47 protein-coding genes, 2 tRNA genes and 6 rRNA genes (1 of these 55 running past the window's edge) are annotated in these 57671 nt (G+C 43.2%); 38 read left to right on the top strand and 17 right to left on the bottom strand.

All coding sequences use genetic code 11. From position 1 onward, the window contains the following. From secY to rrf (J8Z28_RS16215), 10 genes are all read left to right on the top strand, one after another. On the top strand, positions 1 to 446 hold the 3' end of the coding sequence (secY, locus tag J8Z28_RS16260) for a preprotein translocase subunit SecY (protein ID WP_036974013.1). Its footprint begins 883 nt before the window's first position; only the last 446 of its 1329 coding nucleotides appear in the window; its start codon lies off the left edge, out of view; it ends in the stop codon at positions 444 to 446. 22 nt (positions 447 to 468) lie between these two features. Continuing rightward, positions 469 to 582 carry a 50S ribosomal protein L36 gene (gene rpmJ / locus J8Z28_RS16255; protein ID WP_002959476.1) on the top strand — a complete coding sequence of 38 codons (114 nt, stop codon included), beginning with the start codon at positions 469 to 471 and terminating at the stop codon, positions 580 to 582. Between the two features lie 128 nt (positions 583 to 710). Further along, complete coding sequence (gene rpsM / locus J8Z28_RS16250; protein ID WP_054562818.1) at positions 711 to 1067, top strand: 30S ribosomal protein S13; 357 nt, start codon at positions 711 to 713, stop codon at positions 1065 to 1067. A gap of 13 nt (positions 1068 to 1080) precedes the next feature. Further along, entirely contained in the window at positions 1081 to 1467 is a 387-nt protein-coding gene (gene rpsK / locus J8Z28_RS16245) for a 30S ribosomal protein S11 (protein ID WP_036974009.1), read from the top strand. A gap of 21 nt (positions 1468 to 1488) precedes the next feature. Further along, positions 1489 to 2109 carry a 30S ribosomal protein S4 gene (rpsD, locus tag J8Z28_RS16240; protein ID WP_036974007.1) on the top strand — a complete coding sequence of 207 codons (621 nt, stop codon included), beginning with the start codon at positions 1489 to 1491 and terminating at the stop codon, positions 2107 to 2109. A gap of 24 nt (positions 2110 to 2133) precedes the next feature. Then, entirely contained in the window at positions 2134 to 3120 is a 987-nt protein-coding gene (locus tag J8Z28_RS16235) for a DNA-directed RNA polymerase subunit alpha (RefSeq protein WP_250659678.1), read from the top strand. 39 nt (positions 3121 to 3159) lie between these two features. Next, the gene (rplQ, locus tag J8Z28_RS16230) at positions 3160 to 3561 is read left to right on the top strand and encodes a 50S ribosomal protein L17 (RefSeq protein WP_004589197.1); all 402 of its coding nucleotides are present in this window, start codon (positions 3160 to 3162) and stop codon (positions 3559 to 3561) included. A 765-nt stretch (positions 3562 to 4326) separates the two neighbouring features. After that, positions 4327 to 5867, top strand: a 16S ribosomal RNA gene (locus J8Z28_RS16225). 278 nt (positions 5868 to 6145) lie between these two features. After that, positions 6146 to 9028: ribosomal RNA gene (locus J8Z28_RS16220) — 23S ribosomal RNA — on the top strand. Positions 9029 to 9248: 220 nt separating this feature from the next. Beyond that, positions 9249 to 9363 (top strand): 5S ribosomal RNA (gene rrf / locus J8Z28_RS16215). Together the 16S, 23S and 5S rRNA genes form the textbook arrangement of a ribosomal RNA operon. Before the next feature lie 940 nt (positions 9364 to 10303). Here rrf (J8Z28_RS16215) and J8Z28_RS16210 read toward each other — a convergent pair. The 3 genes from J8Z28_RS16210 to hslR all read right to left on the bottom strand — a co-directional run bounded on the left by J8Z28_RS16210 (position 10304) and on the right by hslR (position 13400). Then, complete coding sequence (locus tag J8Z28_RS16210) at positions 10304 to 11842, bottom strand: phosphoenolpyruvate carboxykinase (protein WP_055199452.1); 1539 nt, start codon at positions 11840 to 11842, stop codon at positions 10304 to 10306. A gap of 277 nt (positions 11843 to 12119) precedes the next feature. Continuing rightward, positions 12120 to 12965 carry an Hsp33 family molecular chaperone HslO gene (gene hslO / locus J8Z28_RS16205; RefSeq protein WP_058584593.1) on the bottom strand — a complete coding sequence of 282 codons (846 nt, stop codon included), beginning with the start codon at positions 12963 to 12965 and terminating at the stop codon, positions 12120 to 12122. Between the two features lie 12 nt (positions 12966 to 12977). Next, entirely contained in the window at positions 12978 to 13400 is a 423-nt protein-coding gene (gene hslR / locus J8Z28_RS16200) for a ribosome-associated heat shock protein Hsp15 (protein WP_370316790.1), read from the bottom strand. A 206-nt stretch (positions 13401 to 13606) separates the two neighbouring features. Between hslR and gspC the strand changes: the two genes are divergently transcribed. From gspC to J8Z28_RS16135, 13 genes are all read left to right on the top strand, one after another. Continuing rightward, the gene (gene gspC, locus J8Z28_RS16195) at positions 13607 to 14548 is read left to right on the top strand and encodes a type II secretion system protein GspC (RefSeq protein WP_062564373.1); all 942 of its coding nucleotides are present in this window, start codon (positions 13607 to 13609) and stop codon (positions 14546 to 14548) included. Between the two features lie 22 nt (positions 14549 to 14570). Further along, on the top strand, positions 14571 to 16634 hold the full coding sequence (gene gspD / locus J8Z28_RS16190; RefSeq protein ID WP_054564049.1) for a type II secretion system secretin GspD: 2064 nt from the start codon (positions 14571 to 14573) through the stop codon (positions 16632 to 16634). Beyond that, positions 16627 to 18192, top strand: a complete 1566-nt coding sequence (gene gspE, locus J8Z28_RS16185) for a type II secretion system ATPase GspE (protein ID WP_054564050.1) — start codon at positions 16627 to 16629, stop codon at positions 18190 to 18192. Before gspD ends, gspE begins: the two co-directional genes overlap by 8 nt. Before the next feature lie 2 nt (positions 18193 to 18194). Next, positions 18195 to 19430 (top strand): type II secretion system inner membrane protein GspF, encoded by a 1236-nt coding sequence (gene gspF / locus J8Z28_RS16180; protein WP_062564372.1) that lies wholly within the window; start codon positions 18195 to 18197, stop codon positions 19428 to 19430. Between the two features lie 78 nt (positions 19431 to 19508). After that, positions 19509 to 19928 carry a type II secretion system major pseudopilin GspG gene (gene gspG / locus J8Z28_RS16175; protein WP_054554843.1) on the top strand — a complete coding sequence of 140 codons (420 nt, stop codon included), beginning with the start codon at positions 19509 to 19511 and terminating at the stop codon, positions 19926 to 19928. A 55-nt stretch (positions 19929 to 19983) separates the two neighbouring features. Further along, entirely contained in the window at positions 19984 to 20583 is a 600-nt protein-coding gene (locus J8Z28_RS16170) for a prepilin-type N-terminal cleavage/methylation domain-containing protein (protein WP_054564053.1), read from the top strand. Beyond that, positions 20583 to 20957: a type II secretion system minor pseudopilin GspI gene (gspI, locus tag J8Z28_RS16165; RefSeq protein WP_054564054.1), complete on the top strand. Its 375-nt coding sequence runs from the start codon at positions 20583 to 20585 to the stop codon at positions 20955 to 20957. Before J8Z28_RS16170 ends, gspI begins: the two co-directional genes overlap by 1 nt. Further along, positions 20957 to 21604, top strand: coding sequence for a type II secretion system minor pseudopilin GspJ (gene gspJ / locus J8Z28_RS16160; RefSeq protein WP_062564371.1), 648 nt, complete (start codon positions 20957 to 20959; stop codon positions 21602 to 21604). The genes gspI and gspJ overlap by 1 nt, the downstream gene beginning before the upstream one ends. A gap of 2 nt (positions 21605 to 21606) precedes the next feature. Further along, complete coding sequence (gene gspK, locus J8Z28_RS16155) at positions 21607 to 22602, top strand: type II secretion system minor pseudopilin GspK (protein WP_062564370.1); 996 nt, start codon at positions 21607 to 21609, stop codon at positions 22600 to 22602. Next, positions 22599 to 23810, top strand: coding sequence for a type II secretion system protein GspL (gene gspL / locus J8Z28_RS16150; RefSeq protein ID WP_055022237.1), 1212 nt, complete (start codon positions 22599 to 22601; stop codon positions 23808 to 23810). The genes gspK and gspL overlap by 4 nt, the downstream gene beginning before the upstream one ends. After that, a complete protein-coding gene (locus J8Z28_RS16145) occupies positions 23807 to 24280 on the top strand; it encodes a type II secretion system protein M (protein WP_062564369.1) in 474 nt (157 codons plus the stop codon). Before gspL ends, J8Z28_RS16145 begins: the two co-directional genes overlap by 4 nt. 3 nt (positions 24281 to 24283) lie before the next feature. Next, the gene (locus tag J8Z28_RS16140) at positions 24284 to 25042 is read left to right on the top strand and encodes a type II secretion system protein N (RefSeq protein WP_062564368.1); all 759 of its coding nucleotides are present in this window, start codon (positions 24284 to 24286) and stop codon (positions 25040 to 25042) included. 19 nt (positions 25043 to 25061) lie between these two features. Next, a complete protein-coding gene (locus J8Z28_RS16135; protein ID WP_054564060.1) occupies positions 25062 to 25676 on the top strand; it encodes a YecA/YgfB family protein in 615 nt (204 codons plus the stop codon). Here J8Z28_RS16135 and J8Z28_RS16130 read toward each other — a convergent pair. Together J8Z28_RS16130 and J8Z28_RS16125 are read right to left on the bottom strand one after the other, a co-directional pair. Further along, positions 25673 to 25876, bottom strand: a complete 204-nt coding sequence (locus tag J8Z28_RS16130) for a hypothetical protein (RefSeq protein ID WP_062564367.1) — start codon at positions 25874 to 25876, stop codon at positions 25673 to 25675. The two genes, J8Z28_RS16135 and J8Z28_RS16130, sit on opposite strands and share 4 nt — an antisense overlap. Then, the gene (locus J8Z28_RS16125) at positions 25876 to 26235 is read right to left on the bottom strand and encodes a hypothetical protein (protein ID WP_054564062.1); all 360 of its coding nucleotides are present in this window, start codon (positions 26233 to 26235) and stop codon (positions 25876 to 25878) included. The genes J8Z28_RS16130 and J8Z28_RS16125 overlap by 1 nt, the downstream gene beginning before the upstream one ends. 277 nt (positions 26236 to 26512) lie before the next feature. On the opposite strand from J8Z28_RS16125, the gene ccoG reads away from it, so the two are divergent. The 5 genes from ccoG to J8Z28_RS16100 all read left to right on the top strand — a co-directional run bounded on the left by ccoG (position 26513) and on the right by J8Z28_RS16100 (position 30807). Beyond that, a complete protein-coding gene (ccoG, locus tag J8Z28_RS16120; protein ID WP_062564366.1) occupies positions 26513 to 27943 on the top strand; it encodes a cytochrome c oxidase accessory protein CcoG in 1431 nt (476 codons plus the stop codon). A gap of 65 nt (positions 27944 to 28008) precedes the next feature. Further along, positions 28009 to 28983: a serine/threonine protein kinase gene (locus tag J8Z28_RS16115; protein ID WP_054564064.1), complete on the top strand. Its 975-nt coding sequence runs from the start codon at positions 28009 to 28011 to the stop codon at positions 28981 to 28983. Positions 28984 to 29013: 30 nt separating this feature from the next. Further along, positions 29014 to 29637 (top strand): thiol:disulfide interchange protein DsbA/DsbL, encoded by a 624-nt coding sequence (locus J8Z28_RS16110; RefSeq protein WP_054564065.1) that lies wholly within the window; start codon positions 29014 to 29016, stop codon positions 29635 to 29637. Between the two features lie 17 nt (positions 29638 to 29654). Next, the gene (locus tag J8Z28_RS16105) at positions 29655 to 30293 is read left to right on the top strand and encodes a thiol:disulfide interchange protein DsbA/DsbL (protein WP_054554856.1); all 639 of its coding nucleotides are present in this window, start codon (positions 29655 to 29657) and stop codon (positions 30291 to 30293) included. Positions 30294 to 30354: 61 nt separating this feature from the next. Beyond that, entirely contained in the window at positions 30355 to 30807 is a 453-nt protein-coding gene (locus J8Z28_RS16100) for a 2-thiouracil desulfurase family protein (RefSeq protein WP_062564365.1), read from the top strand. Between the two features lie 2 nt (positions 30808 to 30809). Here J8Z28_RS16100 and trmA read toward each other — a convergent pair whose 3' ends face one another. Beyond that, complete coding sequence (gene trmA / locus J8Z28_RS16095) at positions 30810 to 31907, bottom strand: tRNA (uridine(54)-C5)-methyltransferase TrmA (protein ID WP_062564364.1); 1098 nt, start codon at positions 31905 to 31907, stop codon at positions 30810 to 30812. 164 nt (positions 31908 to 32071) lie between these two features. Between trmA and J8Z28_RS16090 the strand changes: the two genes are divergently transcribed. Next, positions 32072 to 33190 (top strand): DUF5610 domain-containing protein, encoded by a 1119-nt coding sequence (locus J8Z28_RS16090; protein WP_054554859.1) that lies wholly within the window; start codon positions 32072 to 32074, stop codon positions 33188 to 33190. 66 nt (positions 33191 to 33256) lie between these two features. Continuing rightward, a complete protein-coding gene (murI, locus tag J8Z28_RS16085) occupies positions 33257 to 34051 on the top strand; it encodes a glutamate racemase (RefSeq protein ID WP_062564363.1) in 795 nt (264 codons plus the stop codon). On the opposite strand, the gene J8Z28_RS16080 is transcribed toward murI, so the two are convergent. Then, positions 34014 to 34493, bottom strand: coding sequence for an RNA recognition motif domain-containing protein (locus tag J8Z28_RS16080; RefSeq protein ID WP_054564068.1), 480 nt, complete (start codon positions 34491 to 34493; stop codon positions 34014 to 34016). The genes murI and J8Z28_RS16080 overlap by 38 nt on opposite strands. A 618-nt stretch (positions 34494 to 35111) precedes the next feature. On the opposite strand from J8Z28_RS16080, the gene J8Z28_RS16075 reads away from it, so the two are divergent. The 5 genes from J8Z28_RS16075 to rrf (J8Z28_RS16055) all read left to right on the top strand — a co-directional run bounded on the left by J8Z28_RS16075 (position 35112) and on the right by rrf (J8Z28_RS16055) (position 40400). Continuing rightward, positions 35112 to 36652: ribosomal RNA gene (locus tag J8Z28_RS16075) — 16S ribosomal RNA — on the top strand. 76 nt (positions 36653 to 36728) lie between these two features. Then, positions 36729 to 36805 (top strand) — tRNA-Ile (locus tag J8Z28_RS16070). Between the two features lie 111 nt (positions 36806 to 36916). Beyond that, positions 36917 to 36992 (top strand) — tRNA-Ala (locus tag J8Z28_RS16065). A 286-nt stretch (positions 36993 to 37278) separates the two neighbouring features. Next, positions 37279 to 40161: ribosomal RNA gene (locus J8Z28_RS16060) — 23S ribosomal RNA — on the top strand. A gap of 124 nt (positions 40162 to 40285) precedes the next feature. Continuing rightward, positions 40286 to 40400 (top strand): 5S ribosomal RNA (gene rrf / locus J8Z28_RS16055). Positions 40401 to 41224: 824 nt separating this feature from the next. Here the strand turns inward: rrf (J8Z28_RS16055) and J8Z28_RS16050 are convergent. The 8 genes from J8Z28_RS16050 to cysG all read right to left on the bottom strand — a co-directional run bounded on the left by J8Z28_RS16050 (position 41225) and on the right by cysG (position 49930). Then, entirely contained in the window at positions 41225 to 42487 is a 1263-nt protein-coding gene (locus J8Z28_RS16050; protein ID WP_054564013.1) for an aromatic amino acid transport family protein, read from the bottom strand. Between the two features lie 153 nt (positions 42488 to 42640). Next, complete coding sequence (locus J8Z28_RS16045; protein ID WP_055022144.1) at positions 42641 to 42832, bottom strand: hypothetical protein; 192 nt, start codon at positions 42830 to 42832, stop codon at positions 42641 to 42643. A 172-nt stretch (positions 42833 to 43004) separates the two neighbouring features. Continuing rightward, entirely contained in the window at positions 43005 to 43775 is a 771-nt protein-coding gene (cysQ, locus tag J8Z28_RS16040) for a 3'(2'),5'-bisphosphate nucleotidase CysQ (RefSeq protein ID WP_062564374.1), read from the bottom strand. 3 nt (positions 43776 to 43778) lie between these two features. Continuing rightward, a complete protein-coding gene (gene cysC, locus J8Z28_RS16035) occupies positions 43779 to 44375 on the bottom strand; it encodes an adenylyl-sulfate kinase (protein ID WP_058586654.1) in 597 nt (198 codons plus the stop codon). A 14-nt stretch (positions 44376 to 44389) separates the two neighbouring features. Continuing rightward, on the bottom strand, positions 44390 to 46117 hold the full coding sequence (locus J8Z28_RS16030) for an SLC13 family permease (RefSeq protein WP_062564375.1): 1728 nt from the start codon (positions 46115 to 46117) through the stop codon (positions 44390 to 44392). A 32-nt stretch (positions 46118 to 46149) separates the two neighbouring features. Then, complete coding sequence (cysN, locus tag J8Z28_RS16025) at positions 46150 to 47574, bottom strand: sulfate adenylyltransferase subunit CysN (protein ID WP_062564376.1); 1425 nt, start codon at positions 47572 to 47574, stop codon at positions 46150 to 46152. Next, positions 47574 to 48473, bottom strand: a complete 900-nt coding sequence (gene cysD / locus J8Z28_RS16020) for a sulfate adenylyltransferase subunit CysD (RefSeq protein ID WP_054564008.1) — start codon at positions 48471 to 48473, stop codon at positions 47574 to 47576. The genes cysN and cysD overlap by 1 nt, the downstream gene beginning before the upstream one ends. A 35-nt stretch (positions 48474 to 48508) precedes the next feature. Further along, complete coding sequence (cysG, locus tag J8Z28_RS16015) at positions 48509 to 49930, bottom strand: siroheme synthase CysG (RefSeq protein ID WP_062564382.1); 1422 nt, start codon at positions 49928 to 49930, stop codon at positions 48509 to 48511. A gap of 271 nt (positions 49931 to 50201) precedes the next feature. Between cysG and deoC the strand changes: the two genes are divergently transcribed. The 3 genes from deoC to J8Z28_RS16000 are packed head-to-tail and all read left to right on the top strand — an operon-like array spanning position 50202 to position 52302. Further along, complete coding sequence (deoC, locus tag J8Z28_RS16010; protein ID WP_062564377.1) at positions 50202 to 50945, top strand: deoxyribose-phosphate aldolase; 744 nt, start codon at positions 50202 to 50204, stop codon at positions 50943 to 50945. After that, positions 50935 to 51435 carry a hypothetical protein gene (locus tag J8Z28_RS16005; RefSeq protein ID WP_058586658.1) on the top strand — a complete coding sequence of 167 codons (501 nt, stop codon included), beginning with the start codon at positions 50935 to 50937 and terminating at the stop codon, positions 51433 to 51435. The genes deoC and J8Z28_RS16005 overlap by 11 nt, the downstream gene beginning before the upstream one ends. A gap of 18 nt (positions 51436 to 51453) precedes the next feature. Beyond that, entirely contained in the window at positions 51454 to 52302 is an 849-nt protein-coding gene (locus J8Z28_RS16000) for an SPFH domain-containing protein (RefSeq protein ID WP_062564378.1), read from the top strand. Positions 52303 to 52342: 40 nt separating this feature from the next. Here the strand turns inward: J8Z28_RS16000 and J8Z28_RS15995 are convergent, their stop codons facing one another. Both J8Z28_RS15995 and J8Z28_RS15990 read right to left on the bottom strand, forming a co-directional pair. Beyond that, positions 52343 to 53476, bottom strand: a complete 1134-nt coding sequence (locus tag J8Z28_RS15995) for a CsgG/HfaB family protein (RefSeq protein ID WP_054554824.1) — start codon at positions 53474 to 53476, stop codon at positions 52343 to 52345. 125 nt (positions 53477 to 53601) lie between these two features. Next, positions 53602 to 57492: a hybrid sensor histidine kinase/response regulator transcription factor gene (locus J8Z28_RS15990; protein WP_250659677.1), complete on the bottom strand. Its 3891-nt coding sequence runs from the start codon at positions 57490 to 57492 to the stop codon at positions 53602 to 53604. Between the last annotated feature and the right edge of the window lie 179 nt (positions 57493 to 57671).

The following is a 57671-nucleotide window of genomic DNA, read 5'->3' as shown; positions in this document are numbered from 1 at the left end:
AAGGTCCGGTCGCTGATGTGCTACAAGCAATCGCTACAACGTTGACTCCAGGTCAACCTTTATATGCGATGGTTTTAGCTGCGGCTATTATCTTCTTCTGCTTTTTCTACACCGCGTTGGTATTTAACCCGCGTGAAACAGCAGATAACCTGAAAAAATCTGGCGCATTTATCCCAGGTATTCGTCCAGGTGAGCAGACATCTAAATACATTGATAAAGTGATGACACGCCTGACATTGGCAGGTGCTTTGTATATAACCTTTATCTGTCTGGTGCCCGAATTCATGACTATGGCATGGCAAACGCCATTCTATTTCGGCGGTACATCAATTTTGATTATCGTTGTTGTAATCATGGACTTTATGGCACAAGTACAGACGCATCTGATGTCACATCAGTATGATTCTGTGCTGAAAAAAGCAAACCTTAAAGGCTACGGTCGATAAGGTCATTTTACGGAGTTGAGCAATGAAAGTACGTGCTTCCGTTAAGAAAATATGCCGTAACTGTAAAGTTATTAAACGTGCTGGTGTAGTACGCGTAATTTGCAGTGAGCCTAAGCACAAGCAAAGGCAAGGCTAATTAAACAGTCGTGCAGGCTGAGTTATTTACTCGGCCTGTGTTTTTAGTTGTGATTTGGTCTTCGTTTGAGTATCCTTACGGGCTTTTCAAACAGATGATTACCAAATTCAAATATAGGAGATGTGTTAGTGGCCCGTATCGCTGGCATTAACGTCCCTGATCATAAACATGCAGTTATCGGTTTAACTGCTATTTATGGCATAGGTAAGACTCGCTCTAAGGAAATCTTAGCAGCGACTGGTATCGCCGAGACCACAAAAATCGGTGAACTTTCAGACGAAACACTTGACGTATTGCGTGAAGCAGTTGGCAAGTACACTGTAGAAGGTGACCTTCGTCGTGAAGTTACATTAAATATCAAGCGCCTTATGGACCTTGGTTGTTTCCGTGGCCTACGTCACCGTCGTTCGTTACCACTACGTGGTCAACGTACTAAGACTAACGCGCGTACTCGTAAGGGTCCTCGCAAGCCTATCAAGAAATAAGGTGGGGTAGATTATGGCTAAAGCACCAATTCGTCGTAAGAAGGTTAAAAAGCAAGTTGCTGATGGTATGGCTCACGTTCATGCTTCTTTCAACAACACTATTGTAACAATTACCGACCGTCAAGGTAATGCACTATCTTGGGCAACAGCAGGTGGTTCAGGTTTCCGTGGTTCACGTAAATCTACTCCATTCGCGGCTCAGGTTGCTGCAGAGCGTGCAGGTACTGCTGCTCAAGAATACGGTTTAAAAAATCTAGAAGTTTTCATCAAAGGTCCAGGTCCAGGTCGTGAATCTGCTGTACGTGCTTTGAATGCTGCTGGTTACCGTATCACCAACATCACTGACGTGACGCCAATCCCTCATAATGGTTGTCGTCCACCGAAGAAACGTCGCGTTTAACAATAGGTTAGGAGAAATAACATGGCAAGATATTTGGGCCCTAAGCTCAAGCTGAGTCGTCGTGAAGGTACTGACCTGTTCCTTAAGAGCGGCGTAAGAGCTATCGACTCTAAGTGTAAACTTGAGACTGCACCTGGTCAGCACGGCGCTCGTAAAGGTCGCTTATCTGATTACGGTTTACAGCTACGTGAAAAGCAAAAAGTACGTCGTATCTACGGTGTATTAGAAAAGCAATTCCGTAACTACTACAAAGAAGCTGCTCGCCTTAAAGGTAATACAGGTGAAAACTTGTTACAGCTTTTAGAGCAACGTTTAGACAATGTTGTATATCGCATGGGTTTTGCTAGCACACGCGCTGAAGCACGTCAGTTAGTAAGCCACAAAGCGATTTTAGTTAATGGTCGTGTAGTGAACATCCCTTCATACGTAATTACTCCAGAAGATACTGTTGTAATTCGTGAGAAGTCAAAAACACAAGCACGTATCATCGCTGCTCTAGAGTTGGCTGAGCAACGTGAAAAGCCGACTTGGGTTGAAGTTGACGGTAAGAAAATGGAAGGTAGCTTCAAGCGCCTACCTGAGCGTTCAGATCTGTCTGCGGACATTAACGAACAACTAATCGTCGAACTTTACTCTAAGTAAAGTTAAGAGTTAAGAGAGGATAAAATGCAGGGTTCTGTTACCGAATTCCTAAAACCAAGGTTAGTCGATATCGACGCTATCAACCCAACGCGTTCTAAAGTAGTTTTAGAACCATTAGAGCGTGGCTTCGGTCACACTTTGGGTAATGCCTTACGCCGTATACTGTTATCATCTATGCCTGGATGTGCAGTAACTGAAGTAGAAATCGACGGTGTATTGCATGAGTACAGCGCGAAAGAGGGCGTACAAGAAGACATCATTGAAATTCTGTTAAACCTTAAAGGTCTAGCAGTAACTTTAGAAGGCAAAGATGAAGTTTTTCTGACCCTGACTAAATCTGGTGTAGGCCCTGTGACTGCGGCTGATATTCAGCACGATGGTGATGTAACAATTGCCAACCCAGATCACGTTATCTGTCACCTTACGACAGATAGCAGCGAGATCAGCATGCGTATTCGTGTTGAGCGCGGTCGCGGTTATGTGCCGGCATCTAGTCGTTTATCCTCTGATGACGATGAGCGTCCAATTGGTCGTCTGCTGCTTGATGCATCATTCAGCCCAGTTGAACGTATTGCGTACTCGGTTGAATCAGCCCGTGTTGAGCAACGTACAGACTTAGACAAGTTAATCATTGATATGGAAACAAACGGCACTTTAGATCCTGAAGAAGCGATCCGCCGTGCGTCTACTATCTTAGCTGAGCAATTAGATGCATTCGTAGATTTACGTGATGTAACTGAGCCAGAAGAGAAAGAAGAGAAGCCAGAATTCGATCCTATTCTGCTTCGTCCAGTTGATGATCTTGAGCTAACAGTACGTTCAGCAAACTGTTTGAAAGCCGAGCAAATTCAATATATCGGTGATTTAGTTCAGCGCACTGAAGTTGAGCTTCTTAAAACGCCTAACTTAGGTAGGAAGTCTCTAACTGAAATTAAAGACGTGCTAGCTTCACGTGGTCTTTCTCTAGGTATGCGCCTAGAAAATTGGCCGCCTGCAAGCCTAGCTGAATAATCTAAATCACTATATTAGTTTAGTTAGAAGGATAGGGTCATGCGCCATCGTAAGAGTGGTCGTCAATTAAACCGTAACAGCAGCCATCGCAAAGCGATGTTCAGCAACATGGCTGGTTCTTTGGTGAAACATGAAATCATCAAAACAACTTTGCCTAAAGCTAAAGAGTTGCGCCGTGTAATTGAACCTTTAATCACACTGGCTAAGACTGACAGTGTAGCAAACCGCCGTTTAGCGTTTGCTCGCACGCGTGATAATGAAGTAGTTGGTAAATTATTCAGCGAAATCGGTCCACGTAATACAGACCGTCCTGGTGGTTACACTCGTATTCTTAAGTGTGGCTTCCGTGCTGGTGATAATGCACCAATGGCTTATATTGAACTAGTTGGTCGCCCAGCGACAAACGAAGAAGTTCAAGAAGACGCGCAGTCTGCAGAGTAAGTCGTAAAGACACCAAAAAGCCGAGCTTATGCTCGGCTTTTTACTTTCTAAAATTCACTACTAAAAATTCACTACCAATAAAACAGCTCTATCAACCCCAAACATTACCATACAACCTTGAAGCACCTAGCACCTAGCACCTAGCACCTAGCAATTAAGATCACATATAAAGATCAATTCGCGTTCTTTAATAGTTAAATCATCTTCTATACAACTTAAAAACAAGCTCATTTATAAAATACACTGCCTAAATAGCCATAATACGAGTAATTTAGTGCTATTTTCACCCGTTTCGTTCGTATTTTGCACGAACAGTCATTTTTTTCATAAAAACTTCAAAAAACAGTTGATCTCAATTCGGATCTCCCTATAATGCGCATCCACCGACACGGCGGACTGCTTACAAAAAAGCAAAACGACGAGTTGGTTGAGTCAAGTAACACTGAGTTTTGAAAAAATAAACTTTTCTCAAAATTAAGTGTTGACAAAAATAACGGCTTGCGTAGAATGCACAGCCCTTGAGACGCGAAAGTATCTCAAACGTTCTTTAACAATATAAAGCAATCATCTGTGTGGGCACTCGTACAGATTGAGTTCTAACAGCGAAGCTTAGTTTACTAAGTAACGCAAACAAATTTAGAGTCTCAATTGAACTGAGTGACCAACGGAAACAAGTTTACTTGTTTCAGCACAGTCAATTCGATATCGAAAGATATCAAAATTCAGAATTCATTGAGCACGAAACTTCGGTTTCAAAAAAACTTTTAATTGAAGAGTTTGATCATGGCTCAGATTGAACGCTGGCGGCAGGCCTAACACATGCAAGTCGAGCGGAAACGAAGAGGTGCTTGCACCTCTGGCGTCGAGCGGCGGACGGGTGAGTAATGCTTGGGAATATGCCTTATGGTGGGGGACAACAGTTGGAAACGACTGCTAATACCGCATGATGTCTACGGACCAAAGTGGGGGACCTTCGGGCCTCACGCCATAAGATTAGCCCAAGTGGGATTAGCTAGTTGGTGAGGTAATGGCTCACCAAGGCGACGATCCCTAGCTGGTTTGAGAGGATGATCAGCCACACTGGGACTGAGACACGGCCCAGACTCCTACGGGAGGCAGCAGTGGGGAATATTGCACAATGGGCGCAAGCCTGATGCAGCCATGCCGCGTGTGTGAAGAAGGCCTTCGGGTTGTAAAGCACTTTCAGTAAGGAGGAAAGGTTAAGTGTTAATAGCACTTAGCTGTGACGTTACTTACAGAAGAAGCACCGGCTAACTCCGTGCCAGCAGCCGCGGTAATACGGAGGGTGCGAGCGTTAATCGGAATTACTGGGCGTAAAGCGTACGCAGGCGGTTTGTTAAGCGAGATGTGAAAGCCCCGGGCTCAACCTGGGAACTGCATTTCGAACTGGCAAACTAGAGTGTGATAGAGGGTGGTAGAATTTCAGGTGTAGCGGTGAAATGCGTAGAGATCTGAAGGAATACCGATGGCGAAGGCAGCCACCTGGGTCAACACTGACGCTCATGTACGAAAGCGTGGGGAGCAAACAGGATTAGATACCCTGGTAGTCCACGCCGTAAACGATGTCTACTAGAAGCTCGGGTCTTCGGACTTGTTTTTCAAAGCTAACGCATTAAGTAGACCGCCTGGGGAGTACGGCCGCAAGGTTAAAACTCAAATGAATTGACGGGGGCCCGCACAAGCGGTGGAGCATGTGGTTTAATTCGATGCAACGCGAAGAACCTTACCTACACTTGACATACAGAGAACTTACCAGAGATGGTTTGGTGCCTTCGGGAACTCTGATACAGGTGCTGCATGGCTGTCGTCAGCTCGTGTTGTGAGATGTTGGGTTAAGTCCCGCAACGAGCGCAACCCCTATCCTTAGTTGCCAGCGATTCGGTCGGGAACTCTAAGGAGACTGCCGGTGATAAACCGGAGGAAGGTGGGGACGACGTCAAGTCATCATGGCCCTTACGTGTAGGGCTACACACGTGCTACAATGGCGCATACAGAGTGCTGCGAACCTGCGAGGGTAAGCGAATCACTTAAAGTGCGTCGTAGTCCGGATTGGAGTCTGCAACTCGACTCCATGAAGTCGGAATCGCTAGTAATCGCGTATCAGAATGACGCGGTGAATACGTTCCCGGGCCTTGTACACACCGCCCGTCACACCATGGGAGTGGGTTGCTCCAGAAGTGGATAGTCTAACCTTCGGGAGGACGTTCACCACGGAGTGATTCATGACTGGGGTGAAGTCGTAACAAGGTAGCCCTAGGGGAACCTGGGGCTGGATCACCTCCTTATACGATTTAGAACTTATTTGTTCGTAGTGTCCACACAGATGATTGTTAGTTAGCTAAACCGTTTGGTTTAACTAATTAATATGCTCTTTAAAAATTTGGAAAGCTGATATTAAAATTCTTATAGATATTCGTATCTATAAAGAGTTTTCAAAAGTAAAAAATATGCCATTAATCGAAAGATTAATTGGTATCTACTTTAGTATTCTCATCATTATTTGATGAATTAACTTCTGGCGAAGTTAACAGCTGTCACTAACAAAGACCCGTTTGGGTTGTATGGTTAAGTGACTAAGCGTACACGGTGGATGCCTTGGCAGTTGGAGGCGATGAAGGACGTATTAACTTGCGATAAGCCTAGTCAAGCTAGTAAAAAGCGCTTGAGACTAGGATTTCCGAATGGGGAAACCCACCTGCTTGCAGGTATCTTGCACTGAATACATAGGTGTAAGAGGCGAACGCGGAGAACTGAAACATCTAAGTACCCGTAGGAACAGAAATCAACCGAGATTCCGGAAGTAGCGGCGAGCGAAACCGGACCAGCCCTTAAGCTTATTATGTGTTAGTGGAACATTCTGGAAAGTTTGACGATACAGGGTGATAGTCCCGTACACGAAAATGCATCTTAAGTGAAATCGAGTAGGTCGGAGCACGTGAAACTTTGACTGAATATAGGTGGACCATCATCTAAGGCTAAATACTCCCAACTGACCGATAGTGAACCAGTACCGTGAGGGAAAGGCGAAAAGAACCCCTGTGAGGGGAGTGAAATAGAACCTGAAACCGTGTACGTACAAGCAGTAGGAGCCCTTCGAGGGTGACTGCGTACCTTTTGTATAATGGGTCAGCGACTTATATTTTGTAGCGAGGTTAACCGATTAGGGTAGCCGTAGGGAAACCGAGTCTTAACTGGGCGTATAGTTGCAAGGTATAGACCCGAAACCCGGTGATCTAGCCATGGGCAGGTTGAAGGTTGAGTAACATCAACTGGAGGACCGAACCCACTAACGTTGAAAAGTTAGGGGATGACCTGTGGCTAGGAGTGAAAGGCTAATCAAACCGGGAGATAGCTGGTTCTCCCCGAAATCTATTTAGGTAGAGCCTCGGACGAATACTTACGGGGGTAGAGCACTGTTAAGGCTAGGGGGTCATCCCGACTTACCAACCCTTTGCAAACTCCGAATACCGTAAAGTACTATCCGGGAGACACACGGCGGGTGCTAACGTCCGTCGTGAAGAGGGAAACAACCCAGACCGCCAGCTAAGGTCCCAAAGTCATAGTTAAGTGGGAAACGATGTGGAAAGGCCCAGACAGCCAGGAGGTTGGCTTAGAAGCAGCCATCCTTTAAAGAAAGCGTAATAGCTCACTGGTCGAGTCGGTCTGCGCGGAAGATGTAACGGGGCTAAACTATGCACCGAAGCTGCGGATTCATACTTTGTATGAGTGGTAGGGGAGCGTTCTGTAAGCCGTTGAAGGTGTACCGGGAGGTATGCTGGAGGTATCAGAAGTGCGAATGCTGACATGAGTAACGATAATGCGGGTGAAAAACCCGCACGCCGGAAGACCAAGGGTTCCTATCCCATGTTAATCAGGGTAGGGTAAGTCGACCCCTAAGGCGAGGCCGAAAGGCGTAGTCGATGGGAAACGGGTTAATATTCCCGTACTTGGTATAATTGCGATGGGGGGACGGAGCAGGCTAAACAAGCATGGCGTTGGTTGTCCATGTGAAAGTGAGTAGGTTGAGAGTTTAGGAAAATCCGGACTCTTAAGACTGAGACACGAGACGAGCACCCAAGGGTGTGAAGTTGTTGATGCCATACTTCCAGGAAAAGCCTCTAAGCTTCAGATTATACCGAATCGTACCCCAAACCGACACAGGTGGTCAGGTAGAGAATACTAAGGCGCTTGAGAGAACTCGGGTGAAGGAACTAGGCAAAATTGTACCGTAACTTCGGGAGAAGGTACGCTCCTATCTGTGATGAGACTTGCTCTCTAAGCGGACGGGAGCCGCAGTGACCAGGTGGCTGGGACTGTTTATTAAAAACACAGCACTGTGCAAAATCGCAAGATGACGTATACGGTGTGACACCTGCCCGGTGCCGGAAGGTTAATTGATGGGGTTAGTTTTCGGACGAAGCTCTTGATCGAAGCCCCGGTAAACGGCGGCCGTAACTATAACGGTCCTAAGGTAGCGAAATTCCTTGTCGGGTAAGTTCCGACCTGCACGAATGGTGTAACCATGGCCACGCTGTCTCCACCCGAGACTCAGTGAAATTGAAATCGCAGTGAAGATGCTGTGTACCCGCGGCTAGACGGAAAGACCCCGTGAACCTTTACTACAGCTTGGCACTGAACATTGACCCTACATGTGTAGGATAGGTGGGAGGCTTTGAAGCAGAGACGCTAGTCTTTGTGGAGCCGTCCTTGAAATACCACCCTTGTAGTGTTGATGTTCTAACGTTGGTCCCTAATCGGGATTACGGACAGTGCCTGGTGGGTAGTTTGACTGGGGCGGTCTCCTCCCAAAGAGTAACGGAGGAGCACGAAGGTTGGCTAAGTACGGTCGGACATCGTACGGTTAGTGTAATGGTAGAAGCCAGCTTAACTGCGAGACAGACACGTCGAGCAGGTACGAAAGTAGGTCATAGTGATCCGGTGGTTCTGAATGGAAGGGCCATCGCTCAACGGATAAAAGGTACTCCGGGGATAACAGGCTGATACCGCCCAAGAGTTCATATCGACGGCGGTGTTTGGCACCTCGATGTCGGCTCATCACATCCTGGGGCTGAAGTCGGTCCCAAGGGTATGGCTGTTCGCCATTTAAAGTGGTACGCGAGCTGGGTTTAGAACGTCGTGAGACAGTTCGGTCCCTATCTGCCGTGGGCGTTTGAGAATTGAGAGGGGTTGCTCCTAGTACGAGAGGACCGGAGTGAACGAACCGCTGGTGTTCGGGTTGTCATGCCAATGGCACTGCCCGGTAGCTACGTTCGGAACTGATAAGCGCTGAAAGCATCTAAGCGCGAAGCAGGCCTCGAGATGAGTTCTCACTAGACTTTTAAAGTCTCTGAAGGGCCGTTGAAGACTACAACGTTGATAGGCAGGATGTGGAAGTGGTGCGAGCCATTAAGCTAACCTGTACTAATTACCCGTGAGGCTTAACCATACAACGCCAAACGCGTTTTATGACAGCGTAACAGACAGAAGTTAAGAAACTAAAGTAGATTTTACGAAGCTGTAAGCCATAAGCTTTAAGCTGTAAGAAAATATCAGATTTCCAGATTTATGTAGGGTGAACCGCAACGCTTAACGCGAAATCAGTTCACCTTGCGCAAAGGACTCGTAAGCGCTACGCGCTTTGTCGAGAATCCTTTCCACGCCTTTTGCTTGGTGACAATAGCGTTTTGGACCCACCTGACCCCATGCCGAACTCAGTAGTGAAACGAAACAGCGCCGATGATAGTGTAGCAGCTGCTATGTGAAAGTAGGTCATCGCCAGGCTCCAAATTAAAGAAAGCCCGATTCGAAAGAGTCGGGCTTTTTTGTGTTTGAAGCTGTCAGCTTTCAGCCGTCAGACGTCAGTTGAAATGTGGGGTTGTCCTGTACAGAGACTCCCTCAGCAACAACCCCCGTAGGAGGCACTTCAGTGCCGAATCTAGACCTTAACAAACACACTCATGGCTAAAGCCATTCCTACGTGATACGTATCTCAGATGTCAGTTGAACTGTGTGGTGTTTAGTACAGAGTCACCCTCAGCAACAACCCCCGTAGGAGGCACTTCAGTGCCTAATTCAGACCTTAACAAACACATTCACGGCTAAAGCCATTCCTACGTGATAAGAATCTCAGACGTCAGATATTAGATGTCAGTTGATCTACCGGGTTGTTAGGTAACTGAGTCTCCCTCAGCAACAAACCCCTGTAGGAGGCACTTCAGTGCCGAATCTAGACCATAACAAACAAATTCATGGCTAAAGCCATTCCTACGTGATAAGAATCTCAAACGTCAGATAATAGATGTTAGTTGATCTACCGGGTTGTTATGTAACTGAGTTACCCTCAGTAACAAAACCCCGTAGGAGGCACTTCTGTGCCGAATTCAGACCTTTACAAAAACATTCACGGCTAAGCCATTCCTACAAGTACACTTTGCCTAGAGCCTAGAGCCTAGAGCCTAGAGCCTAGAGCCTAGAGCCTAGAGCCTAATTGCATAGGAAGACGCAGCAACAATCACCCACACCGCGCGGCTGATCGCTGACGGCTGAAAGCTGATAGCCCTGTGATGTGTTGGGTTTCACTTCGCTCTACCCAACCTACGCCAGACCTTCAAACTTTCCCCTCGCTAACTTTACTCTCGCAACTCGTAACTCAAACTCATCCCCCAAAAACAAAAACGCCAGCATATAGCTGGCGTTTTTTAATCTGAGGGTAAGCTTGATATTAAGCTTTTGGACCTGCTGATTTGATTGCTTCTGAAACATCGTATTTAGCGAAGTTTTCAGTGAAGTCAGAAGCTAGCTTGTTTGCGTATTCTGCGTACTTCTCTTTATCTTCCCATGTGTTGATTGGGTTAAGAAGTTGGCTGTCTACACCTGGAACTGCAACTGGTACATCTAGGTTTAGAACGTCGATGTGTTGAGTTTCAACATCTGCCAGTTTACCTGATACGATTGCATCAACTACAGCACGTGTAGTCGGGATATCGAAGCGTTGACCAGTACCGTAAGGGCCACCTGTCCAACCTGTGTTAACTAGGTATACTTTAGCGCCGAATTCACGTACACGCTTCATTAGAAGCTCTGCATAAACGCCAGCAGGACGTGGGAAGAACGGAGCACCGAAACATGTTGAGAACGTAGACTCGATGTCGCTTGTTGAACCGATTTCAGTTGAACCTACTTTCGCAGTGTAACCGCTTAAGAAGTGGTATGCAGCAGCTTCTTCAGTTAGTACTGAAACTGGTGGTAATACACCACTTACGTCACATGTTAAGAACACAACGGCTTTTGGCTCGCCAGCACGGTTTTCTACTTTACGTTTTTCAACGTGCTCAAGCGGGTAAGCTGCGCGGCTATTTTGTGTCAGGCTTGTATCATGGAAATCTGGTACACGATTTTCGTCAAGTACCACGTTTTCTAAGATTGTACCGAAGCGAATTGCATTCCAAATAACTGGTTCGTTCTTTTGTGAAAGGTCGATACATTTAGCGTAACAACCACCTTCGATATTAAATACGCTACCAGGTGCCCAACCGTGCTCGTCATCACCAATAAGGAAACGAGTAGGATCTGCAGATAATGTTGTTTTACCTGTACCAGATAGACCGAAGAATAACGCAGTATCGCCTGCTTCACCTACGTTTGCAGAGCAGTGCATTGGTAATACACCTTTTGCAGGAAGTAGGAAGTTTTGTACAGAGAACATTGATTTCTTCATTTCGCCTGCGTAGCGCATACCAGCTAGTAGTACTTTACGTTGTGCGAAGTTAATGATTACAGTGCCGTCACTGTTAGTGCCATCACGCTCTGGGTCACATACAAATGAAGGTACATTCATTACCTGCCACTCAGGGAAATCAGCAGTATTGTATGTTTGAGGTTCGATAAACATGTTTTTGGCAAAAATATGATGCCATGCAGTTTCTGTTGTAACTACAACTGGTAAATAGTGCTCAGGATCAGCGCCAACTTCTAGGTGAGAGATGAAGTGGTCGTTGCTTTTCACGTGCTCTTCTACACGGGCCCATAACGCATCAAACTTGTCTGCATCGAATGGGCGGTTTACGTTGCCCCATTGGATTTCGTTTTCAGTGCTTGGCTCTTGAACAATAAAACGATCTTTTGGAGAGCGGCCAGTGCGCACACCGGTTTTAGCAACAAAAGCACCATTAGCGGCTAGAGTCCCTTCGCCACGACGAATAGCGTGTTCGACAAGTTCAGCTGCTGTAAGATCAACAAAACTAGTAGCGTTTGCAGTCATGTTTATACCTAAATTGTGAGAGATTGAACGGGATAGCTCTGGGGTTCTTAGTTTTCCCTTTTGCTAAAATAATAGTAACAGAAGGATTAGGGATATTCGAGTGTCTGAAGGGCTTAAAAAGGCATATATTTGGCAAAAAACATGAATAATTTCAATGATACCGGTGTCATAAAATGGCGCTTTTTCATGACACCGGTATCATTAGTTTTGATATTTTTTTTAATAAAAAAGCCGCACTGATGGCGGCTTTTAATATAATAATATTTATTATGGTGTATTAATTAAATATGGCTTTAATATCTTGCTCGTTAAAGATGTAATCTTTTAAGCAATAATGACAGCTAATTTTTACTTCACCATTTGCTTGCACATCGGCAAGTAATTCGTCTTGACCTACATTTACTAATGCAGCAATTGTTTTGTCTCTGCTACAGCCACAACGGAAGCTAATAGACTGTGGTTCGAATAACTGAGGATTATCTTCATGGTAAAGTCGAGTCAGCACAGTATTGGCATCTAAACCTAGCAACTCTTCATCTTTAATCGTGTTACTGATCGCTTCAAGATGAGTGAAGTCTTCAACTGACTTGTCTTTATTTACAGGTAATACTTGCAAGAATAAGCCAGCAGCTTTGGCTGTGTCTGCTGTTACTTCAGTCGCAAACCAAAGACGTGTTTTTAACTGTTCCGATTGCTCAAAATAGTTTTCAAGGCATTTATCTAAGCTATCGTGCTCTAACGGTACAATACCTTGGTATCGCTCACCTTTAGTTGGCGTAATTGTAATAACCATATAGCCATTACCAATTAAGTCTTTTATTGAGCTACCGGTTACTTCACCTTGTAGACGTGCGATGCCTCGCATGTTTTGTTTATCGTCACCATTAATTACCGCATATTTAACAGGGCCGTCGCCTTGTAGTTGAACGGCAATTTCGCCTTCAAACTTTAAAGTAGCTGTTAATAAGCAGGTAGCAACAAGTAGTTCACCTAATAAGGTTTGCACAGGTGCTGGGTAATTATGGTTTGCGATCATCTCTTGATAAGTGTTTTCAATTTGTACGAGTTCGCCACGTACATCGAGCTGATCAAATATATAACGATGAAGTAAATCTTGTTGCATGAGTTGCATTACCTAACTTGATTTCATTTTTAACAGTTCACGTCTTTGCTTCTTATCTGGTTTACGATCAGGATGTGGAGCAAAGAAGCTGTTGTTCTTTCGGGCGATAGCATTTGCTTCGCGTTTCTCAATACTAGCTTGAGTTTCTTGATATAAGGTTTGTGCAATGGGGGCACCTTGACGTTTTTCAAGGATCTTTTCGATTGTCACAACCTTTTCGTCGACCCCTTGTAGCAGTTTTACCACTGCACCTACTTCGACAATTTTGCTGGGCTTGGTACGTTGTCCATTATAATGTACTTTGCCGCCTTGCACCATGTCTCGTGCTATTGAGCGGGTTTTATAAAAGCGGGCAGCCCATAACCATTTATCAAGGCGCACGCTTAATTCGTCTTGTTTGTCTTGCGACTTTTGAGTGTTACCTTTTGACACAATTGTGCTCTTTTAAAGCTGCTTATATATAGGCAAAATTTACCATGAAACTTAATCACAAAGAAATAGTCATAGTTATTCCTTGCAGCCCCTGTTTGTCGAAATTACCTTGTTTACAAAGTTTAATATACGTGCGCTTGTTGAATGAAAAATGAAAAGGTACTATAGGCCAGCTATCAAGCAGTAAATTAAAATAAGAAATAGAGTTTATGGATCAACACTTACAACAAGTTAAACAGTTTTTAAACGGCTTACCTCATGCCAAGCTAAGTGCATTTGTAGTGCTGTTAGTTCTTGTTTACATTGCTTTTTTGTCATCTAAGCTGTTTTGGCTTGTGTGGCCAGAACCCGATACAAGAGCACTGCCAGTAACCGGTGTTAACAGCATGGCTAAACGAGTTGAGACAGTCAGCTCTCGCCAAATTATTGAACAAAATCTATTCGGCAAAGTTGTTGTCGAAACTAAGAAACCTGCCGCGAAACAAAATCAAGTCATTAACAACGCCCCTGAAACACGTCTAAGTATTAACCTAACTGGTATTGTTGCGGTCAGCCAAAATGATCAAGCGGGTCTTGCTATTATTGAATCTCAAGGCAAGCAAGAAACCTATGTTGTCGATGATGCAATTAAAGGCACTCGTGCCAAGCTTGCTCAAGTATTACCTGACCGAGTAATTTTAGATGTAAGCGGCCGCTTTGAAACCTTAATGCTGGATGGCCTCGACTTTACTAAAAAAGTCTCTATGCCTGTATTGGCGGAGCGCAAAGAGTCAGAATTAACCGCAGGCCCTCAGCTTGTCGAAAATAATGAAATAAATGCGACTGAAGATGAAGATGTAAAAGAAGCGCTTATCGAAACGCGTGAAGAAGTATTAGACGATCCCGGTAAACTATTTGACTACATTCGCGTCTCTCAAGCGATGGTTGATGGCGAGTTAGTGGGTTATCGCTTAAGCCCAGGTAAAGATCCTGCTCTATTCAAGCAGATGGGACTAATGAATAATGATTTAGCTATTGCGATTAATGGCTATCAATTAAATGATTTGAAACAGGCAATGTCAGCAATAAACGAATTACGAAATAGTACTGACGCAAGTATCACTATCGAACGCGATGGTGAGCAAATTGATGTGCAATTTAGCCTGCAATAACTAGCTTTGGAGTTTTTATAGAATGGTTCACGCGCTACACCTCACAAAAATCAAAAAAGGGTTAGCTAAATATGCAGCGCTTTTTTTATTAACAGGATTATCGCTTTCAGTATCTGCTGTTGAGTATGCGGCTAATTTTAAAGGCACTGATATTAATGAATTTATTAATATCGTTGGTAAAAATCTAAATAAAACCGTCATTATTGACCCGAATGTGCGCGGCAAAGTCAATGTGCGCAGTTACGAGCTAATGGACGAGAAGCTTTATTACCAGTTCTTTTTAAATGTACTTGAGGTTTATGGTTATTCAGCTGTAGAGATGGATAACGGTATTATCAAAATTGAAAAAAGTTCTGACGCTAAAAAGTCGAACGTACCGCTGATCACTGAAGATAACCAAGCCAGTGGCGATATGATGGTGACACGTGTTGTACGTGTTAAAAATGTAAGCGTACAAGAGCTTGGCCCGCTAGTTCGTCAATTTAGTGATCAAAAAGATGGCGGCCACGTTGCTAACTTCAATGCAGCAAACGTGATGATGTTGACCGGTCATGCCGCGTCAGTTAACCGTTTAGTTGAAATCATTCGTTCGGTTGACCAAGCCGGTGATAAGCGCGTTGATATCGTAAAACTTAAATTTGCTACCGCTGACGATGTAGTGTCGGTTGTTGAGAATATTTACAAAGATGGTGGCAAAGGGAGTGTTCCTGAGTTTTTAATCCCTAAAGTTGTTGCTGATGGTCGTACTAACAGTGTGATTGTCAGTGGTGAAGCACAAGCGCGTACACGTGCTGTTGAATTGATTAGCCGTTTAGATGGTGAGCTAGAAAACCAAGGTAATACTAAGGTTATCTATCTTAATTACGCCAAAGCAGAAGACCTTGTAAAAGTATTGCAGGGCGTAAGCAAGACATTAGCAGAAGACGCGCAAGGCGGTGCAACAAAAACTCGCTCACGTAATCAAAACGAAACAAGCATTGAAGCACACCCAGATTCAAACTCACTCGTAATCACTGCACAGCCTGACACCATGCGTTCGCTTGAGCAAGTTATTGAACGTCTTGATGTTCGTCGTGCTCAGGTTTTAGTTGAAGCTATTATCGTTGAGGTGTTAGAAGCCGATGGTATCAACTTAGGCTTACAGTGGATTTCAGAGCAAGGCGGCATGATGCAGTTCAACAATGGCACCACAGTACCTGTTGGTTCGTTAGCTGTTGCTGCTGAACAAGCGCGTGATAAAACGATTGAAGGCACGGTAGTCGGTACTGAAACTGGCACTGTGACAAGTACCTCTGAAACACAAGAAGGTGACTTAACAGCACTTGCTTCACTACTTGGTGGTATTAATGGTCTAGCAATGGGTATTGTTAAAAATGACTGGGGTGCAATTATCCAAGCTGTTTCAACGGACACTAACTCTAATATTCTTGCTACGCCGTCTGTAACGACCATGGATAACGAAGAAGCATCAATGATTGTTGGTCAAGAAGTACCTATTATCACAGGTTCGCAAACAGGCTCAAATAACGCTAACCCATTCCAAACAGTTGAACGTCAAGAAGTGGGTGTGAAACTGAAAGTAACACCACAGATCAATGATGGCTCAGCAGTTCAATTAACGATTGAACAAGAGGTTTCAAGTGTAAGTGGTGCGACTGCGGTTGATATTTCAGTAAACAAACGTGCTATTAAAACTACGGTTATGGCTGATGATGGCGGCATGGTTGTACTTGGCGGCTTGATTGATGAAGACGTGCAAGAAAGTGTTTCTAAAGTACCATTATTAGGTGATATTCCGGTACTTGGTCATTTATTCCGCTCAACCAGCACGAGTAAGCGCAAGCGTAACCTGATTGTCTTTATTCGTCCTACCATTGTTCGCGATGGCATCAGCATGAATAAATTGAGCCACTCGAAATATAACTTTATTCGTGGCGAACAACACAAACAAAAAGAAGATGGTATTGATTTAATGCCGTTGACGGATGCACCAATTCTTCCTGAATGGAATGATGCTTTGATATTACCGCCAACGTACGAAGAGTACCTAAAACAACAAAACGCGAATGAGCGCAACGATGACTAATGCAATTACAGAAATCAATGATGAGTTAGCGTCAGAAGCGCCGGCAAGTCATGATGAGCTGCTAACAAGTGATGATCTTGTTAGCTTGCCAACCAAGCGTTTGCCATTCTCGTACGCGCGTCGTACAGGCGTATTATTGAGTAAAGATCAGGATAACTGGACTGTGTATTACCGCGGTGAGTTAGATGTTGATGCTTTACTTGAAGTACGCCGCATTGCGGGTCATGGTTTTTCGCTAGAACAATTACCTGATGACAAATTTGAGCTGTTGCTTGAGGCTTCTTATCAGCGTGATAGTTCTGAAACACAGCAAATGATGGAAGATATCGGCAACGAGGTTGATTTATTCTCGCTTGCAGATGAATTACCGCAAACTGAAGATCTTCTTGCTGGTGATGACGATGCACCAATCATCAAACTGATCAACGCAATGCTCAGCGAAGCAATCAAAGAAGGTGCTTCAGATATTCATATCGAAACCTTTGAGCAAGAGCTGGTAATTCGCTTTAGGGTTGATGGCGTATTAAAAGAAGTGTTAAAGCCGAACCGTAAACTCGCTTCACTGCTGGTGTCGCGTATTAAGGTTATGGCAAAGCTAGATATTGCTGAAAAACGTATTCCGCAAGATGGTCGTATTAGTTTACGTATTGCTGGTCGTGCTGTTGATGTGCGTGTATCGACAATGCCATCAAGCTTTGGTGAGCGTGTTGTATTGCGTCTACTTGATAAAAACAACGCGCGTCTGAACCTTGAAGATTTAGGTATGACTGAGCGTAACCGTGAATTGTTTGCTGATTTAATCAGTAAGCCGCACGGTATTATCTTAGTAACTGGCCCTACGGGTTCTGGTAAAAGTACCACCTTGTATGCGGGGATGAGCCAAATCAACTCACGAGACCGCAATATTCTTACTGTTGAAGATCCAATCGAGTACGAGATCCCAGGTATTGGTCAAACTCAGGTTAATACCAAGGTAGATATGACCTTTGCCCGAGGCTTACGTGCCATCCTTCGTCAAGACCCTGACGTCGTAATGGTGGGTGAAATCCGTGACCTTGAAACGGCACAAATTGGTGTGCAAGCGTCATTAACCGGTCACTTGGTTATGTCGACACTGCATACTAATACAGCTGCTGGTGCTATCACGCGTATGGAAGACATGGGCGTGGAGCCTTTCTTACTGTCATCATCGTTACTCGGTGTATTGTCACAACGTCTTGTACGTACTTTATGCAATAGCTGTAAAGAAGGTCACATTGCTGATGAGCGTGAGTGCCAGTTATTAGGTGTTAATCCTGCTGAGCCGCCAACAATTTATCGTGCAGTTGGTTGTGAAGAGTGTAACTTTAATGGTTATCGCGGTCGTACTGGTATTCATGAATTGCTGGTTGTTGATGAAACAATTCGCGAAATGATCCACAGCGGTAAAGGCGAACAAAGTGTTGAAAAATACATTCGCAAACATAGCCCAAGTATTCGCCAAGATGGCTGTAATCGCGTACTTGCAGGTCGCACTACCTTAGAAGAAGTCCTGCGTGTAACACGTGAGGAAGGTTAATTATGGCAGCATTTGAATACCGAGCCCTCGATGGCAGAGGTAAAGAGAAAAAAGGCATTCTTGAAGCTGATACGGTAAAGCAAATCCGCCAAACCTTGCGCGATCAAGGTTTAATGCCTTTAGAAGTCGTTGCTGCTGCAGAAGGTGAAAAGCAAGCGACTGGGGCAAAGGGCTCTCTATTTGGTAGCTTCTTTAAACCAAAAATTTCGACTTCAGATTTAGCATTAATCACTCGCCAGCTCGCAACTTTAATCCAGTCAGCATTACCTGTTGAAGGGGCTGTCATGGCGGTGGCTGAGCAGTGTGAAAAGCCGCGTTTAAAGCGCATGCTAATGGCCGTGCGCTCAAAGGTTGTTGAAGGTTATACCTTAGCAGATGGCATGAGTGAGTTTCCGCATGTATTTGATGATTTGTATCGCGCCATGGTGGCAGCCGGTGAAAAATCAGGTCACCTTGACCAAGTTTTAAATCGTTTAGCTGATTACACGGAACAACGTCAGCATATGCGTAGTCAAATCACACAGGCGATGGTTTATCCAACCATACTTGTGGTATTTGCTATTGCCATTGTCTCTGTATTGTTAGGTACTGTGGTACCAAAAATCTTGAAGACCTTCGAAAAATCAAAACAAGTATTACCCTGGACCACCGAATGGGTAATGGCTGCGAGTAATTTTGTACAAAATTACTGGTTTATAAGTTTAGTCATTATAACCGTGTTAGCAGTGGCTATTAAGCAAGCGCTTAAGCAGCCGCATATTCGTTACTGGTATGACGAAAAAGTGCTTTATTTACCGGGTATTGGTAAGGTAGCACGCGGTGTTAATACGGCGCGTTTTGCTCGAACTTTAAGTATTTTATCGTCAAGCTCAGTGCCGCTACTTGAAGGGATGCGTATTTCAGGTGGTGTACTGGTTAACGAAAAAATGAAAAAGTCAGTGCAAGATGCTGCAACACGTGTGAGTGAAGGGGCGAGTCTTCGTGCTTCACTTCAGCAAACCAAACTTTTCCCACCTATGATGCTACACATGATAGCCAGTGGTGAAAAATCAGGTGAACTTGAGCAAATGCTTGAGCGTGCTGCAAATAACCAAGATCGTGAGTTTGAGAGCATGGTAAACGTGTCTCTGAAACTATTAGAGCCCGCGATGATTGCTTCAATGGCGGTAATTGTATTGTTTATTGTTATGGCAATACTACAGCCGATTATGGCAATGAATAAGGCTGTAGGTCTTTAAATTAGGGAACACTAGAGCAATTAGCAGCTAACACTGCCGCTCTATAATAAATTTTTGAAGAAAGTTAGAGGTATTTTTGTGAACAAACAGTCAGGTTTCTCATTACTAGAAGTCATGGTAGTACTGGTTATCATCGGTATGATCATGTCAATTGTGGCGCCAAATATCATGGGTCAGCAAGAAGAAGCTGCAATCGATAAAGCACACTTAGATATTCAACAAATTGAAGATGCGTTAAGTCTATACAAGCTTAAAAACAAAGCGTATCCAACCACAGAGCAAGGCTTAGAAGCGCTAGTAAATAAAACAAGCATTGAGCCAATTCCAAAGCGTTTTCCTGATGGTGGTTTCCTTGAGAAATTACCAGAAGATCCATGGGGTAACCCTTACCAACTAATCAGCCCAGGAGAAATCGGTAAAATTGATATCTTTTCAATGGGTCCTGATGGTGAAGCTGGTACTGATGATGACATCGGTAACTGGGATGAAGAAAAGTAATAATGCCTAAATTCAGCCAACTGAACAAAGCTTATACACATCAAGGCTTACTATTATGGTAAGCCTTGGTCGTTTGCGTTTGGCTGGCCGTGCTAAGCACGCGAAAGGGTTTAGCCTCATCGAAATATTAATGGTGCTCGTGGTGATTGGTTTTGTCACCAAAATGGTTGCCTACAGTTTTGATGGTGGTGCTGAAGAAGAACTCGAAAAACAAGCGCTCAGATTACATACTACGATTAATATGGCGTCTGAGTTTGCGATTTTAAATCAGGTTGAGCTGGGTTTTCATCTTGACCAAGATACATTTGAATTTTTAGTTTTTGACGGTGATAAGTGGGTTACGTTTGACCGTGAAAAATTGTTTGCCCCAATTAAGGTTGATGAACGCTTTAAGCTCACTCTTAACCTTGATGATTTAGCCTGGGCACAAGATAACTTATTAGAGCAGTCAAACTGGCGTGAATTAATGAGCGGTGGTGACGAAGACAGCCTACTTGAGCTACAAAAGCTCAAAATACCGCAGGTACTTATTTTATCTTCTGGCGAAGTCAGTGCGTTTCAATTGGTTTACGAGCTTAAAGAAGAGCGTGAACCGCAATATTTTATCGAAGGCGAATTTATGGCCCCGGTAAAGTTTCGTATGGAGCCTGAATAATGAATAAGTCAGCAGGTTTTACCTTACTTGAAGTGATGGTTGCACTGGCTATTTGTGCAATGGCCGGTATTGCCGCAATGCAGGCAACTGGTGAGCATATTAATCATCTTTCGTCGATTGAAGAACAAACTTATGCTTCTTGGGTTGCTGAGAATGTAATGGTTGAGCAACGCGCCAAAGGCGATAAATGGACAGGCAAAAATGGCGTTAAAGGTACTGAAACGCTCGCTGGTTTTGAATGGTATTGGCGTCAGGACGTGGTTCCTACTGCTGATAAAACCTTTGTAAAGGTCACCATTAACGTGTTTGCCGATGAAAAGCTTGAATACCCAGTTTATGAGCTTTCTACTTATTTGAATAAAGGTGATAAGTAGTGAAGCAACGCGGTTTTACCTTACTTGAAGTGATTGTCGCCATGGGCATCTTAGCCTTTGTGGTGTTATCGACCCATCAAATACTGGATTCGACAACCAAAGCAAAAGAAGCCTCAGACGAGACAATTGCTGAGTTAAATGGCTTTCAAACCTTATTTCGTTTGATGGACCAAGATTTTAGTCAAATGACTAAGCGTCAGGTTCGAAACGAAGCCGGTGATTTTCAAGAAACGTATGTGTTAGCTGGTCGTTATGTTCTTGATAGCCAATACGATGGCATTGGCTTTGTTCGTGATGGTTGGGTCAACCCAATTAATCTACTGCCGCGCTCTGAACTGCAAGCGGTTGGTTACCGCGTTATCGATGACAAGCTTGAGCGAGTGTATCGGGTGTATGTTGATCAACTAGATAACATGGAACCGCGTTCACAAGTCATTTTAGAAGACATTGAAGACCTTAAATTTGAATTTTTAGATGATAAAGACGAATGGCAAGAACAGTGGCAAATTAAAGCACTGCCAAAAGCGGTGGCAGTCACTATTCAAAAAATAGAACAGGAACCCATTCGTCGAGTGTTTTTAGTGCCAGGTGAAGGCAAAGTCACTGCCCAAGCAAATAATGGTAATAATAACGGAACGGGTGGTTAGCTATGACTACTATTAAACGTTCTAAAGGTGCTGCGCTTGTTATTGTGCTATTTATTGTGGCGCTAGCAGCTATGTTAGCCGTTGAGATGAGTGCTAATTTAATGGTGCAAGTGCAGCGCAGCAGTAATATTCAAAACCATCAACAGGCTAAATGGTATGCCTTTGCAGCTGAAGAGCTGGCAATTAAAGCACTAAAACAAACTAAAAAAGATGATCCTGATAAAACGCATTTAGAGCAAGTCTGGGCACAGCAGGGTGGAGTCCCTTACCCGGTTGATAATGGTACCTTAAGTGGCACAATTACAGACTTACAAGCATGTTTGAATTTAAATGCATTGCATGTAAAGCCAGATCAACAAACGGATCCAAATAATAAAACGAACCCAGCACATAAGGCATTGTTGGCATTATTAGAAAATATTGAAGACTTGCCAACCGATGAGTCTGAAGAAGCCATGGCCGATAGCGTGTTTGATTGGTTAGACGCTGATAGCATTACCTATCGTTCAGGTGCAGAAGAAGATGAGTACTTATCTCGACAATACCCATATATGACGGCAAATAGCTATTTTGCTTCGACGTCAGAACTTCGTTTAGTAAAAGGCTTTAACCCACTCGTTATGGAGAAAATTTTACCATTTGTGTGTGTTATTCCAGGTAGTGAGTTATTAGAAATCAACGTTAATACACTACCTGTAGAAAGTGCCATTATATTAAGCTCGCTTATTGATGGCTTAAGTCTTTCAGGCGCTGAAGCGGTATTATCATCACGTCCTCAAGATGGTTATGATGATTTAGAGGCATTTTTTGAAGAGGTTAATCAACAAGGCGCACAAAATGTGAAAGCCGTTGAAGACTTATTCAGTATCAACAGTGAATATTTTAAACTACAAACGCAGGCTGAATTTGCAGAACTGCGTTTTTCGATGACCACCTTACTCCATGCCACTAATGGTACAGTAACGATACTGGCGCGAAAATTTGGAGGCGTACAGTGACAGAGATATTGTTGATCCGTACGGGTCAAACATTAAAAGACAGCCTTAACTGGCTAATTTACTCACCAACAGAACAAGAAATAATTGCTAGCGGCGAAATTGCCAATGCAACACAACTTGGTGAGCTAACAGAGAGAGCACAATCACGGGAAGTGGTTGTACTACTACCAAGTGATCAAGTACAACTAAAAACGGTCGCATTGCCAACCAAGTGGAGCCGCAAGTTAGAGCAAGCACTTCCTTACATGCTAGAAGAAGAAATAGCCTGTGATGTTGATGACTTATTCATAGCGATTGCAGAGCCAACACTTATTGATGAGAAGCACGCGATTAACATCGCGATGACCGATCGTGAATGGTTTGAGCAATGGCTGGCTGAGTTTAATGAGCATGGCATCGAAGTATATAAAATACTGCCGGATGCTTTATTGTTACCTGATGTCGATGACAACACTCAGTTACGCGCTATTGAGCTTAATGGTCAGTGGCTATGTAAGCAGGGTAACTGGCATATTGCCGCTGTAGAGACAAGTTGGCTTGCTGGCTATTTAACAGCATTAGGTAACCCTGATGTTGCACACTTTAGCCCTGCAACGGCTTTTCCTGATACGGTTAACCTTAGTGCTCAAACGCAGCAATACGATTTACCTTTAGCCTTATTTGCTAAGCAGTTACCTGAGGTGAAATTCAACCTTCGCCAAGGTGTTTATCAGCTTAAGAAGAAATCAGCAATTTGGTGGGGCTATTGGCAAAAAGCAGCTATTGCAGCAGGTGTTGCATTAGTTTGCAGTGTAGGTGTTAAGTCGCTTGAGCTTTATAAGTTAAATAACCAGCTTGAAGCCGCAAAAGCTGAAGTGGTTGCTAATTATCAGCGTGCTTTTCCAAATAAAAAAGTGCGTCCTCAGCTTATTCGTAGCCAAATTCGCAGCGAACTTGCATTGATAGAAAGTGGCAGTACAGCTGGCTTCTTAGATTTGACTAACGATCTGGTTGCTATTTTTAGTGAAGTAAAAGATTTCACACCAGAAACGCTTCGCTATGATCAAGGTCGTAACGAATTACGTATTCGTGCGCGCGGCAAAGATTTCCAGTCATTTAGTAAAGTAAAAGCAATTTTAGAGCAGCGTGGCTTAACCGTAGATCAAGGCTCGCTAAATAATGATGGTGATTTTGTCGTTGGTGAAATTAAGTTACGAGGTGCGGCATGAAAAACCAAATAATCAATTATTGGCGCTCGTTAAAAGAACAAGAGCAGCAACTTGTAATGGTTGCAGGTGGTGTGTTTGTTATTTTTGTGTTGGTTATGGGGGTCTTTCGTCCACTTAACGCAGCTATCGAAAAAGCAGAGCAAGACACAATAAAACAGCAAGAGCTGCTAGCGTGGGTTGATGAAAGTATTATTAAACTTAAAGCGAGTGGTAACGCGCGTAATACGAGCAGCCGTAGCTTAAGCCAAATCGTTAATAGCACCCGCAATCGTTATCAAATTATCATTAGCAAAATGCAGCCAAATGACAATTCACTTCGTTTAACCATTGATTCTGTTGAGTTTAATAACCTTGTTGAATGGTTAGATGAACTGGTTAATTCACATGGCGTGCTAATTGAGAATTTAGATTTAAGTAAAGATGACAAATCAGGCTTTGTGCGTGTAAGTCGTTTGGTACTAGAGAAGTAAACGATGAAAAGAGTTATTTTATTAATCACAGTGTTTGTGATGTGTTTTTTGGTGTTTACGCTGGTAAAAACACCCGCTGCCGTTGCACTTGATTTAGCTAAGCCACATTTACCAAAGCAATTACAATTAGGTAAAGCCAGTGGCTCGCTATTGGACGGCCGCATTATGCAGGTACGTTTTGATGGTGAGCAATTAAATAATGTGCGTTGGCAGTTATCGGGCTGGTCACTGTTCACAGGTAAATTAGTGGGTACGGTACGCTTTGGTGATCCTCGTGATAAAGCGGGTATTTCAGGCCATGGTGATTTTACATATGGCCTCTTTAACCAAGCCATCACTGTGAAAAAGACTACTTTACGCTTGACGGTTGAACGTGCCATGGAGCGTTTACAACTCCCTTTACCGATTAGTGCACAAGGCCGCGTAATAGTTGATTTAGACGAGTACAGCTCAGGCGAGCCATACTGTGAAAGCCTAAGCGGCGAAATTGCGAGCCCTAGCATTGATGTTAAAGGAATGAACAACTGGTTTAGCATTGGTCCTCTGAGCGGTCGTTTAAGCTGTAAATCCGGTGATGTAGCAGTGCTTGTTGACCCAGAAAACCGTTTAGGGCTTGAAGCTGATGCAGTATTAAAAGCGAATCTAGACTTTAAAGTAGCTGGTTATATTAAACCTGAAGCAAGCTTGCCAAAAGAAGTGCATGATGCAGCTAAGTTTCTTGGTCGTCCTGATAACGAAGGCCGTTATCCGCTTAACTTTTAAATTGGATTAATCGAACAGTATGCAATTACCTGAGTTTTCAAAGCAGCAAAGTGAGCTTTTAAGTCAGTTTTTAGCGCAGCATCAAGATGCGCTTAGCTTGTCGCAAACCCAAGGCTACTTATTTGCGGTGATCTGTGCTCCTGAGCCGCTTGATGTTCATCAGTGGTTAGAAGAGGTTGCACCTGGCTCTGATGGGAAAATGGACGAGCAAGTGCTGTTTGCATTTATGGCTTTATATCAACAGATCAGCGAACAAGTATTCGAAACGGGTTTTGCATTACCTGTGAGCCTACAGCTGAGCTCTCAAGGGCAGCAATACTTAGACATTCAAGAATGTCAGCATTGGAGCCAAGGTTTTATGCATGGTGCACAAGGTTACGTTAACAAGCTATTAAGCGCGCCACAGTTAGCTGATGAGCTTAAAGAGGCGTTGGCTAGTGCACTACAAAGCTTAGGCTTTTTTACCCTTGAAACGAGTGAAATTGCAGCCCTTGCAACTGATAATGGTTTATCTGAAGGGCAACTATGCCAGCAGCAGTATGAAGTTATGAATGAATTCGCCGCTGGCTTTGCTGAGCTAATTGAAGTCGTTGCTGTAAATAGCCAGCTATATAATGATGAGGGCTGGAACTAACCCAGCTCTAATAGGATGTCTGTGCAACCTTTGGCACAGCTTACAACGCCTTTACCTGGCTGATCAGTCTTCAAATCTAAGGTAAGGGCGCCTTTACATACTTCACAGTATAAGGTTTGCCCTTTGCCCAGCTTTTTTAGCATATTGCGTTGTTTGGCAAACGAGTCGCTGGTTTTTTTGTTTAAAGCTGAAAAGTCCATTACTTGTTTAGCCTTTCTTCAAGTGCGTTCGAGACAATACTGCATACGCGGTTTAAGCGTTCGCCATAAAAATATAAGTTAATATCTTTTTCACGGCAGTAGTGTAAGTGAAAAACTTGTAGTTTATCGTCAGTGGTAAATGTCTCTTCAATATACTCAAGCTCTGAATTAGATAAATTCAGCTGTGACTTAATATTATTCTTAGCCATATTTGCCGCAGGACTTCGGTTGACTTTACTGGCATCAGAAATAAGGCTTACGCCTTCACCTAGTAACCTTTCTCTTGGCTCTTTGATCAAAGGATGATCAATCGTGAAAAGTGCTAAAATAATAAGCACTAAAATAAGAAATTTTTTCATAGCACAATAATCTTTGATCTAAATAAATACGGTATAGGTGCAAGTTTAATAAAATGGTCGTTTTAAAAGCAAGCAGATAAGTTTAAATAATTAAAACGTCGTATTTTCGATCAATCCCTGAAATTTTCTATAGATTGAGTATAATGCTCTATAGATTTAAAGTTTCAGAAATCTTTGAACGTAATGAGATGTATTCTGATTTGCTTATTGGCACAGAGAATCTCTTACTGCAAACATATGTTTGAGTATTATTTCCTAGTGGCGTTGAGGAATTTTAATGGATAAACAGATTAAGGTTAAAAATATCCCAACGGAAGTAAAAATCCAGAAACCGGAAAACGCTTCCCTCGATGATAGATTTAATCCACGTAACCGTATTTATGTCCGAGCTGTAACAGGTTTGCACCAACTGTTGAGACAACGGATTGGTTTTGTCGGCATGCTTGCATTTATGCTACTACCTTGGATTAACTTCAACGGCCAACAAGCTGTGTTGTTTGATTTGGTGGGGCAAAAGTTTAACATTTTTGGTTTAACGCTCTGGCCACAAGATCTGACTATCTTAGCCTTCATATTAATGTTGGCAGCGTTTGCGTTGTTCTTAGTAACGACCTTTTATGGTCGGGTCTGGTGTGGTTATACATGCCCGCAAACCGTTTGGACCTTCATTTTTATTTGGTTTGAAGAAAAATTCGAAGGTAGTGCAAATCAGCGTAAGAAGCTAGATCAACGCCCAATGGACTTTGATAAGTTTTGGCGCAAAAGTGCTAAACACGGCAGCTGGTGGTTATTCTCGCTTTATACCGCATTTACTTTTGTAGGTTACTTTACGCCAATCCGTCAGCTACTGCCTGATCTGTTTACCCTTGATGCAACCGCGTATTCGTATATTTGTCTAGCCGTATTTGCTGTGTGTACCTATGGTAATGCCGGTTGGATGCGCGAGATTATGTGCTTACACATTTGCCCTTATTCTCGCTTTCAGTCAGCTATGTTCGATAAAGATACCTTTACCGTGAGCTATGACGAAGCACGTGGTGAAAGCCGTGGTCCTCGTTCACGTAAGCAAGATCCAAAAGAGCTCGGCTTAGGTGATTGTATCGACTGTAACTTATGTGTGCAGGTCTGCCCAACGGGGATCGATATTCGTAACGGCTTACAATACGAGTGTATTAACTGTGGTGCATGTATCGATGCGTGTGATGGGGTGATGGATAAAATGAATTACCCACGCGGGCTAATTTCCTACACCACAGAGCGTAACTTAGAAACGCCAGACAACAAAACACATGCACTGCGCCCTAAGTTAATTGGCTATTTAGTTATCTTAGTCGTGCTATCAGGGGCGCTAGTAGCAAATATTGCGATGCGCAAACCGATGGAACTCGATATTATTCGTGACCGTAATCAGCTATATCGTGTTGACTTTAATGGTTTAGTCGAAAACACCTATACACTAAAAGTAATTAACAAAGCTCAACATGAGCAAACCTTTAACATTCGTGTTGAAGGACTCGATAACTTTGAGTACATCGGCAAACAAACATTCACAGTACCTTCTGGTGAATCTTATAATGTGCCACTGTCATTAGTTGTTGATCCTTATGATTTGAAAAAGCCCATGACGAAGTTTGAGTTTGTACTTTCTGTCGATGGTGAGCCTGATGTGCAGATTTCGCAGCCGAGTAACTTCTTTAAGGCGCGATAATTAAGTACACTGAGCGAATGAATAAAAAGCGGGATTTTCCCGCTTTTTTTATATGATGAGACATTATGAGTAAATTTAGTTTTGTTGACCTTACACCCGATTCAATTTTAGATGCAGTTGAAAGTATCGGTGTTTATGCTGAATCAGGGCTGCTGGCATTAAATAGCTACGAGAACCGTGTTTATCAATTTAAAGCAGAAGATGGCCATCGTTATGTTGTTAAGTTTTACCGCCCAGAGCGCTGGAGTAAGGCGCAAATCTTAGAAGAGCATGCGTTTGCATTTGAGCTTGCCGAGGCTGAAGTGCCGGTTGTTGCGCCTGTAATTATCGAAGGGCAAAGCTTATTTGAGCATAATGGTTATTTATTTACGTTATTCCCAAGTGTGGGCGGGCGCATTTTTGAAGTTGATAATTTAGATCAACTCGATGTACTTGGCCGCTTAATTGGGCGAATGCACCAAGTAGCTAAGGCAAAGCCATTTGAACATAGGCCTGTAATCAGCTGCGAAGAATACCTTCAGACAGCTAAAGTTCAGTTACAAGCAAGTAATTTGGTGCCAATGGCATTAGAGAACGCCTTTTATACTATTTTAGATTTGGTGATTAAAGAAACCACAGAGCAGTATAAAAATGTTGAAACCATCCGCCTGCACGGCGATTGCCATGCCGGTAATATATTGTGGTCTGGTGACGCGTTAATGTTTGTTGATTTAGATGACAGCCGACAAGGGCCTGCAATTCAAGATCTTTGGATGATGCTCAGTGGCGATCGTAACAACCAACTGTTACAGTTAGACACCTTAGTGGCTGCTTATGAAGAATTTTGCGACTTTGATCACAGCCAATTAAAGTTGATTGAACCACTTAGAGCAATGCGAATGGTGCATTACATGGGGTGGTTGGCAAAAAGGTGGGATGATCCTGCGTTCCCACGGAACTTTTCATGGTTTGCTGAAGACAAATACTGGGAGCAGCAAATACTAGCGCTAAAAGAACAGCTTGCAGCGCTACAGGAAGCACCATTAAAATTATTACCATAAATTTTTAAAGTTAAGAAAGACGAGAAAACAATGTTTAAAAAATTAAAGTTAAGTCTACTCATTTTATGTTTACCTTTTGCGGCCCTTGCTGCTGATTTTGAAGCAGGCAATCAATACGAAGTATTAAAAGTTGAGAAAAGTGCAACACCTCAAGTAACCGAGTTCTTTTCGTTTTATTGTCCACACTGTTTTCAGTTTGAACCGGTCGCAAAAGCATTAACGGCAAGTCTTCCTGAAGGGACTGAATTTGTAAAAAGCCATGTTAACTTTTTAGGTGGTGTATCTAAGCAAACGCAAAGTAACTTAAGCTATGCCTACTTAATTGCTAAGCAACATGGCAAAGGTGAGCAAGTTGCTGATCAAATCTTTAATAGCATCCACAGACAGCGCGCTTTACTAAAAGATATAAAAGACGTGAAAGCATTACTTGCGACCAATGGTATTAGCAACGATGTGTTTGACGCTGAAATTGCAAGCATGCCAGTGATTAGTGCTGAAAAAGCGATGCAAGATAAGCAGCAAAAATATTCAGATATGGGCGCCCTTACTGGTGTACCAACTTTTATCGTCAATGATAAATATAAAATCAATTTAAACACCATCAAGAGCCAGCAGATGCTTGATGAGTTAGTCGAATTTTTATTAAAACAATAATTTTGGAGTAAGAAGTAATGATCAAGTTAGTAAAAGCTGTATTAATGGCTGCCACGCTAGGTTTAGCGGCAAATGCCTCAGCTGCTCAATATGAAGAAGGTAAGCATTATGAAACGATTGATGCACGCGCTTCTAAAAAGCCTGAAGTAAAAGAGTTCTTCTCATTCTACTGCCCACACTGTAATAACTTCGAGCCAGTAGTGAAAGAGCTTAAAACACTTCTTAAAGATGGCGTTAAATTCAAAAAGAGTCATGTTGATTTTTCAGGTCCTCGTGACCCAGAAATTCAGACTATCTTAGCGCAAGGTTATGCGACGGCTAATGTGTTACCACAGAAAGACGCGTTAGTAGCCGCTGTGTTTAATCATATTCACGGTAAGCGTGCTCGTATTAACGAACTTGCAGATATGAAAGACATCTTTGTTTCACAAGGTGTGTCGGCTGAAGATTTTGATAAGTACTACAATAGCTTCTCTGTACGTACTATGGCATCTAAGATGAAACGCGATCAAGAATATTACCAACAAAAAGGTGCTTTAAAAGGCGTTCCAACTTTTATTGTTAATGGTAAATACCGTGTAATCCTAGGTGCGGATTCAGGTATTAGCGATGCGAAGAGCATGGCAGACTTAATTAACTACCTAGCTGATAAATAAGCTTAGTTAGTTGAATTTAATAGAAAGCTCCGTTCGCGGAGCTTTTTTGTTGGTAAAGCAAATGCAAAAACTATTAGTTTCAAGCTGTTTGTTAGGAAATCCTGTTCGTTATGACGGGCAATCGCAAAACTTACTCCATCCTGGTTTAGAAACTCTTAAACAGCAAGGAAGGCTCGTTGCATTCTGCCCTGAAGTAGCTGGTGGCTTACCTACACCAAGGCCGCCTGCAGAAATCAAAGCGGGTAGAGTACTTACCAAAGATGCACAAGATGTCACAGTACAGTTTGCTTATGGCGCAGAACAAGCACTTAAGCTTTGCAAAAAGCAGGGCATTCGCTATGCGCTGTTAAAAGAATCAAGCCCTTCATGTGGTCGCAATACTATTTACGATGGTAGTCATTCAGGAAAGAAAATTTCAGGGATGGGGTTAACTGCAAAACTGTTAAAAGACAACAATATAGAAGTCTTCAGTGAGCAGCAGTTGCCAGCGCTATTTGCTGCGCTGGCAGATTGATTTTATTTACGTTGTAAAAACACACCTGATTCGATGTGGTGGGTGTAAGGGAATTGGTCAAAAATCGCAAAACGTTTTACTTCATGGGTTTTGCATAAGTGATCAAGGTCACGCTCTAAGGTATCTGGGTTACACGAGATATAAATAATATTGTCGTAGTTCGCAACTAGGTCACAAGTTAGTGTGTCCATGCCTGCACGTGGTGGATCTACTAAGATTGTTTGGCAGTTATAGCTTTTCAGGTCTATGCCATCTAAACGAGAGAAAGTACGTTCGCCTTTCATTGCTTGGGTGAACTCTTCACTCGACATACGAATGATATCTAAGTTCTCAACCTTGTTTTGTGCGATATTGTATTGCGCAGAGTAAACTGATGATTTTGAAATTTCAGTGGCTAATACACGGTCGAATGAACCTGCAAGAGCAATCGAAAAGTTACCATTCCCACAATATAACTCCAGTAAGTCATTATTGAGTGGTTGGCAAAGGGCTTGTGCCCACTCTAGCATCTTGATGTTTACTTTCGCATTCGGTTGCGTAAAGCTATTTTCGACTTGTTGATAAATAAGCTCTTTACCGTTAACGTTTAAACGCTCGATAACATAGTCATTACCAATCACTTCTTTTTGCTTACGAGCACGGCCAATAAAATCAATCTTAAACAGTGTGCTCAGTTTTGCTTTAAGCTCTTTAATTGCTTGTAGCCACTGCTCATCTAGTTGTTTGTGATACAACAAGCTAACAAGGATCTCGCCACTTAAGCTTGAAAGGTAATCGATTTGAAACAGCTTACGGCGCAGAACTTCATTGTCTTTTAAGTTTTCGATCATCGCTTGCATCACTTCACCCACTAAAGGTGCGGCAGGGTCAAACTCATCTACGCGGATCTTTTCTTTGGTTTGTTGATCAAACATGATGTGAAACAGGTCTTCACCTTCATGCCAAACACGAAACTCTGCACGTTGGCGGTAATGAATAGGATCAGAGCCGAACACTTCTAATTTTTCGACCCCAAAACGTCGAAACTGTGAGGTGATGCGCTGCTCTTTCTCACTCAATTGTGCATCGTATTGAGTTGTATCAATTTTTATAACCGCCATGGCTGATTACCTTTTATCTCTTAGCTTTATAACGGCGCTATTGTAGGGAGCGCTGAGGATTTGTCTAGTTTTGTTATTTATTTTAGTGTCGTTTTTTTATACAAAAAACTTAAGTTTTGTGGTTTTTGGCCGATAATGAGTTAACCATAACATGGAGTCGGATCATGAAAATTGGCAACCTAGGCTATATGCCTAATACAAATGTGAATAAATACAATGGTAAACAGGCACTGCAGCAGCCTACCATTCAAAATCGTCAAGATAGTTATCAGCAACGCGGCAGAGAGCTCGCGGCAAAAGTTCTTGATGATAAACTTGCTGAAGCACTAGGTTTACCTAAAGCCGAAGAGAAAAAAGATAAACCCTTGTTCGACTTTGAAGAGATCGTGAAAAACGTACTCGACTTTGTTGGCGGCGCACTTCGTAAAGCAAAAGCCGATGGTGCTGATGATGAAAAACTCAAAGGCATGCTAGGTGATGCACGTAAAGGTGTGCAAATGGGCATCGACGATGCGTATGATGAGCTTAAAGAGTCAGGTATTCTTAACGATGACATCGAAGAGGGTATCGAAAAGTCTAAAGAAGGTATTTTTAAAGGTATTGATGAATTAGAAGAAGACTTGTTCAATCCTAAGCCTAATGCGGTTTCAGTAAGCCAAGCTCAATACATCAGTTTAAGTAATAACGCAGAGTACACTTTCACCACCGCTGAAGGTGATGAAGTCAGTATTAGCTTTGCTGATGCATACGAAAGTAAGTCTGCAAGCAGTTATAGCAAAAATGGCGACAACGAAGCCTTTGTCAGTGAGTCTTCGCAATCACGTGATTTATCATTCTCGATGTCGGTCAATGGTGATTTAAATGAGCAAGAGCAGCAAGCTATCAATGAATTGATGGAAGACTTGCAGAGTGTTAGCGAAACATTCTTCTCTGGTTCATTAGAAGATGCCTTTGAACAAGCTAAAGAGCTTAACTTAGGTAACGAGCAACTCGTTGGCTTTACCATGGATTTGAAACAAACCAAAACAGTAGCAGCTATCAAAGGGTATGAAGAATATAAACCTGCTCCCGAAAAAGAAGTTGCTGAGAAAATAGCGCCATTTAATGACGACTTGAAACAGGCGTTTAATAAAGCGGGTGACATTGGTTTGCAAAATGAACTGGCTGGCATCTTACAATGGTTAAACCAAGATAAAGAAGAAGTCAGTAAGCTGGTGGATTATACCAAAGCAATGTTTGAGCAAATGAATAAGCTTCGCTCGGCAACAGAAGAAGAGGCTTAGCCCTTTCTTTCTTTTTATCAAGCTGCATGGCAAACTGCTGACCTTTGATGATCCGAGGTAAGCAGTTTGTCAGTTCATATAATGGTGTTTGATTCTGGTATAGGTGGAACAACTGTACTTGAACAGATCCAAGCATTGATCCCAGATGCTGATTATAGTTATTTTATGGACAATGCTTTATTGCCTTATGGCGAGCAAAGTCAGCAAACGATCATAGCCCGCCTTTTTGCGCTACTACAGTTTATCGAAACAGCAAACTTACACGTTGATATCCTAGTTATTGCGTGTAATACCGCCTCTACCTCTGCCTTAGAAACTATTCGCCAGCACACAAATATAGAAGTTGTCGGGGTAGTACCTGCGATAAAACCCGCTTGCGCTATAAGTAACAGCAAACATATTGGTTTACTGGCAACACCATCAACCATCAAGAGTCGCTATACTGCAAACTTAATTAGTACTCATAGCCAAGACACACAAGTCAGCTTATATGGCTCAACTGAGCTGGTAGAAATTGCAGAAACACTATTTCATACGCAGAAAATCAATAAAGCAAAGCTTGAGAATGTATTGAGTGATTTAGCGATAGCAGAAGATATAGATGTATTGGTACTTGGCTGTACACACTTTCCATTACTAGCCAGCGCGATTAGTGACTACTATAAACAACAGATCTTCCTTATTGACTCAGGCAAAGCGATTGCTAAGCGCGTTGAAAGTTTAATTGCTCTACGAGGCTTTACTCTTACTACAGATAAAAAAAAGCCGCTGCACTATTATGCAACGGCTCCTATTGGTCATTCGCAATTAAGCGTTGAGCTTATTACGCTGACTGATCAGATCCCTCACGAAAGCTGTTAGCTTCGTTCTCTTGTTTTTGTTTTGCTTCACGCACTTTTAAAGTACGTTGTTGGAATTCGCTATCATTTAATTGATTGATTGCTTTATCTGCATCAGCTTCAGCCATTTCAACAAAACCAAAGCCACGACGTTTACCTGTATTTTTATCTTTTAATAAACGTACATTGAAAACTTTGCCTTGTTCTTCGAATAAAGCACGAACAACACCTTCATTAGCACGATAAGGTAGGTTGCCAACATAAAGTGTTTTTGTTTTTACTTCGGCCTCCTCACTTGACGCTGATGAAAGTGCTGCAATAACTAAAGCACCAATTAATAAGCCTGCACCAAATAGCAATGCTGGGTCTAAAGCTAAGCTTGCAAGTGCGAACTTAACAACCACAAAACCTAAAACAGCAAGAATAACGGAGAAAAGAAAAGATTTTTGATCGGGTAATTTCATTTTGATCTACCAATAAACAAGAAATAAACATTAATTTAACATTGTGAACTTGCTATCTTAACGAGTTAAATGAACATAGCAATGAAATTTGCATTAAATTATGAATATTGGCTTAAAAAACAGCCATAATAGCGACCGTTTTTGCTGTTTTCGGTAAATTTAGTTCGCTTTTTGAGCGAACAGTAAAAAGATCGAAAAAAAAGTGTTGATCTGTTTTTGGATCTCCCTATAATGCGACCCCACTGACACGGCGGGCAGCAACGAAAGACGCTGAGCAAAGTGACACAGAGTTAAGTGAAACTTCGGTTTCAAATAATCGAAAGAAAGTTTGAAATTAAGTGTTGACTCGAAAAATTAAGGATGTATCATACGCATCCCTAGCGACAAAGTCGCAACGTTCTTTAACAATATAAAGCAATCATCTGTGTGGGCACTCGTACAGATTGAGTTCTAACAGCGAAGCTTAGTTTACTAAGTAACGCAAACAAATTTAGAGTCTCAATTGAACTGAGTGACCAACGGAAACAAGTTTACTTGTTTCAGCACAGTCAATTCGATATCGAAAGATATCAAAATTCAGAATTCATTGAGCACGAAACTTCGGTTTCAAAAAACTTTTAATTGAAGAGTTTGATCATGGCTCAGATTGAACGCTGGCGGCAGGCCTAACACATGCAAGTCGAGCGGAAACGAAGAGGTGCTTGCACCTCTGGCGTCGAGCGGCGGACGGGTGAGTAATGCTTGGGAATATGCCTTATGGTGGGGGACAACAGTTGGAAACGACTGCTAATACCGCATGATGTCTACGGACCAAAGTGGGGGACCTTCGGGCCTCACGCCACAAGATTAGCCCAAGTGGGATTAGCTAGTTGGTGAGGTAATGGCTCACCAAGGCGACGATCCCTAGCTGGTTTGAGAGGATGATCAGCCACACTGGGACTGAGACACGGCCCAGACTCCTACGGGAGGCAGCAGTGGGGAATATTGCACAATGGGCGCAAGCCTGATGCAGCCATGCCGCGTGTGTGAAGAAGGCCTTCGGGTTGTAAAGCACTTTCAGTAAGGAGGAAAGGTTAAGTGTTAATAGCACTTAGCTGTGACGTTACTTACAGAAGAAGCACCGGCTAACTCCGTGCCAGCAGCCGCGGTAATACGGAGGGTGCGAGCGTTAATCGGAATTACTGGGCGTAAAGCGTACGCAGGCGGTTTGTTAAGCGAGATGTGAAAGCCCCGGGCTCAACCTGGGAACTGCATTTCGAACTGGCAAACTAGAGTGTGATAGAGGGTGGTAGAATTTCAGGTGTAGCGGTGAAATGCGTAGAGATCTGAAGGAATACCGATGGCGAAGGCAGCCACCTGGGTCAACACTGACGCTCATGTACGAAAGCGTGGGGAGCAAACAGGATTAGATACCCTGGTAGTCCACGCCGTAAACGATGTCTACTAGAAGCTCGGGTCTTCGGACTTGTTTTTCAAAGCTAACGCATTAAGTAGACCGCCTGGGGAGTACGGCCGCAAGGTTAAAACTCAAATGAATTGACGGGGGCCCGCACAAGCGGTGGAGCATGTGGTTTAATTCGATGCAACGCGAAGAACCTTACCTACACTTGAAATACAGAGAACTTACCAGAGATGGTTTGGTGCCTTCGGGAACTCTGATACAGGTGCTGCATGGCTGTCGTCAGCTCGTGTTGTGAGATGTTGGGTTAAGTCCCGCAACGAGCGCAACCCCTATCCTTAGTTGCCAGCGATTCGGTCGGGAACTCTAAGGAGACTGCCGGTGATAAACCGGAGGAAGGTGGGGACGACGTCAAGTCATCATGGCCCTTACGTGTAGGGCTACACACGTGCTACAATGGCGCATACAGAGTGCTGCGAACCTGCGAGGGTAAGCGAATCACTTAAAGTGCGTCGTAGTCCGGATTGGAGTCTGCAACTCGACTCCATGAAGTCGGAATCGCTAGTAATCGCATATCAGAATGATGCGGTGAATACGTTCCCGGGCCTTGTACACACCGCCCGTCACACCATGGGAGTGGGTTGCTCCAGAAGTGGATAGTCTAACCTTCGGGAGGACGTTCACCACGGAGTGATTCATGACTGGGGTGAAGTCGTAACAAGGTAGCCCTAGGGGAACCTGGGGCTGGATCACCTCCTTATACGATTTAGAACTTATTTGTTCGTAGTGTCCACACAGATGATTGTTAATTGTAAAGAGAACAACACTTATTGTTTGGGTCTGTAGCTCAGTTGGTTAGAGCGCACCCCTGATAAGGGTGAGGTCGGTAGTTCAAATCTACTCAGACCCACCACTTTGCTCCCATACTTCGTTATGGCACGCCTCGTTTAGTGTACTAAACGTCGTTGTACCATGCCTTGTCTGGAAACAAAGTCGGTTACAAATAATAAGTACCAGCATATGTGGGGCTATAGCTCAGCTGGGAGAGCGCCTGCCTTGCACGCAGGAGGTCAGCAGTTCGATCCTGCTTAGCTCCACCACTTTTACTCCTTAAAAATAAACATTCTTAATCAGGTAATAAACTGCTTGAGAATAGAGTGTGTTTAATTTTGAGAAGTTTATTCTCTTGCTCTTTAAAAATTTGGAAAGCTGATATTAAAATTCTTATAGATACTTGTATCTATAAAGAGTTTTCAAAAGTAAAAATATGCCAGTTAATCAGCAATGATTAATCGGTATCTACTTTAGTATTCTCATCATTATTTGATGAATTAACTTCTGGCGAAGTTAACAGCTGTCACTAACAAAGACCCGTTTGGGTTGTATGGTTAAGTGACTAAGCGTACACGGTGGATGCCTTGGCAGTTGGAGGCGATGAAGGACGTATTAACTTGCGATAAGCCTAGTCAAGCTAGTAAAAAGCGCTTGAGACTAGGATTTCCGAATGGGGAAACCCACCTGCTTGCAGGTATCTTACACTGAATACATAGGTGTAAGAGGCGAACGCGGAGAACTGAAACATCTAAGTACCCGTAGGAACAGAAATCAACCGAGATTCCGGAAGTAGCGGCGAGCGAAACCGGACCAGCCCTTAAGCTTATTATGTGTTAGTGGAACATTCTGGAAAGTTTGACGATACAGGGTGATAGTCCCGTACACGAAAATGCATCTTAAGTGAAATCGAGTAGGTCGGAGCACGTGAAACTTTGACTGAATATAGGTGGACCATCATCTAAGGCTAAATACTCCCAACTGACCGATAGTGAACCAGTACCGTGAGGGAAAGGCGAAAAGAACCCCTGTGAGGGGAGTGAAATAGAACCTGAAACCGTGTACGTACAAGCAGTAGGAGCCCTTCGAGGGTGACTGCGTACCTTTTGTATAATGGGTCAGCGACTTATATTTTGTAGCGAGGTTAACCGATTAGGGTAGCCGTAGGGAAACCGAGTCTTAACTGGGCGTATAGTTGCAAGGTATAGACCCGAAACCCGGTGATCTAGCCATGGGCAGGTTGAAGGTTGAGTAACATCAACTGGAGGACCGAACCCACTAACGTTGAAAAGTTAGGGGATGACCTGTGGCTAGGAGTGAAAGGCTAATCAAACCGGGAGATAGCTGGTTCTCCCCGAAATCTATTTAGGTAGAGCCTCGGACGAATACTTACGGGGGTAGAGCACTGTTAAGGCTAGGGGGTCATCCCGACTTACCAACCCTTTGCAAACTCCGAATACCGTAAAGTACTATCCGGGAGACACACGGCGGGTGCTAACGTCCGTCGTGAAGAGGGAAACAACCCAGACCGCCAGCTAAGGTCCCAAAGTCATAGTTAAGTGGGAAACGATGTGGAAAGGCCCAGACAGCCAGGAGGTTGGCTTAGAAGCAGCCATCCTTTAAAGAAAGCGTAATAGCTCACTGGTCGAGTCGGTCTGCGCGGAAGATGTAACGGGGCTAAACTATGCACCGAAGCTGCGGATTCAAACTTTGTTTGAGTGGTAGGGGAGCGTTCTGTAAGCCGTTGAAGGTGTACCGGGAGGTATGCTGGAGGTATCAGAAGTGCGAATGCTGACATGAGTAACGATAATGCGGGTGAAAAACCCGCACGCCGGAAGACCAAGGGTTCCTATCCCATGTTAATCAGGGTAGGGTAAGTCGACCCCTAAGGCGAGGCCGAAAGGCGTAGTCGATGGGAAACGGGTTAATATTCCCGTACTTGGTATAATTGCGATGGGGGGACGGAGCAGGCTAAACAAGCATGGCGTTGGTTGTCCATGTGAAAGTGAGTAGGTTGAGAGTTTAGGAAAATCCGGACTCTTAAGACTGAGACACGAGACGAGCACCCAAGGGTGTGAAGTTGTTGATGCCATACTTCCAGGAAAAGCCTCTAAGCTTCAGATTATACCGAATCGTACCCCAAACCGACACAGGTGGTCAGGTAGAGAATACTAAGGCGCTTGAGAGAACTCGGGTGAAGGAACTAGGCAAAATTGTACCGTAACTTCGGGAGAAGGTACGCTCCTATCTGTGATGAGACTTGCTCTCTAAGCGGACGGGAGCCGCAGTGACCAGGTGGCTGGGACTGTTTATTAAAAACACAGCACTGTGCAAAATCGCAAGATGACGTATACGGTGTGACACCTGCCCGGTGCCGGAAGGTTAATTGATGGGGTTAGTTTTCGGACGAAGCTCTTGATCGAAGCCCCGGTAAACGGCGGCCGTAACTATAACGGTCCTAAGGTAGCGAAATTCCTTGTCGGGTAAGTTCCGACCTGCACGAATGGTGTAACCATGGCCACGCTGTCTCCACCCGAGACTCAGTGAAATTGAAATCGCAGTGAAGATGCTGTGTACCCGCGGCTAGACGGAAAGACCCCGTGAACCTTTACTACAGCTTGGCACTGAACATTGACCCTACATGTGTAGGATAGGTGGGAGGCTTTGAAGCAGAAACGCTAGTTTTTGTGGAGCCGTCCTTGAAATACCACCCTTGTAGTGTTGATGTTCTAACGTTGGTCCCTGATCGGGATTACGGACAGTGCCTGGTGGGTAGTTTGACTGGGGCGGTCTCCTCCCAAAGAGTAACGGAGGAGCACGAAGGTTGGCTAAGTACGGTCGGACATCGTACGGTTAGTGTAATGGTAGAAGCCAGCTTAACTGCGAGACAGACACGTCGAGCAGGTACGAAAGTAGGTCATAGTGATCCGGTGGTTCTGAATGGAAGGGCCATCGCTCAACGGATAAAAGGTACTCCGGGGATAACAGGCTGATACCGCCCAAGAGTTCATATCGACGGCGGTGTTTGGCACCTCGATGTCGGCTCATCACATCCTGGGGCTGAAGTCGGTCCCAAGGGTATGGCTGTTCGCCATTTAAAGTGGTACGCGAGCTGGGTTTAGAACGTCGTGAGACAGTTCGGTCCCTATCTGCCGTGGGCGTTTGAGAATTGAGAGGGGTTGCTCCTAGTACGAGAGGACCGGAGTGAACGAACCGCTGGTGTTCGGGTTGTCATGCCAATGGCACTGCCCGGTAGCTACGTTCGGAACTGATAAGCGCTGAAAGCATCTAAGCGCGAAGCAGGCCTCGAGATGAGTTCTCACTAGACTTTTAAAGTCTCTGAAGGGCCGTTGAAGACTACAACGTTGATAGGCAGGATGTGGAAGTGGTGTGAGCCATTAAGCTAACCTGTACTAATTACCCGTGAGGCTTAACCATACAACGCCAAACGCGTTTTATGACAGCGTAACGACAGAAGTTAAGAAACTAAAGTAGACATTTACTTGATATCAGAATTCCAGATTTATTAATTTGCTCAGATGAGCGAATTAAACCAAATTTGCTTGGTGACAATAGCGTTTTGGACCCACCTGACCCCATGCCGAACTCAGTAGTGAAACGAAACAGCGCCGATGATAGTGTAGCAGCTGCTATGTGAAAGTAGGTCATCGCCAGGCTCCAAATTAAAGAAAGCCCGATTCGAAAGAGTCGGGCTTTTTTGCGTTTTAGCTATTCACATAACGTGCCCTATTCATTCTTGAGGTAGGTTGGGTAGAGCGGAGCGAAACCCAACACGAGTTAGCGAGTTGCAAGTTAGCAAGGGTAAAGTTGAACTGTGTGGTTGTTTAGTACAGAGTCATTCTAAGCTCACCCTGTTCATTCTCCAGGTAGGTTGGGTAGAGCGGAGCGAAACCCAACATGAGTTAGCGAGTTGCAAGTTAGCGAGGGTAAAGTTGAACTGTTTGGTTGTTTAGTACAGAGTCACCCTCAGCAACACCCCCCGTAGGAGGCACTTCAGTGCCGAATTCAGACCTTAACAAACACATTCATAGCTAAATAGTTAGCGAGTTGCAAGTTAGCAAGGGTAAAGTTGAACTGTGTGATTGTTTAGTACAGAGTCTCCCTCAGCAACACCCCAGTAGGAGGCACTTCAGTGCCGAATCTAGACCATAACAAACACATTCATGGCTAAGGCCATTCCTACAAGTACACTTTGCCTAGAACCTAGAACCTAGAACCTAGAACCTAGAACCTAGAACCTAGAACCTCCAGCATAGGTAGACGCAGCACCAAACACCCACACCGAGCGGCTGATCGCTGACGGCTGAAAGCTGATCGCCCTGTGTTGGGTTTCACTTCGCTCTACCCAACCTACGTCAGACATCCAAACTGAACTCTTTCAACTTTCCCCTTTCCCCTTTCTAACTTCACTCTCACATCTAAGGAACAAAAAAGCCCAGCCGGTTTCCCGGCTGGGCTTCTATATCTAGCAATGATGAGATTACTTAATCATACTGTAGATAAGCGCAAATACTGCTAGAGAGCCAACTGTTAATACGAACAGTGTGCTTAAGCGGTTTCTGTATTTGTGTAAGCTAGGTACTTTATAAACGGCAATCATCGGCATGATGAAAAGGATCATGGCGATGATAGGGCCTGATAGTTGATCCATCATGTCTAAAATACTTGGGTTGATCACTGAGCAATACCAAATAGCGAAGAACATGATAACAGTGCCAATTTTATCAACGAGTTTAGGGTTCATATGGGCTTGTTTACTAACAAGACCATTAAAGCTTTCACGGGCACCTAAGAAGTGACCTAAGAACGAAGAGGTAATTGCAATAAAGGCAACTAATGGCCCTAAGGTCGCAATAAACGAGTTATCAGTGATATTGGCAAGGAATGACAAGATAGACACGTTATCAGCTTTTGCTTGTACCATTTGCTCAGTAGATAGTGACAACACACATGAGAATACAAACAGTAAAACAAACACGATTAATAGTAGACTGGTACGCTTCAGAATTGCTTCTGACTTCATTTTAGCATTGTTGCCATAGTGAGCACGCTGTACATGTACAAAGCTTGATATCGCAGCTGCGTGGCTAAATGAGAATACGATGATAGGTATTGATAACCAAAGTGTTTTCATGAAGCCAGAAAACTCAGGGACTGTAACATCTGGCATTTGCCAACTTGGGATCAAGTAAATCGATAAGAAGAACAAGATTGCGACAAGCGGATAAACAAGGATTGCGAAAGCACGTAACATCAATGCTTCGCCACCTAGCATTAAGCTAATCATACCGCCAACGAGCACACCAGATAACAGTACGCGTGGTGGAGATTCCATACCTAATTGATTAACGATAAAGCTATCAACAGTATTGGTTAATCCAACACCATAAATAAGTAAAATAGGGAAGATAGAGAGAAAGTACAGTAAAGAGATTAAGCGCCCTGCATTAATGCCAAAGTGTTCTTCTACAACATCGGTAAAATCCGCTTCAGGCTTTTTTGATGATAAAACAAATCGGGCTAAACCTCTGTGAGCTAAGTAGGTCATCGGAAAGGCAAGGCATGCCATGATAATCAAAGGCCAAAATCCGCCGATACCGATATTAATTGGTAAGAATAAAATCCCTGCACCAACTGCGGTGCCAAATAAACTTAACACCCATTGGGTGTCATGAAGGTTCCATTTTGAGTTACTACTTGTTGTCGATGCATCATACGGCATAGCATCTTGATGTGTGTTCATTAGCACTCCACTATTAGAATAATAATTGTCGCGCAGCATATAGAAAAGCGATTAAGAATGCATGTTTTAGCGTTGTATTTAGATAACTATGCTGTAAGGAGAGACTTACAAAGGAAGGTGGCAGGGCTTATTTATAAAGCCCTGTTGTGGTATTTATTCTGCTGCTGCAAGTGCGCGAGCTTTAATGTCTGCGGCAAATGCTAAACCTTTCTTAAAACGTGCCTCAGCTGCAGTGATTTCACTTTCATCGCCATTAGCGGCAAGCACTCCTTGTGAAAGGGCTTTATATAGTGCGCTAATTTGGGCCTCGTAGCCGGCTTCAATTGCTTTTTCAACAGTCGTCATGGTTATTCCTTTAATAGTTTGAGAGAGCAAAATACTATAGGAACAAAGGCTTATTGGCTAGGTTAAACTGATTGTAAAATAAGGAGTATTAAAGGGGCTAGGGTTAAGATTACAGGATAGATGCTGGGTTTCGCTACGCTCTACCCAGCCTACGATATTTAACGGAACGCTTTTAGTTCTGCAATGCCGATACGACAAAATACGGATTCAGATACTCTTCTTTACTGTTATACAGTAGTGGGCTGCCATCGAGTTTGCTAACCGTTGCGCCTGCTATTTCGGCAATCGCATGACCTGCTCCGGTATCCCACTCACAGGTTGGGCCAAGGCGTGGGTATATATCTGCACTCCCTTCGGCAACTAGACAAAGTTTTAGCGAGCTGCCCTTTGAAACCATTTCTACATCTTCAAACTGTTTTACGAATTCAGCTAAATCTGGAGAAGGGTGTGAACGACTACCGACAACACGGATAAGCCCTTTATTTGGCTTACGAGTTACCTTAAGTTCAATGCGCTCATCACCTTTATCTTTAAAGGCACCAATTGCTTCAGCAGCAATATACGACACACCTAATGCCGGTGCATCGACAACAGCTAATACCGGTTTACCTTTTTCTATCAAGGCAATGTTCACGGTGAATTCGCCATTCTTTTTGATGAACTCTTTGGTGCCATCAATTGGATCTACTAACCAATAGCGTTGCCAAGTTTGACGAATATCCCAGCTAATATCAGCGCTTTCTTCGCTTAGAATTGGTACATCTGGAGTAAGGTGATGTAAGCCATTCACAATCACTTTGTGAGCTGCTAGGTCGGCGTCGGTCACTGGGCTTTCATCAGCTTTGTACTCAACATTAAAGTCCTTTTCGTAAATCCCCATTATTGCACTGCCGGCTTGGCGTGCGAGGAGTAAGATTTCTTCTAGCAGTTCCGTTTGATTCATGACTTAACCTATAATTTGCTGTTGTTTTAAATACGCTACCAGCTCTTGCACCGATTGGTCTAGGGTGTTTTTACTGGTGTCGATTTTAATTTCTGGCGATGTAGGGATTTGATAGTCTGAGTCGATACCTGTGAAGTGCTTAATTTCACCTGCTCGCGCTTTTTTATAAAGCCCTTTAGGGTCGCGTGTTTCACACACGTCGAGCGGGGTATCTAAAAATACCTCAATAAACTCACCATCTTCTACTAAGTTTCTTACCATATCGCGTTCGCTTTGGAATGGCGAAATAAATGCGGTTAATACCACAAGACCGGCATCGACCATTAGTTTTGCAGTTTCACCGACGCGGCGAATGTTTTCCACGCGGTCTTCATCAGTAAAGCCAAGATCTTTACACAAGCCATGACGCACATTGTCACCATCGAGTAGATAGGTGTGAACACCTAATTGATTTAATGCGCTTTCTAGTGCGTTCGCAACTGTGCTTTTGCCTGAACCTGAAAAACCAGTGAACCATAGAATGGTAGGCTTATGCTTTTTTTGCTCACTACGCTGTGATTTGCTGATGGCGTAATTATGCCAAACGATATTTTCATCCATTGTCTTTACTCTCGTTATTGAAATGGGAATACCAGTGGTATAAGTATTAATACTGTAATCGAGTAAATAATCGATAAAGGTAAGCCCATGGCAATGTAATCTTTAAGGCGGTAATTTCCCGCACTGTAAACCATCAAGTTAGTTTGATAACCAAATGGCGAAATGAAGCTAGCCGATGCACCAAATGCGACAGCCATAATAAAGGGCAAAGGTGATACATCAAAACCAACGGCGAGTGCATACGCTACCGGAAATGAAAGCGCGGCAGCGGCATTATTGGTAATGAGTTCGGTAAATAAAACCGTCATTAAAAATATTGCGATAAATGCCCCGTAAGGCCCGAAATCACCTAATACGTATAACATGGCTGATGAAATTTCACCGGCAAGGCCTGTGCCTATCATGAGTTTGGCAAGGCCAATAGCACTACCCACTACTGCGAGTAACTCAATCGGAAAACGACGTTTTACTTCACTTAGCTTGATTGTGCCTGTTAGCATTAAACCGATAAGAAGAACGAGTAGGCCCTTAACTAATGGTACTAGGCCAACAATACTTAACCCCAATACGGCAGCAAAACTTGCTAACACAATATTTGATTGCTTAGGTTTTAAATGAGTTTGTAAATCAAGGCCTGATATATAAACGAACTCACGTTTTAAATTAGGTAGCGAGTAAAACTCTTTGCCAGGGGCAAGGATCAATGAATCACCCGCTTGCAATTGAACTTTACCTAAGCCGCCTTGTAAACGGTCATGGCCGCGGCGAATAGCAATAACGGCTGCATGAAATTGTTCACGAAAGCGAACTTCTTTAATTGTTTTACCAATGTATTTTGAAGAATGGCTAACAACGACTTCAACTAGGTGCTCAACATCTTTCTCATGTTTGTCGTGAACAACTTTTAAGCCATCAAATCGGGTAAGCAGAGGCACAGACTTTATATCACCTACAAAAAGTAATACGTCACCTTCTCTGATAACTTGTTTTGGCGTAACTGCGCAAATACGTTTATCACCACGAATAATTTCAGCTAAGAACAAGTCTTTTAATTCACGAAGGCCATTTTCCTCAACACTTTTACCAATTAGCTTTGAGCCGGTTTCTACTTTACCTTCAAGGTAAAAGGGCACCACTTCTTGGTTATTTTTACCGTTATCTGGTAAATATCTGAGCATCACTAAAATAGTGATAAGGCCAACGCTCAATGCGCCTAAACCAATCAAAGTAAAATCAAAAAAACCAAGTGGCTCCATGCCCGCTTCAACGGCAAAGCCATTAACAATTAAATTGGTTGAAGTACCAATCAGGGTGATCGTGCCACCTAAAATAGCAGTGTACGATAAAGGTAATAAAAGCTTAGACGGTGAGTGTGTCGGGCTTTCTTTTATCGAGCTAATCAGTGATGCCACTACCGCAGTATTATTGGTAAATGATGATAAAAAGGCGGTTGATAAACCAAGCTTGGTCACCGAACTTGTCAGGCTGCCTTTCGAAAGAGACTGAGCAAGCTTTTGTACTAAGGTGGTTTTTTCTACCGCTATCGAAACGAGTACAAGTAGAATTAGGGTGATTAAAGAAGGGTTTGCATAGTTAATTAGCATATCTTCAAGGCTTATTAGCCCTGCTAAATAACTAATACCAATGGCGCCGACAAATAACCATGCAGGTTTTAGCCGAGTGCCAAAAAGGCACCCCACTAATACCAGCATAATGCCTGTTAATACCAGCTGTTGATACATGCTTTTTACTTCCTATAACAGGCGAATAGTGATTATTTAAGCTTAGTTATATCAAGCGCTTGCCAATGAGGGAAGTGCTTGCGTACTAAGGCATTAAATTCAACTTCAAAGTCGCTAAAGCTACTTTGTTGCTCTTCAGTGCTAAGTAATTGCTCAATCATACCTGCCGCAACGGTTAGGTTTGATAGGCGGTCAATTAGGATAAACGCACCTGTTTCATGGTTGTTGTGGTACTCATCAGCCAAAATTGTTTCTGTAAGCTCTAAGGTTACAATCGCAATTTCGTTAAGTTGTAATGAGTCTGCTTGACCATGCTCAAGGGTATTTACATCAATCGTGTGATCGATTTTTCTTACCACTGCCGAGGTGTTTTTGCTGCCTAACTTAAAGTTATAGCTTTTACCTAATACAAGCGGTGCTTCATGCATCCATACTAATTTAGCTTGAATACGGTTTGTTACAGCGGCTTTTGAAGCGGCTGGTACAATCACATCGCCACGGCTGATATCAATTTCGTCGTTTAATGTTAAAGTGATTGCTTGACCTGCTTCAGCGGTATCTAAGTTGCCATCGAAAGTTACAATCTCTTTGATGCTTGAGCTTTTACCTGATGGTAATACTTTTACTGCATCACCCACGCTGAACTTGCCAGACGTTAAAGTACCTTGGAAACCGCGGAAGTCTAAGTTAGGGCGTACAACATATTGCACCGGAAGACGTGCTTCAAAACCGTTATCAAGTTCTGCAGCTGGCGAGTCTTCAAGTAACTCAAGTAGTGGTTTATCAGTGTAGTAAGGTGTGTGCTCTGAGCGTGTAACTACGTTGTCACCTTTAAGCGCTGACATAGGTACAAACTTGATATTAGTAACGTTTAGTTGCTCTGCAAACTTAAGGTAATCCGCTTTGATTTTTTCGTATACGGTTTCATCGAAATCGACGATATCCATCTTATTGATAGCAACAACAAACTGCTTAATACCTAATGAGTCACAGATAAAGCTATGACGCTTAGTTTGTACTTGTACGCCGTAACGAGCGTCAACTAAGATAATCGCCACATCACTGGTTGATGCACCGGTTACCATGTTGCGCGTGTACTGCTCATGTCCTGGCGTATCAGCAATAATGAACTTACGTTTTGCTGTTGAGAAGTAACGATAAGCAACGTCAATGGTAATTCCTTGCTCACGTTCAGCTTGAAGACCATCCACAAGGAGTGCTAAATCAAGCTCTTCACCGGCATTACCGACTTTTTCATTGTCTTTATGCAGGGCTGCAAGTTGGTCTTCATAAATTTGGTGACTGTCGTGTAAAAGGCGGCCAATCAGCGTTGATTTACCGTCATCCACACTACCACAAGTCAGCATGCGTAAAAGGCTTTTGTCTTGTTGACGTGCAAGGTAGGCGTCGATACCTAACTCTCTTACTTCATTAATCGTGTCGTTTGTTTTAGACATTAGAAATAGCCCTCACGTTTTTTCTTTTCCATTGAACCAGCAGAGTCGTGATCAATCACGCGGCCTTCACGCTCAGAAGAGGTTGAAAGCAGCATTTCTTCAATAATTTCAGTTAAGGTACCTGCATTTGATTCCACAGCACCTGTTAGTGGGTAACAACCAAGGGTACGGAAACGGACAGATTTCATTTGTGGTACTTCGCCTTCTTCTAATGGCATACGCTCGTCATCAACCATGATTAGCGTGCCGTTACGCTCAACGACAGGACGTTCTTTAGCAAGGTAAAGTGGAACCATTTCAATGTTTTCTTGGTAGATATACTGCCAAATATCAAGTTCAGTCCAGTTAGATAGCGGGAATACACGAATGCTTTCACCCGGGTTAACTTGGCTGTTATATGTATTCCAAAGCTCTGGACGTTGGTTTTTTGGATCCCATCTGTGGTGTTTGTCACGGAATGAGTAAACACGCTCTTTAGCACGTGATTTCTCTTCGTCACGGCGTGCCCCACCAAACGCAGCATCAAAGCCGTATTTATCTAACGCTTGCTTTAAGCCTTGCGTTTTCATGATGTCGGTGTGCTTTGCTGAGCCGTGTACAAATGGATTGATATCAATCTCTAACCCTTCAGGGTTTTTGTGGACGATTAAATCAAAGCCATACTCTTTAGCTAGGCGGTCACGAAACTCGATCATTTCCTTAAACTTCCAGTTGGTATCAACGTGTAAAAGTGGAAATGGAATCTTTGCTGGATAAAACGCTTTACGCGCCAAGTGTAATAACACTGATGAATCTTTACCAATTGAGTAAAGCATCACCGGGTTTTCAAACTCAGCAGCAACTTCGCGCATGATTTTGATACTTTCAGCTTCTAATTGCTGAAGGTGTGTTAAAGCCATTGTTAGTCGTCCTACTAAAATGATTAAAAGTTAAATTAAGCTACGCCAGTAATTGGCTGGGCAAAGCTGCTGGTTTGCTCTGTTTGACTAAACCATGCAAGCTGATGATGCAATGATGCAACTTCGCCAATAATTAATAAGGCGGGTGAGATAATGCTATGGCGTGAAATCAAATCAGCCAGCTCACCTAATTGCCCTGTAACCACACGTTGTTCTTTACGTGTGCCGTTTTCGATAATGGCAACGGGGGTATCTGCACCGCGGCCATGTTTTAATAGTTGTGCTTGAATATGCGGTGATTTAATCACTCCCATATAAATCGCTAAGGTCTGATTTGGCTTGGCAAGTGACTGCCAATCTAATTCTTGACCATCTTTTTTACAGTGACCCGTTACAAACTGAATGGCTTGCGCATGATCTCTGTGAGTAAGTGGAATACCTGCATAAGCGCTACAACCTGCAGCAGCAGTAATACCCGGTACGATTTGGTAACGCACTTTATTCGCGGCAAGAACTTGTACTTCTTCACCACCACGACCATAAATAAATGGGTCGCCACCTTTAATACGGCATACTTTTTTGCCTTGCTTGGCAAAATCGACCAACATCTGATTGGTATCTTCTTGCGCCACGCTGTGATCGCCTAAACGTTTACCTACGCAAACTAGGTCGGCATCACGGCGTACTAAATCCATAATTTCATCAGAAACCAAGTAGTCATATACAACTACGTCGGCTTGTTGCATTAACTGCAGTGCTTTTAGTGTTAATAGCTCTGGGTCACCTGGGCCTGCACCTACAACATACACTTCGCCTTCAGGTTCTGGCTTTGCATCTAACAATTGCTCTAACTGCGCTGTTGCAGCTTCGGTATTACCCGCTTGGACTTTACTTACAACTGATGAATCAAATACGCCTTCCCAAAACTGACGACGATCAGCAAAGTGTTTAAAGCGTTGTTTTACTTTGTCACGAAAGCTACCAACTAATGTAGCAAGTGGACCAATATGCTGTGGAATAAGCGTTTCGAGTTTTTCGCGTAAACGACGTGCTAATACTGGCGCTGTGCCTGCGCTTGAAATTGCAATTGTGATTGGATCACGGTCAACAATTGATGGAAAAATAAAGCTGCACTTAGGTTGATCGTCCACCACGTTAACGAAAATATTGCGCGCATTAGCAAGTTCGAACACATCTTTGTTAACGCTGTCTATATCAGTTGCAGCGATTACCAGCATTTGCTGATCTAAATACTGTTCTTTGAAAAAGTCGTTAATGAGTGTTACATCACCTTTCTCAGCAAGTTCTCGAAGTTCATCACAAAATTCAGGGGCGACTAGCGTCACATGAGCACGCGCTTTTAAAAACGCACGGCATTTGCGTAATGCGACATCTCCACCGCCGACTACCAGCACAGGTTTGTCGTCTAATTTGGTAAAGATTGGTAAATATTGCACTTTGTTCTCACCCCTAAAACACATCAAGAAACTGCTTATTGCAGGCAAGCAGAATATAGTGCTCTAAAAAAAGTAAAAAATAATTAAAACCAAGTTTATATAACTAAAAGTTATACCAGGTGGTTTGTTTTGGCTTAAGACTTAGTTAACAAGGGATTGCGGCGAGTTACAAGTAAATAAGCAGCCTTATGGTGATTAGTTATGATTTATAGCCGAATGATAAAAATTTGCTACTATAGGTCACTAATATGGCAACACAAATATAAGAGCTATGACTAAAATGCAAACAAGCGCTGCCCAAGCGGTGGCACTGATGGACTTAACAACTCTAAATGACAGCGACACAACAGAAACCATTAATAACTTGGTTGCCAGTATTGAGCCAACGTTAGGCATTCCTGCAGCGGTATGTGTGTATAGCCAGTTTGTAAGCGATGCAAAGCTTGCTCTCGCTGAGCGTGAACTACAGCAAGTCAAAGTGGCTACAGTTACTAACTTTCCTAGTGGGGAGCAACCGTTAGAGCAAGTGTTAAATGAAACCTTATTTGCCATTGAACGCGGCGCTGAGGAAATTGATTTAGTGATCCCCTACAAAGCGCTTATTGGTGGTGATGAGCGCAAAGTTTTAGAGTATGTCAAAGCGTCAAAAGAGGCATGTGGTACACAAGCGCAGCTTAAAGTCATTATCGAAAGTGGCGAATTAAGTGATGATCTCATTGCAACAGCAACTAAGCTGGCAATTGATGGCGGCGCTGATTTTGTTAAAACCAGTACTGGTAAAGTGGCTGTCAATGCAACGCTAGCTGCAACAGACATCATGTTGAACAGCATAAAAGCGAGTGGCAAAAAGGTTGGTTTTAAGGCGGCAGGCGGGGTCAGAACAGTCACCGAAGCTGCTGAGTATTTAGCCCTAGCTGAATCAATTATGGGTGAAGCGTACTTACAACCCGAGCTATTTCGTTTTGGCGCTTCTGGGTTATTAAAAGATGTGTATGCAACATTAAATGAATCGTGAAAGTGAACAAGAGAAAATAGCGCTCGAGCACGGCGCAGCAAAGTTGTTTTTGCGCTGTTACGAAAAGCAGTTTGGCGTGAGTATGCGCAATATTTGGCATAACACGCCGAGTAAACCAGACGTGAGTTGTTATAAAGGTGATGAACGGCTTGATATTGAAGTCGCACATTTATATGCCAGCGAAACAGAAGCAATGGCGGTGTTAGGTCGGCCGCTGTCTATCTCAATGCAACGAGATCTTGCTGAAATGGCTTTAGCACCGAGTAACGAGCGTTTGCACTGTGCTTTACATCGTTTGCTAGCACAAAAAGCCAAGAAACATTACGAGTCTACTCAGCCTTGGTTATTAATACGCAATGCCAGTACTATATGGCATCTTGATGATTTTAAGTCAGTACTTACTCACCTTGATGTGCCTAAGCATCATCCATTTCAACAAATTTGGCTGTTATGTGATTTTTATCGTGGTGAGCTATTACAAATTTTATAATGGAATGAGATAACAACAATGAAATTTAAACGTTCAGGGACGCAAACACTTCTATCGAGTGTTTTTCCAAGTTTAGCATTAGCAGGTGTAGTTGCTGTATCGCTCACGGCGTGTACTAACCCAAGTACACCAGCGGGTGAAGAGGGTTACGTATTTGAAAAGCCGCGGGTGTTTGGCGAAGGCGGTTATCAAGGCACTATGATTGGCCCAGCTAACTACGGCATGTCACTTTGGCGCAATCAGGTGATTAATATTGATATGCGCCCGAATACGTATACTGAAGCATTTAAAATCTTAGCTAACGATGACTTAAACATTAGTTTTGATTTTCATGCGGTCATTTCAATAGAAAGCGGCTCTGTCAGAGCGGTGGTTGAGCAATACGGTGGTGAAGATTGGTATCCGCGATTTGTCCGTGAAACATTTAGAACTTATGTGCGTGATATAGTGCAGCAATACGATAGCGGCGTGTTAAAAACCAATCGCGAGAAAATAGCTGCAGAAGTAACAGCCCGGTTAAAAGCGTATTTAGAACCAACGCCATTTAAGCTCGCCAATGTCGTAGTGGGAAATATTAACTATCCGGCTATTGTTGCTAATGCTGTTGAGAAAAAGTTGGCTGCACAACAATTACTGTCTGAAAAAGAAACGCAAAAAGAAATTGCACGAAAAGATGCTGAGATCCGTGTAGAAGAAGCGAAAGGTATTGCACAGGCGCAAAAAATAATTAATGCCACTTTGACGCCAAATTATCTACAACATGAAGCTATTAATGCGCAGTTAAAGATGGCTGAGTCACCTAACCATACAACAGTTTATATTCCTGTTGGTAACAATGGTGTACCACTGGTGAAAGGCACAAACTAAGGGTTTAAACAGCCAGTGCTGGCACTGGCTGTTAGTTTGCTTAGTTAAATTTAAACATACTGCCAAAGCTTTCTAAACTTGATTTGTTCGTTTTGGCAATACACCCTGAATCATCAAGCGACTTTTTAGTCGTCTCATCAGCAAGGCCAGTCACTTTCAGCTTTTTTTCTTGCTGATATTCAGTGAGAGCAATCACCGTTGCTTGATCGTACTCTACGTCTTCTATTTCATATTCTTCGTAGTGAGGCTGCCTTTTCAAATAACCCAAACAAACCAAGTTCAGTCGTGACATCGCTAAGTCTGTTTTTTCGTAGTAAGGCATTCTGTGAGTTGGAACACTAACCGATGCAACTGGCGCTTTAGCAGGAGCTGCAGCTGCGGTTACTTTTAGTGGTGCAGGGGCTGTATGGCCAGCTGCAATGGTGTTATCACTATTATAGCGATAATAAGTTGTTGGCACTTTTGATTCTAAAAACTCAACAGCTTTTACGATCACTTCGCGCAATGCTTTTTCTTTTGGCGTGTTTGACCAGCTACTTAGATTACCACCAACGAGTGCACCACCAAAATTGGTGGCAGCTGATGTAAAGTCAAAATCTTTACTGCCGCCCTCAACACTGGTAGCGGCTAAAATGCGTGAAGTACGCGTATCGATTAAGCGTAAATCTATCGCCATGTGCGAACTTGAAAAACCAGCCGATACCGAGCTAAATACATCACCGATAAAGCCACCACTGCCGACACGAGTGCCTGAGTTGTCATCATCAAATTCTGTGACTGCGGCAACCACAACAATTTCGGCTCCCTCTATTTCACCATACGCAGCTCCTGATGCTGCACTCACGCGGCCTGATACAGCAAGGTCTTGTTCTGATAATACGGCATCAAGTGCTTGTCGCTCTAAAACAATAAAGCGATTTGTACTGACTAATGCGGTTGTGAGTTGATCGGCCATACCTTCACCAATTTCTTTACGCCACCAACGTGAATCGTTTGATTTATCAGTAAAGCGGGCAACAGCGATCCGAGCTTTTGGACCATTGTATTGCTGTTGTGCAACTTCGTTTATATCTGGGCTATTGGTATTGCTGGTGGTTGTCGAAGTACTCTGGCATGCAGTAAGTGCCGCAGCAAGTAACGTAATCGAAATTGCTTTGTGTGTTTTGGTGAGCATATGACTTTCCTTAACTTATATCTCATGCAGTAAATAACGCCGCACTATGGGCTTTGTTGTTATTGACGTTTGTATGGATAAGCTATAAAAATCAGTGTTTTATTAATAGCACTCAGGCGAAAAGTTTATTCACTTACACGAAATTCGGCATGTTTTTGATGTTTTTCTCGATACTGTTTTGGTGATAAGCCTGCATAGCTCTTAAAGCTTCGGGCAAAATAGCTTTGCGAGCTAAAACCCGCTTGATCCGCGATTTGACCAATTGCTAATTCGCTATCGATTAGCTGCTTTTTTGCAAATTCTAAGCGAGTATTACGCAAATAATCAGAAGGCGTTTGTGAGTACAAGGCTTTCATTTTTAGTTGCAGCGCACGGGGACTTAAACATAACACAGAGGCTAGCTGCTCAACCGAGAAGCTTTCATCTTGGTAGTGTGCTTGTACTGTCTGCTTAAGCTTTTCAGTGAAGGAATAATCTTTATTTTGTACTGTTACAGCGGCTGTATCACTATTCAGAGGAGCTGCCAGTTGTGCTGTTAGGTGCTGGTTTAAAATATGTCTTAGATTAAGCAGGCCTTTTACTCTGCTTACTAGTAGAGTAGGTTCAAAAGGTTTACTCAAAAAATCATCAGCTAATAAATCAAGCCCTTTTAAGCGGCTGTGGGTATCTGCTTTAGCAGAAAGTAATAATACTGGGATATGACTGGTGGCTGGGTTTGAACGCAGTGCTGCTAATAATTGATAACCATCCATATTTGGCATCATCACATCACTAATAATGAGTTCAGGCAGGTCTGTTTGGCATAAATCAAGCGCTTGCTGACCATCAGTTGCACAGATACAGTTAAACTCGTTATTAAATAAAGAAAGGAGCAGCTCTGCCATTTCCTCATTATCCTCAACAATCAGCAATGTCTGTTGTGAGGTAAGAACTTGCGTAGCACTATTAATGTGATTATCAGCACTTTCAACCATAGGCAATGATACAGTGAAGCAGCTACCTTCAGCGATTTTACTGCTTACACTGATAGAACCACCGTATTGTTCAACGAGTTGTTTTACTAAGCTCAGGCCAATACCACTACCTGGTTCAGATGATGCTACGCGAGTAAAGCGCTGAAAAACCGACTGCTGATGCTCACTGGCAATACCCACACCGGTATCCGTAATTTTAAACTGTAACGCTTGTTGCACTTCACTAAGGTGAATAGCGACTGTGCCACCTGCAGGGGTGTACTTAAGTGCATTGCTTATCAGGTTACTAAAAATCGAGTGAGCATGTTCAGGAGCAAGGTTAATCTTAAGTGCTTTAGTGGTGGTGTCAGTAAAGTTAAATTGCAGCTTTTTTTGCTCATACAGAGGCCTGAAATCCGCCACTAAATCTGTTAAAAATGGCGTAATAGCATAAGGGCTGACAGTGTAAATTGCCGTGCTTGGGCGTTGACTCAATTGTAAAAGTTGATTGATGAGCTCAAGTAAGCGCTGGCAGTTACGTTTGATGCTCGCTAGTTGCGATTGAGCTTGAGAGTCTGCATTGCTTCGCTGTAACTGACTGATCGGAGCGAGTATTAAGCTAAGTGGTGTTTTGAGTTCATGACTAATGTTATCTAAAAATTGATCTTTTAATTTGTTTAACTCAATTTCGGTTTGCTTCTCTTGCTCTGCTAGTTTGCGCTTGTACAAGGCATTTAACACAAGCCAAATCAGTGCTAAAGCAAACGTAAAGTAAATGCCGTAGGCTAATTTAGTTTGCCACCAAGGAGGCACAACAGTAAGCGCTAATAGCTGTGTACTGTCACTCCATTGGCCATATTGATCTTTTGCTTTTAGCAATAACTGGTAGTGACCAGCAGGCAATTGCGGATAGTTAATTTGCCTAAGGGATGCATCGGTATATAAAAATTGCTCATCAAAGCCAGCTAGCTTGTAGCCATATTGGTAATGTTTTGGAGTCGCGCCATTTTTTAATGCACTAAATTTAAAGCCGATAACCCCCGCTGATTTTGCAAACGAGAATGTCTGAGTTGCACTAGCAAGCGTATTGGTTTGCTTATCAAAATGATTACTTTTAATTGCTCGGTTATTAAGTAATAACTCAGTTAACACTGGAGTCGGGGGAGTGTGCGATAAGGTTAGTTGCTCTGGGTAAAAATGATTATAGCCATTAATACCCCCAAAAAATAACTCGCCATCGTCTGCTTGAAAGCTCGCACCTAATATAAATGACTGGTGTTGAATACCATCTTCAGGCAAAAACTGCTGCATTTGCTGTGTGCTGGGGTTATAGCGAGTGAGTCCGTCATTGGTCGCAAGCCAAAGCATGCCCTGTTTATCGGCAAGAATGTCGAAAATGTTGTCATTAGCTAAACCTTGCTGTTCAGTAATGTGTTTCACTGTGAGGGTACGCTTGTTGACTTGATTCAAGCCTTGCATGGTGCCAACCCAAATGCTGTCTTCACTGAGTAATAAAGAGGTAACCATATTGTGGCTAAGCCCTGTCTCGCCGGAATCTTGCTCATCTAATAAACTAAATTGCTCTGTTGAGATATCGAGTTTATTGAGTCCTGCTCGGGTACCAATCCATAGTGCGTGCTCTTCATTATCATAAGCCAAAGTAAATACGGTGTTGTTGGCAAGGCTATTTTGCGCATCATTGTGCTTATAGTGAGTCACCTTGGCAGAGGTTGGTTCAAAGCGGGTTAAGCCTTGGTTACTACCTAGCCAAAGTGCACCTGTTTTGTCGCTGGTAATTGCGTAAACACGATCACTGGCTAGCTGGTGGCTTTGCATGGTGAAAGTTGTAAACTCATCAAGGCTGTCTTGATACTTAATTAAACCGCCACCGTAAGTACCAACCCATAATTGCTGGTTAGCATCTTCGTGTAGGGCAAATATATTGTTATTAGGTAGGGCGTTTTTAAAGTGCTGATAACCAGACGTTGTTTTGCGGTTGAGTCCATCACGGGTTCCAACCCATACCTCACCATTGGCTCTTTTAACTATTGAACGAACAAAGTTATGACTTAACGAATTTGCTTGAGAGGTTTTTAATTGATGAGAGAACTGTTGCTGCTTAGGATCATAGCGGTGCACACCATAGCCATCAGTACCTAGCCAAATAATGCCTTGAGAGTCTTGAAAAAGAGAAAGCAGGTAGTCGCTGCTTAAGCCGTTGGGGTTTTGCTTGTCATGGCGATATTGAGTGAATTGCTCTTGTAAGTCAGCACCCGCAGGTAAAAGGTATAGACCTTGCCCGTAGCTTGTAAGCCAAAGGTTTTGCTGTTGGTCAATCAGGCTGTCTGTTACCCAGACTCCATTAAACTGTTCGATTTTTTCACTACTTTGCGTAGCTAAATTTAATATATAAAGACCTTTTTTAGCGCCAATAAACAGCTTTTCGTCATTAAGTAACTTGAGATGCCAGAGCGGCACGGAGATCTGAGCATGCTGAGTAAATTGCTCAGTAATTGGGTCAAATGAAATAAGCCCTTTATCTGTGGCAAGCCAAATTAGTTCATCGGTAATAACAATGTCTCGAACCAGTGGCTGCGCTGACTTATAGTGAAAGTGTGTAAAGCTATTATTTGATACATCAAAACGGGTTAACTTACCGTGTTCGTGGCCTAGCCACAGAACATCATCTTTAGCTAACGCCATAGACCAAATTTTATCTTCACTTAGGCTTTCATTATGGTGTGTAGAAAACACCTCAAACAGACCGGTTTTAGGGTTGAGTCTATTAAGCCCTTTGCTTGCAGTCGAAAACCATAGCTGGTTTTTACTGTCTTTGACACAACCGGTGATCCAGTTCCCTGAAATGCTTTTATCATTGCTGTTAGCTTTAAAACGCTTAAATTCATAACCATCAAAGCGATTTAAGCCACCTTGTGTGGCAAACCATAAAAAGCCTTGCTGGTCGGTGATGCTGCAAGTGATTGAATTTTGGCTGAGGCCTTGCTGACTATTAAAAGTGCCTAGGTGTAAAGAACGTGCACTAGCCTGATTAGCTATCAACAAAATGAGGCATAACAATACAATATTAAAAGGGGATTTTAATAGCAGCACACTGATCCATGTTGTTTTATGTTCCTGTAATGGGTTTATAATAAACTGCTTTTTAATCAATGTTAATATTGATTTTTAAACGAACTGATGAGATTTTAACTAATGGGTATCTTTTACTCTTGTGTTAATGA

This window comes from Pseudoalteromonas sp. SCSIO 43088 (assembly GCF_023650795.1).
In the GTDB taxonomy this organism is placed as follows: Bacteria; Pseudomonadota; Gammaproteobacteria; order Enterobacterales; family Alteromonadaceae; genus Pseudoalteromonas; species Pseudoalteromonas shioyasakiensis.
This window is presented reverse-complemented; position numbering and strand designations above follow the sequence as displayed.

What these genes read in the sequence shown, in the direction of transcription:
- rpmJ (WP_002959476.1), top strand. Translation starts at nt 469, where the DNA reads ATGAAAGTACGTGCTTCCGTTAAGAAAATATGCCGTAACTGTAAAGTT.
- rpsK (WP_036974009.1), top strand. Translation starts at nt 1,081, where the DNA reads ATGGCTAAAGCACCAATTCGTCGTAAGAAGGTTAAAAAGCAAGTTGCT.
- rpsD (WP_036974007.1), top strand. Translation starts at nt 1,489, where the DNA reads ATGGCAAGATATTTGGGCCCTAAGCTCAAGCTGAGTCGTCGTGAAGGT.
- J8Z28_RS16235 (WP_250659678.1), top strand. Translation starts at nt 2,134, where the DNA reads ATGCAGGGTTCTGTTACCGAATTCCTAAAACCAAGGTTAGTCGATATC.
- rplQ (WP_004589197.1), top strand. Translation starts at nt 3,160, where the DNA reads ATGCGCCATCGTAAGAGTGGTCGTCAATTAAACCGTAACAGCAGCCAT.
- J8Z28_RS16210 (WP_055199452.1), bottom strand. Translation starts at nt 11,842, where the DNA reads ATGACTGCAAACGCTACTAGTTTTGTTGATCTTACAGCAGCTGAACTT.
- hslO (WP_058584593.1), bottom strand. Translation starts at nt 12,965, where the DNA reads ATGCAACAAGATTTACTTCATCGTTATATATTTGATCAGCTCGATGTA.
- gspC (WP_062564373.1), top strand. Translation starts at nt 13,607, where the DNA reads ATGGATCAACACTTACAACAAGTTAAACAGTTTTTAAACGGCTTACCT.
- gspD (WP_054564049.1), top strand. Translation starts at nt 14,571, where the DNA reads ATGGTTCACGCGCTACACCTCACAAAAATCAAAAAAGGGTTAGCTAAA.
- gspE (WP_054564050.1), top strand. Translation starts at nt 16,627, where the DNA reads ATGACTAATGCAATTACAGAAATCAATGATGAGTTAGCGTCAGAAGCG.
- gspF (WP_062564372.1), top strand. Translation starts at nt 18,195, where the DNA reads ATGGCAGCATTTGAATACCGAGCCCTCGATGGCAGAGGTAAAGAGAAA.
- J8Z28_RS16170 (WP_054564053.1), top strand. Translation starts at nt 19,984, where the DNA reads ATGGTAAGCCTTGGTCGTTTGCGTTTGGCTGGCCGTGCTAAGCACGCG.
- gspI (WP_054564054.1), top strand. Translation starts at nt 20,583, where the DNA reads ATGAATAAGTCAGCAGGTTTTACCTTACTTGAAGTGATGGTTGCACTG.
- gspK (WP_062564370.1), top strand. Translation starts at nt 21,607, where the DNA reads ATGACTACTATTAAACGTTCTAAAGGTGCTGCGCTTGTTATTGTGCTA.
- J8Z28_RS16145 (WP_062564369.1), top strand. Translation starts at nt 23,807, where the DNA reads ATGAAAAACCAAATAATCAATTATTGGCGCTCGTTAAAAGAACAAGAG.
- J8Z28_RS16140 (WP_062564368.1), top strand. Translation starts at nt 24,284, where the DNA reads ATGAAAAGAGTTATTTTATTAATCACAGTGTTTGTGATGTGTTTTTTG.
- J8Z28_RS16135 (WP_054564060.1), top strand. Translation starts at nt 25,062, where the DNA reads ATGCAATTACCTGAGTTTTCAAAGCAGCAAAGTGAGCTTTTAAGTCAG.
- J8Z28_RS16130 (WP_062564367.1), bottom strand. Translation starts at nt 25,876, where the DNA reads ATGGACTTTTCAGCTTTAAACAAAAAAACCAGCGACTCGTTTGCCAAA.
- J8Z28_RS16125 (WP_054564062.1), bottom strand. Translation starts at nt 26,235, where the DNA reads ATGAAAAAATTTCTTATTTTAGTGCTTATTATTTTAGCACTTTTCACG.
- ccoG (WP_062564366.1), top strand. Translation starts at nt 26,513, where the DNA reads ATGGATAAACAGATTAAGGTTAAAAATATCCCAACGGAAGTAAAAATC.
- J8Z28_RS16115 (WP_054564064.1), top strand. Translation starts at nt 28,009, where the DNA reads ATGAGTAAATTTAGTTTTGTTGACCTTACACCCGATTCAATTTTAGAT.
- J8Z28_RS16110 (WP_054564065.1), top strand. Translation starts at nt 29,014, where the DNA reads ATGTTTAAAAAATTAAAGTTAAGTCTACTCATTTTATGTTTACCTTTT.
- J8Z28_RS16105 (WP_054554856.1), top strand. Translation starts at nt 29,655, where the DNA reads ATGATCAAGTTAGTAAAAGCTGTATTAATGGCTGCCACGCTAGGTTTA.
- J8Z28_RS16100 (WP_062564365.1), top strand. Translation starts at nt 30,355, where the DNA reads ATGCAAAAACTATTAGTTTCAAGCTGTTTGTTAGGAAATCCTGTTCGT.
- trmA (WP_062564364.1), bottom strand. Translation starts at nt 31,907, where the DNA reads ATGGCGGTTATAAAAATTGATACAACTCAATACGATGCACAATTGAGT.
- J8Z28_RS16090 (WP_054554859.1), top strand. Translation starts at nt 32,072, where the DNA reads ATGAAAATTGGCAACCTAGGCTATATGCCTAATACAAATGTGAATAAA.
- J8Z28_RS16080 (WP_054564068.1), bottom strand. Translation starts at nt 34,493, where the DNA reads ATGAAATTACCCGATCAAAAATCTTTTCTTTTCTCCGTTATTCTTGCT.
- J8Z28_RS16050 (WP_054564013.1), bottom strand. Translation starts at nt 42,487, where the DNA reads ATGAACACACATCAAGATGCTATGCCGTATGATGCATCGACAACAAGT.
- J8Z28_RS16045 (WP_055022144.1), bottom strand. Translation starts at nt 42,832, where the DNA reads ATGACGACTGTTGAAAAAGCAATTGAAGCCGGCTACGAGGCCCAAATT.
- cysQ (WP_062564374.1), bottom strand. Translation starts at nt 43,775, where the DNA reads ATGAATCAAACGGAACTGCTAGAAGAAATCTTACTCCTCGCACGCCAA.
- cysC (WP_058586654.1), bottom strand. Translation starts at nt 44,375, where the DNA reads ATGGATGAAAATATCGTTTGGCATAATTACGCCATCAGCAAATCACAG.
- J8Z28_RS16030 (WP_062564375.1), bottom strand. Translation starts at nt 46,117, where the DNA reads ATGTATCAACAGCTGGTATTAACAGGCATTATGCTGGTATTAGTGGGG.
- cysN (WP_062564376.1), bottom strand. Translation starts at nt 47,574, where the DNA reads ATGTCTAAAACAAACGACACGATTAATGAAGTAAGAGAGTTAGGTATC.
- cysD (WP_054564008.1), bottom strand. Translation starts at nt 48,473, where the DNA reads ATGGCTTTAACACACCTTCAGCAATTAGAAGCTGAAAGTATCAAAATC.
- deoC (WP_062564377.1), top strand. Translation starts at nt 50,202, where the DNA reads ATGACTAAAATGCAAACAAGCGCTGCCCAAGCGGTGGCACTGATGGAC.
- J8Z28_RS16005 (WP_058586658.1), top strand. Translation starts at nt 50,935, where the DNA reads ATGAATCGTGAAAGTGAACAAGAGAAAATAGCGCTCGAGCACGGCGCA.
- J8Z28_RS16000 (WP_062564378.1), top strand. Translation starts at nt 51,454, where the DNA reads ATGAAATTTAAACGTTCAGGGACGCAAACACTTCTATCGAGTGTTTTT.
- J8Z28_RS15995 (WP_054554824.1), bottom strand. Translation starts at nt 53,476, where the DNA reads ATGCTCACCAAAACACACAAAGCAATTTCGATTACGTTACTTGCTGCG.